Here is a 41,213-nt window from a genome sequence, read left to right as displayed (position 1 = left end):
GTCACGGAGACCGCCCGCGACGTACAACGCCTGGCGCCCTGGCGCGCGACGGCGGTCACCGAGGCGTGACGAGCCGGGGAGCAGGAGGGGGCGGGGGGGGGGCGCCCCCCCCCCCCCCCCCCCCCCCCCGCGGGGGGGGGGGGGGGGGGCCCCCCCCCCCCCCCCCCCCCCCCCTCCGTGTTTTCCGCGGTCGTCCGTCGACCGCGCGAGTCAGTTCTTCGAGGCGCGGGTACGGCGCATCAGCAGGGCGCCGCCGAGCACCATCGCGGCGCTCGCGCCGCCGGCCAGACCCAGGTTGGTGTCGGAGCCGGTGTGTGCAAGCTGCGGCTTGTGGTGGTGGTGGTGCCACTGCGGCTGGTGATGCACCGGGGGCTTGTGCGGCCAGTTGTGGGTGGGGGGCTTGTGCGGCCAGTTGTGGGTGGGGGGCTCGTGGTGGGCGGGCGGGTTGTGGTGGTGCCCGGGAGGGCAGTCCGGCGTGTGGTGGTGCGGCGGCTTGTGGGGCGGGTGGACCGGCGGCTTGTGCGGCGGGTGCACGGGGGGCTTGTGCGGCGGGTGGACCGGCGGCTTGTGCGGCGGGTGCACGGGCGGCGGCGGGGTCTCGATGCCCTCGGACTCGTTCTCGCACTTGTTGCCGAACGCGGGGTTGAGCAGGCCGACGACATCGACCGTGTTGCCGCAGGCGTTGACGGGAACATCCACCGGGACCTGCACGATGTTGCCGGAGAGCACGCCGGGGGAGCCCGCCGCGAGGCCCTCGGCGCTCGCCCCCGGTCCGCCGTCGCCCCGACCGCCCTCGCTCTCGTTCTCGCACTCGTTGCCGAACGCCGGGTTCAGCAGGCCGATCACATCGACCGTGTTTCCGCACAGGTTGACGGGAACGTGGATCGGCACCTGCACGGTGTTGCCCGAGCCGACGCCCGGCGATCCGACGGCGGCACCCTCGGCGGAGGCGTCCGCGAACGCGTATCCGCCGGACGCGGCCAGGATGCCTGACGCCGCCGCCATCACCAGCACGCTCTTACTCAAGGCTTTTCGCATTGATTGCCCTTTCCTGGGACACGTCGCGCGAGCGCGGGGCCCGCGGTTCATTCATCAGGCGATGCGGATTGCACGGGGAGTCGCCCCGCTTCCTCTCGGTGCGGGCCGACAGCCGGTGGTCGTGGCACGGCGGAGAAGCGACGTACGAGCTTTCTTCACGCGATGAATCCACCTCTCTGCCGGGCGCACACCCGAGCCGCACGCCCGGTGACACCCATAACGAGGAGGAATTGTCGAGGAAACTCACATTTCGTGGAAATTTTGTGACCACTCGAACGGATTACATGCGCATGCCCGCTCTGACGCCGAACGGATCCTTCGGGTGTTCAATCACGCGTGTTTCGAGGGTGGTTGAGGCGTGAAGGGGATGGGGGGCATGGAAAAACGCTTCTGCGGTACTTCTGACGCATATTCGTACCCCTGTCCGTGATCTTTCGGCGTTCGGGTGAATGGAGAGAACCAAAAGCCCGGTTGCGAGTTGGTCAGGAGGCTCCGGTACGGGGCATCCGGTACGAGAAGGGTTAATCGTGATCAAGAAGGTTCTGGCCACGGGCGCCGTGGCCGCCTCCATCCTCGGCATGGGCGCGACGCAGGCCATGGCGGTCGGCGACAACGGCGGTACGACCTCGGTCAACGGCAACGGAGCCTCGCAGTCGTTCGGCAACGCCGTGACCCACGGCGACGGCAGCCCGCAGTTCGACCTGGTCCAGGGCAGCCTGAACAAGCCGTGCGTCGGCCTGCCGCTCAAGGCCAACGTCGGTTCGGTCCTCGGCCTGATCCCGATCGCGGTCCAGGACGTCAACGTGCTGTCCTCGCCGCAGAACCAGCAGTGCACCGAGAACTCCACCCAGGCCAAGGGCGACGAGCCGCTGTCGCACATCCTCAGCGGCATCCCGGTGCTCTCCGGCAACGGCGCCGGCAACAGCTGATCCGGCCAACCACAGTGACAGGCCCGGGCCGTCGGCATTCCTCCTCCGCGGTCCGGGCCCGCTGCTGCCCTCTCCGGTGCCGACGCACCGGACGGTCCGGCGAGAGCAGGCGCGGCGTCGGATGAGGGACATCGCGTCGACGCTGCGTCATTCGGGCGATTCCGGGAACCGTCGTTCTCGGAGAGTCTCGCCCGCGGTCCTCAATTGTTATGAAATGCAGCGGCGGGGTGACGAGTGATCAGGACCGCACTCGTGCGGCACGAAGGACGTGACCGCTCAGAAACTCCGTCGAGAAAGGGAAAAGAAATGAAGTACAGCAAGGTTGCCGCCGTAGCCGCCGGAACCCTGATGGCGGTGGGCGCCGCCGCCCCCGCGTTCGCCGACTCCGGTGCCTCGGGCGCCGCGGCCTTCTCCCCGGGTGTGGTATCCGGAAACGTCATTGAGGTTCCGGTGCACATTCCGCTCAACGTCTGCGGCAACACCGTCAACGTGATCGGTGTGCTCAACCCCACCTTCGGCAACACCTGCCTCAACTTCTGACCGCGATCGGTCGAGTCGACAGCAGGTGACGGGAGGGCCCCGGTTCGCATGCGACGCGGACCGGGGCCCTTCCCCCCATTCCGGTGCCCGAACGCGGGGCCGCCGAGAAAAACCGGTTCTCTCCAGTTGCCCCGTCGCAATCACCTCGTTACCCAGGACGAGAGCGGTGGGAATCACGGCCAAGGACGCCTGGTGAGGTCGCGGTTCGCGCGATCGAGAAGCCCGCCGCTGAAGAAGGGAATCCACAAGTGAAGTACGCGAAGTCCGCCGCGCTCGTCGCCGGTTCCGTGGTCGCTCTGGGAACGGCTGCTCCCGCCTTCGCCGTCAACACCACCACGGCCCCCAACTTCAGCCTCGACGGTGGTATCAACCAGGTGGTGGCCAGCACGCCGCAGGTCGTCGACCCTGTCGTGGACACGGTCGGCGGCGCCGCGAAATCGATGCACAAGAGCGGCACCGTCGACAAGCTGACCGGCCAGGCCGTCGGCGCGGCCAAGGGCGCGGCACCGCTGCTCGGCGGGCTGCCCGTCGGCGGCTGATCCGCCACCGGGTCGCGGCACCCCTCGCATTCGGGGTTCGCGTACCCCGAATGCCGCACGCGCGGCGAACGACCGCTCAGTAGAAGCATCGTTCGAGTGAACGAGCACAACCATCGCCGTCACCGCGAGTTGATCAGGGCGCTCCGGACAGGCGAGCAACAGGAATATCAGAAGGGCTATTTCATGATTAAGAAGATTATGGCTTCGGCGGCCGTCGCTGTTTCGATCGCCGGTGTGTCCGCCGCGGTCGCCCCCGCGGCCATGGCGGTGGGCAACGACAACGGCACCACGTCGGTCAACGGCAACGGCGCCGTCCAGTCATACGGCAACTCCGCCACCCACGGCGACTGGAGCCCGCAGTTCGCGCTGATCCAGGGCTCGCTCAACAAGCCCTGCATCGCCCTGCCGGCCAAGGCCAACGTCGGCTCCGTTCTCGGCCTCGTCCCGATCTCGGTCCAGGACCTCAACGTGCTGTCCTCGCCGCAGAACCAGCAGTGCACCGAGAACTCCACGCAGGCCAAGGGCGACGAGGCCCTGTCGCACCTGCTGAGCAACATCCCGATCCTGTCCGGCAACGGCGCCGGCAACAACTAAGGGCTGTCCCATGATCCCTGGCGGGCGCGCGACGGCAGCTACGGCACCTCGCGGCGTTGCCGGAACATCCGCATGCATCCCGTATGCGCATGTCCCTCCGCCTTGCGATGCACCGCATCCGGCGCCGCACACTGTTCCACCGCGGATTACGGGACAGCCTTAGGCCGTGTCTGACAATTCCACGCGGGCGGGCGCCGCCCCGCACGGGACCTCGCCGCGTTGCCGAAAAGCCCTGGTAGCTCCGCTACAAGGACTTCCCGGCGCCTTGCGACGCACCGCACAGGACGACGCCCGCTGATCCACGCGGAATTGTCAGACACGTCCCAGTGCGGTGACCGGGAAGGTTCGCCGGAAGCTCGCGATGTCCGGTGTGGTGCGTCGCAAGGCGGAGCATCGTCGGCGTACCGGATGTGCGCGGATGAGGTGACAACGAGGCGAGGTGTCGTGCCGGGCGTTGCGGGCCGGTGAACCCCTCCGGTCGCAGTACCAAGGACATCAGGCCCCGGCCGTGCGTCCCCGCCCCCTCGACCGTCGGCATACGACGTGCTCGTCCGGGACGGCCGCGCGTGCGCCTTCGGGCCCGCCTGCCCGCAGTGCGGAAAACACCCGTGGGGCCGGCACATCCGGGAGCGCCGATATTCGGCGCCCGGACGTGCCGGCCCCATGTGGTGTGCGCGGGAGGCCGCACCGCCCGAACGGGCGGGCGGACTGGTCCGGTTGCCGTATCGGCGGCGGACGTCACCCGCCGCATCGGGTAGGGACCGGACATGGACCAGTACGACAGTCAACGACCCTGCGGCCGACAGCGGAACGCGCAGGACGCCACCCCCATCTACGACAGGCTGCTCGCCGAATGGCGGGCGGCCCGCGGCGCTCCGGAGCCGCTGTCGCCCCCGAGACCCGCACCGCCCGGTACGGGAGGCCGCGTGCCCGCGGCCCGCACCTCGGAGGAGACCGGGACGAACGAGTTGTGAGTGTCGAACTCACGCCGGATCGGACCCATTCGGGTGGTCATGCGGAACCGTCGCTGCCGTGATGGGTTGATCAGTACGTTCCACAACGGGACGCTCCGAAAGGTGAAGCGTGATGAAGAAGATGATGGCCGGCGCAGCAGTGGCCGTGTCCCTGGCGGGTCTGTCCGCCGCCGTCGCTCCCGCGGCCATGGCGGTGGGCAACGACGGGGGCACCACGTCGGTCAACGGCAACGGCGCCGTGTCCGCGTTCGGCAACAGCGAGACCCGGGGCGACGGCAGCCCGCAGGCTCAGCTCATCCAGGGTTCGCTGAACAAGCTGTGCCTCGGTGTGCCGGTGAAGGCCAACGCCGGCGCGCTCGTCGGTCTGCTCGTTCCGGTGGCGGTCCAGGACATCGACGTACTGTCCTCGCCGCAGAACCAGCAGTGTGCCGACAACTCGGTCCAGGCCAAGGGCGACGAGCCGCTGTCGCACATCCTGAGCGGCATCCCGGTGCTGTCGGGCAACGGCGTCGCCAACAACTGACGCCCCACGGGTGCGGTCGGCAGGGGATGTCCACCCGGGCCGCCCGCACCCCGGCGCGTACGGCTGTGCGGTGCAGGAGCGGGCGTTTCGCCCGGCGCCTGCTCATGAGGATGCCCACCACCCCGCGGGGTGGTGGGCATCTGGCGTACCGGGGTGGTTCAGCCCAGGCTGCGTACCGGAAGAACGCAATGCGCGGACGTCACGATGATCTCCGTGTTCCCCGCGAACGACCGGAGCAGTTCCTCGCCGATCGGCCGGCCGGGCGCGCCCTGGGGCCATGGGCGGGTGGCGAACATGATGTTCACCTCGCCGCGTTGCCCGGCCGCCGTCAGCCACTCCGCCGGTGCGGGGTACTGGGCGGTGAAGTGAGGGAGGGTCAGGACCGCCTGGCCGGCCTGGACGAGCAGTTTCACCGGAAGTCCCGGGCTCTCGGCGCCGTACACCGGGCCGGTGCCCACCGACAGTCCGCTGCGTTCCAGGGCGACGCGCATGGCGGCCTCGCCGACGGCCGGGCCGTCCGACCCGTCGCCCAGGGAGTAGACGAGGAGGAAGGCGGCGTCGGGGCCTCCGTCGGGGTGTTCGCCGCTCCACCCGATGAGGGTGATCGTGCCCAACTGGGCTTGAGTGAACGCGCCGGAGGCCGTCTGGGGTGAGGTCATGCTCGGCACCATAACGGCCCGGGACCGGTCGTTGTGCGCGTCTTTCACCTGATCGAGGGATATCTGTGGATATCCCGGATGAAGGCGAAGGCAAAAGGGATCGCGTCCGTCTCCCGGGCGGGGCCTGCGGGCGGGGCGCGATAAATGGTTGACGTCGTCTCGTTGCCGCAGGCTATGGTGTGCGGTGTCACCGGGCGGCGGACGCCGTCGGTACCGGTCCCGTGCGTGAACCAGGAGGTGAGGACATTGATGACTGTCGTCGCGATGGGCATGGCCCACAACCGCAGGAGCATCGTTCCCACCCCCGTGGTCGCCGGCTGACCTCTTCCACAACTCTGCGCGCCCGTAGGCGCGTTGCCGGGGCCACCCTTCGAAGGGTTTCCCTTGTCTTTCCCGTCCTCCCCGTCGTCCGACCTCTCTCTCCAGGACACGTCCGCGTCGCACCCGCTGTCCCCGTACGGCTGGGACGACGACTGGGCCGCCGTCTTCGCCCCCCACGCCGAACGGGGTCTGCTGCCCGGCCGCGTGGTGCGGGTCGACCGAGGGCAGTGCGACATCGTCACCCCGCACGGCACGGTCCGGGCCGACACGGCCTTCGTCGTCCCGCGCGACCCCATGCGGATCGTCTGCACGGGCGACTGGGCCGCCGTCGACCCCGACGGCGACCCGCGGTTCGTGCGGACGCTGCTTCCGAGGCGTACCGCCTTCGTCCGCTCGACGTCCTCGCAGCGCTCCGAGGGACAGGTGCTCGCCACCAACGTCGATCACATCGCCATCTGCGTCTCGCTCGCCGCGGACCTCGACCTGGGAAGGGTGGAGCGCTTCCTCGCGCTCGCCATGTCCAGCACCGACGGCGACGCGCTCCTCGGCGGCGGAGGGGCCACCGTGCACGGCGCCGCCGAGCCGATCGTGGTGCTGACCAAGGCCGACCTGGTGCCGGACGCCGCGACGCTGTCGTACCTCGTCCAGGACATCGAGTCCGTCGCCCCCGGTGTGCAGGTGCTGCCGGTCAGCTCCACCACGGGGGAGGGGCTCGATGTGTTCGCCGCGATCGTCTCGGGCGGTACGAGCGTGCTGCTCGGGGCCTCCGGCGCGGGCAAATCGACGCTCGCCAACACCCTGCTCGGCCGCGAGGTGATGGAGGTGCAGGCCGCCCGCGAGGTCGACAACAAGGGCCGGCACACCACCACCACGCGCAATCTGCTGGTCCTGCCCACCGGGGGCGTCCTGATCGACACCCCCGGGCTGCGCGGCGTCGGGCTCTGGGACGCCGAGGCCGGGGTCGGTCAGGTCTTCTCCGAGATCGACGAGCTGGCCGAACGGTGCCGGTTCCATGACTGCGCCCACCTCGCCGAGCCCGGCTGCGCGGTGCTCGCCGCCATCGAGGACGGCTCGCTGCCCGAGCGGCGCCTCGACAGCTATCGCAAGCTGATGCGCGAGAACCGGCGCATCGTCGCCAAGACCGATGCCAGAGTGCGTTCCGAGATGCTGCGCGAATGGAAGCGCAGGGGGGCCGAGGGCCGTGCCGCCATGGACGCCAAGCGCGGCCGGGCGCGGTAGTCCGCGGCGACCGTCGACGTCCGAAAGCCGCCGGTGCGGCACCCGGGGGTGCCGCACACTGGACGGTGTGATGGACGAAACGACCAGGTACGAGGCGGTGAGCAGCCGCGACGCCCGTTTCGACGGCGCGTTCTTCTTCGCCGTCGAGACGACCGGCATCTACTGCCGGCCGAGCTGCCCCGCCGTCACCCCCAAGCGGAAGAACGTCCGCTTCTTCCCGACCGCCGCGGCCGCCCAGGGCCACGGCTTCCGGGCCTGCCGTCGCTGTCGGCCGGACGCCGCGCCCGGCTCGGCGGAGTGGAACGTACGGGCCGACGTCGTCGGACGTGCCGTGCGGATGATCGGTGACGGCGTGGTGGACCGGGAGGGCGTACCCGGTCTCGCGCGGCGGCTCGGCTACAGCCCGCGCCAGGTGCAGCGGCAGCTCAACGCGGAGCTCGGCGCCGGACCCGTCGCACTGGCCCGTGCCCAGCGCGCCCACACGGCACGGGTGCTGCTCCAGACCACCGGGCTGCCCGTCACCGAGATCGCCTTCGCGTCCGGGTTCGCCAGTGTCCGCCAGTTCAACGACACGATCCGGCGGATCTACGCCAGGACCCCGACCGCGCTGCGGGCCGACGCGGGCGCGGGGGCGGCGGCCCGGGCGGCGCGTACCACCGGCATCCCGCTGCGGCTCGCCCACCGGGGGCCGTACGCGGCCCGTGAGGTCTTCGACCTCCTGGCCTCCGAGGCGGTGACCGGGATCGAGGAGGTCTGCGGCGAGCCCGGCGCCCGCACCTACCGGCGCACCCTGCGGCTGCCCCACGGCACGGCCGTCGTCGCCGTCGACGAGCGGTCCGCGGGCCCCTGGCTGGACGTCCGGATCCATCTCACGGACCCGCGCGACCTGACCGCGGCGGTGCAGCGGCTGCGGCGGCTGTTCGACCTGGACGCCGATCCGTACGCCGTCGACGAGCGGCTCGGCGCGGACCCGCTCCTCGCGCCGCTCGTCGCCGCACGTCCGGGGCTGCGCTCGCCGGGCGCCGCCGACCCCGAGGAATGCGCCGTGCGGACCCTGGTGGGCACGGCGGGGGCGGAGCGGCTCGTGGCGGCGTACGGGAAGGCGCTGGACGCCCCCTCCGGCGGGCTCACCCACGTGTTCCCCGGGCCGGGCGCGCTGGCGGGCGCGGCGGACGACCCGGCGCTGCGGGCGCTGGCCCGGGCCCTGGACGACGGGGAGGTCCGGCTCGACGTCGGGGCGGACCGGGACGAGGCGGAGCGGGCGCTGTTGCGCCTGCCGGGGATCGGTCCGCGGGGCGTGGCACTCATCAGGACGCGGGCACTCGGCGACCCCGACGTGGACCCGGACGGCAGGGCGCGGGCGGAGCGCTGGAGCCCCTGGCGCTCGTACGCGGCGCGGCACCTGGCACTCGCGAGCTGAGTGGCACGGCGGGCGGTCAGCCCCAGAGCACCACGCCGAGCCAGGCGCCCGCCACCAGCAGGCACGCGAAGAGTTCCACGAGCACCGACCAGCCGGTCGCCCGCATCACCGAGCGGACCGACACCCACCCCGCCCCGCGGCTGCCGAGCCGCAGCCGTTCCGCGGCGTAGACGGTTCCCACGTAGCCGACGACGCCGCCCAGCACCGGCACGACGAAGAAGCCCACGATCGCGCCGATGCCGCCGAGCACCAGTGTCCTGCGCGGCGCGCCCGACTCGTGCGGGCGGCGCCGCGGCAGCAACGGCTTCAGCGCCTGGTTCACCAGCAGCAGCGCGGTGGCACCCATGAGCACGCCCCAGGCCGCCGGCGTCCTGTCGGCCAGGGCCCACCACAGCACCGCCGCCCAGACGATCGCCTGCCCCGGCACTCCCTGCACCAGTACGCCGACCAGGCCGAGGAGCATGACCAGGCCGACGGCGACGAGTTGCCACACACCCATCTCACCAGCCTGCCGGAGCCCGCGCGGTCCCGCCCGCCGACGCGTACCGGGCGGGGCCGGCCCGGTGCGGAACCGCGGCGGCGCCCCCGGTCAGGTCCGTGGTTCGCGGGCCACCCAACCCCGTTCGTAGGCGTGCCAGCCGAGCTGGAGCCGGGTCGACACCCCGGTCAGCTCCATCAGACCCTTCACGCGCCGCTGCACGGTCCGCAGGCCCAGTTCCAACTGCTTCGCCACGCTCGCGTCCGTCAGCCCGGCCAGCAGCAGTGACAGGATCTCCAGGTCCGTGGCGTCCGGCCCGCCGGCCGTCTCCTCCAGCCGCCCGCCCCCGCCGAGCCGGAGCGGCATCGCCTCCCGCCACACCGCCTCGAACAGCCCCATCAGCGACTCCAGCAGCCCGGACCCGTGGACGACGAGGGCCGCGGGCTCCGCCCCCCGGCCCGTCAGCGGCACCATCGCCAGGGAGGCATCGGCGACGACCAGCTTGGTGGGCACCCGGTCGACCACCCGGCACTGTTCGTCACGGCCCAGCGCGGCCGACAGCTCCAGGATCCCGGACGGCAGCGCGAGCACCTCCCGCTCGACCACCACCCGGAACAAGACCCCACGGGTGACGGCCTGCTCCTCGGCCTCGTTCTCCATTCCGCTCACCGCCATCGGCTTTCCGGTGACCAGGGCGCACACCTCGCTCGTCGCCCCCAGCTGCAACTGGTGGAAACGGTGTGCCACCGCGCTCGCTCCCGTCACCACCTCGATGAGGTCGTGGACGGCGGCGTCGGTGGCCTCCGCGCGGTACTCCTCGGCGAGCAGTGCCGCCGCCAGCTCGGCCTGTTCCAGCTCGTGGCGCTGCTGGGTCAGCAGCGCCCCCAGCGCCACCCCGGGCGGCGCGGCCACCCAGCGGCCGGTGCGCGACGAGGACTGGGCGGCCAGGCCGTGCTGTTCCAGCCTGCGCAGGGCCCGCTCGGTGTCCGGCTCGGGGAGCGCAAGCCGGTGCGCGAGATCGGAGACCTCCGCGGCCCCCAGTGTCACGAGCGCGCGGTACGCCGACTCCTGTATCTCGTCGAGACCTATGGCCCCCAACATCCTCGGTCCCTCCCGGACGCATTGGTTCCGTACGCCGTCGTTCTTCTCGGGCGCCCGGTCGTGGCGGAAAGCGGCCACGGCGTAAACCCGCCGTGTACATCATCCCTTCATCGCCCGTCGCTCTGCCAATGTGGCGCCACCGCAGTTCCGACAACTTCCGGAATGCCGCTGTTTGTTCAGAGGCGATCCGGTATCACTTGGGGAGAGCGATGCGTCCGATATCGCGTACGGCCCTGGGGGCGGCCACCGCCGCCGTCCTTGCCGTCACCGCGATCGCACCGTCCGCGGCAGCGCCGCGGGACGACGCGACCGCGAAGAGACCACTCACCGGGAGCACGGCCGCGGCGGCCGAGGCGGGCGGGCCGGTCACCGTCACCCTGGTCACCGGCGACAAGGTCCTGGTGCGCACCGGCCGTTCGGGGGCCGCCTCGGTCACCGCGCTGCCCCGCGAGGACGGCTCCGTACCCCTCGTGCAGACCAGGCAGTCCGGCAAGGACCTCTACGTCTACCCCGACACCGCCGCCGCCGCGCTCGCCGCGGGCACGGTCGACGAGGAACTCTTCAACGTCACCGGGCTCGTCCGGCAGGGCTACGACGACGCGCACACCACGTCCCTGCCGCTGATCGCCGTCTACGACAAGGCCGCCGCCCGCTCCGCGGCGGCGACCCCGCGCGGCGCGGAGCGCGGACTCGTCCTCGACGCGGTCGACGGCGTCGCGCTGAAGGCGGACAAGGCGAAGGCCGCCGACTTCTGGTCGGACGTCACCCGCGGCGCCCGTTCCTTCTCGGCCTCCGGGCTGAAGAAGCTCTGGCTCGACCGCAAGGTTCAGGCCACTCTCGACAAGTCGACCAAGCAGGTCGGCGCGGATCTCGCCTGGGCCGCCGGGTACGACGGCAAGGGCACCAAGGTCGCCGTCCTCGACACCGGGGTGGACGCCGAACACCCCGACCTCAAGGGCCGGATCGCCGCATCGGAGAACTTCACCGACTCCGGCACCACCGACGACCGGCAGGGCCACGGCACCCACACCATCTCCACCGTCGGCGGGACCGGGGCGGCCAGCGACGGCAAGAAGAAGGGCGTCGCCCCCGGCGCGGACCTGCTCGCGGGCAAGGTCCTCAACGACAGCGGCTCCGGCGCCGAATCGTGGATCATCGCCGGCATGCAGTGGGCCGTCGACAAGAAGGCCGACGTCGTCTCCATGAGCCTCGGCAGCCCCGAGCCGACCGACTGCACCGACCCGATGAGCGTCGCCGCCGAGAAACTCGCGCAGACCGAGGGAACCCTGTTCGTCATCGCGGCCGGCAACACCGGCCCGACGCTCAACACCGTCTCCTCGCCCGGCTGCGCCCCGAGCGTGCTGACCGTCGGCGCCGTCGACCGCGACGACTCCACGGCCCAGTTCTCCAGCCGCGGACCCGTGATCGGCTCGCACACCCTCAAGCCCGAGATCGCCGCCCCCGGCGTCGGCATCTCCGCGGCGGCGGCCGGCGGCCGCGGCATCTACGCCTATCAGTCGATGTCCGGCACCTCGATGGCGACCCCGCACGTGGCGGGCGCCGCCGCCATCGTGAAGCAGCGCCACCCGGACTGGACCGCGCAGCAGATCAAGGCAGCTCTGGTGTCGTCCGCGAAGAGCGACATTCCCGGCGACGTCCGGGAGACCGGCGGCGGACGCCTCGACGTGAAGGCGGCCATCGACACCACCGTCGTCGGTGCCCCCGCCGTCCAGGCCGGAACCTTCAACTGGCCGCAGGACCGCAGCGACCGCACGACCGTCGACGTCCCCTACACCAACTCAGGCACCAAGCCGGTGAAGCTGTCGCTGAAGGTCCAGGGCGTGACCGGCAACGACGGCTCCGACGTCCGCTCCGCGGTCGCGAAGCTCGACGCCCGCACCGTCACCGTGCCGGCCGGAGCGACCGTGAAGGTCCCGCTGGGCATCGACCCGACCGCGAAGCTGAAGGCCGCCCAGTACGGTGACGTCACCGGACGCGTGCTCGCCACCGGGCCCGGCGGCGTCGAGGTCTCCACCCCGTTCTCGCTGTACGTCGGGCCCGAGACCGTCACCCTGCGCGTCAAGCTCGTCGACCGTGACGGCGAGCCCGCCTCGGGCTCCTCCTCCCTGGACGTCATCGGCACCGACACCGCGAGCGGCGAGCGCCGCTTCAACGACGGCGCCACCGATCAGGTCTACCGGCTCCGCCCCGGCGCGTACTTCGTCTCCAGCTTCGTCACCACGCCCGACGCGAAGGACGCCACCGGCCGGATGACCGAGTCCGTCGGCTACCTCGCCCGGCCGCAGCTGGACGTCAGCAAGGACACCACTCTGGTGCTGGACGCCCGCAAGGCCCACCGGCTCCAGGTGAAGACCCGGGACCGCGCCACCGAGAACCGCTCCACGACGCTCTCGTTCGGCCGTACCTGGGACGGCGTCTGGCTGCACTCCGGCTCCCTCACGGCCAACGGCGCGGTCGGCACCTACCTCGCCGACGTGCGGGGCAAGGCCCGTGACGGCGACTTCGAGTTCGGCAGCTTCTGGCGCGCCTACGCCCCGCAGATCGAGAAGCTGTCGGTCGTCGGCGGAGCCGCACTGCACCCGAGGGCGGCGAGCACCGGATCCGTCAACCTCGACGGCACCGGCACGGCCGCGCTGGTCGACGCCGGTACGGGTACCCCCGACGAACTGCGGGCCGCGGGCGTCGAGGGGAAGATCGCCCTGGTCGAGGTCGACGACGAGGGCAGCATGTACGCCCAGGCACGCGACGCCGGGGCCGCGGGCGCGAAGGCCGTCCTCGCCCACCGCCCCTCCGCGGGGCCCTGGCAGCCGTCCGTCGGCTACGCCCGGGCCGCGGTGCCGTCGCTCGGTATCGACGCGGACGAGGCCGCCGCGCTGAAGGCCCGTCTGGCCGACGGCCCGGTCACCCTGCGCTGGAAGGCCACCGCGGTCAGTCCGTTCGTCTACAACCTCGCCTTCCCCGAGACCGGCCAGATCACCTCGAACCGCACCTACCAGGTGCGCGACGCCAAGCTCGGCAAGGTCACCTCCCACTACGAGGCGATGGGAGTCGCGGCGGACTACGTCGACACGATGATCATCAACCGGCCGTACGGCGGCTCCTTCTCCGCCGCCAGCGACTCCGTCGCCGTCCCCGGCACGCGGACCGAGTACTACTCGGCGGGCGACACCGCCTGGGTGCGGTACCTCTCCTCCAGCTTCCCGTGGGGCGAGCTGATGACCGATCAGCCGCGCACCTACACGTCGGGCTCGAAGCGCACGGAGAACTGGTACCGGGGCATCCCGGCCCCGGCCGCCCCGCGCGACGCCGCGGGCAAGGTCCAGCTGGCCGCCGAGCGCCAGGACAACCTGATCGGCGTCGCCCCCGGCTTCTGGAGCGACAGCGAGCACGCCGGACTCCAGGGCTCCTTCGGTGACATGGGCAACATGCGGCTCACCAGCGGTGGCAAGGTCCTGGGGGAGAGCGGCTGGCCGTCCGGGGTGTTCACCGTCCCGGCCGAGGACGCCGCCTACGAACTCACCCTGCAGACCATGAGGTCCGGCCAGCCCGCAGCCGTGTGGAAGCGTTCCACCAGCACCGAGACCACCTGGAAGTTCCGCTCGAAGCGGGACGAGAACGTCTACTCCCAGGGGATCCCGCTGCTCTTCCCCGGCTACGACCTCGACACGGACGGGATGAAGACACTCGCGGCGAAGGACGGCCGGACGATCGGCCTGAGCGTCACCGGCCACGCCGGGTACACGCCCGGCAGGCTGGTCGCCGCCAGGGTCTCCTACTCGTACGACGGCGGCGGGACCTGGACCGCGGCCACCACCGCACAGCGGGGCGGCCACTGGACCGCGACCGTGAACCACGCGGGCGCGGCCGGCAGGACGGTCACGCTGAGGACCGAACTGACGGACGCCAACGGCAACTCCGTCGTCCAGACCGTGACCGACGCATACGCCGTGCGCTGATCACGCTTCGACCGGTCCGCCGGGCGGCCTCCCCGTGGGGGGTGGGGCCGCCCGGCGGACCTGCCTCACGGACGGCTCCCGGGGGACGCGGCGGCGGACGGTTCCCGGATGCGTTCGTGGCCGGTTTTCCGAAGGCCCCGTTTCCACGCGGCCCGTCCCGTGGACAATCGGGAGCATGAGCCAGCAGGGGGAGAGGCCCGCCGAGGCGGACGACTGGTGGGGCAGGCTGTACGACGAGGTCGCCGGGGACGCGGGGGCGAGCGACACGGCCGACAGCCTCGACGACCGTTTCGACTCCGCGTCGGGCGCGGTGGCGCCGGGGCGAGGTGACGAGGCCGGCGACGAGGTCCTCCCTCCTGCGGTGCTCCCGCCCCCGGCGCCGGTCGTGTCCGGGGGCACGCCCGACGCACCCGCCGGTCCGCGCTCCGGGGCGGAGAGCCTCCGGCCGTCGCGGGCGCGTGCCCCCTGGGAACCGCCCGAGGGGACCTCGCCGGCCCCGGGTTCGGCCGCGGCGGACCCGCCGCGGCCCCGCACCTTCGTCACGCCGTCGTCGACTCGCACGCCCCCGGTGCCCGCCGAGGCCCCGGCCGCTCCCGAACCGCCGGCCGGAGGGGGAACCGGGGCGCGGGAGGAGGAACAGGAGCGGGCGTGCGAGCCCGTGTCCCGGCCGACGGCACGCCTCGTGATCGGCCATGTGGGTGAACGGCCGCCGACCTATGACGCCGAACCGACCGCACTGCCCGTCACCGTCCCCGACGAACTTGACGGTCTGGTCGCCGCCGACACGGTGCTCGACGGCGCCCGTTACGGCACCTACACCCTGCGCTCCGCCTCGGTACGCGGGGACGCCGCACGGTTCTGCGGCGAGCCCCGCCGCGACGCGATGCTCACGTCCCGCTTCGGCGCCGACCGCGCCGCGCTCGTGCTGGTGGCCGTCGCCACCGGTGCCCGGGCGGCCGAGTACGGGCACGTGGCGGCGGCCGACGCCTGCCGGTGGATCGGCGGTGTGGTCGGCCGCAGCCACGCCCGGCTGGCCGAGGACATCAGGGCCGGGCGCCGCGACGACCTCAGGGCCGGCCTGCACCGGCTCACCGACCGCGGCTACGGCAAGCTGCGTGCCCGGGCCGCCGAGCTGGGTCTCGAACCGGGCGGGTACACGGCGGGCCTGCGCTGCCTGCTGCTGTCCGCGGATCCCGACTGCAGAACCAGGATCTTCTTCGGCGTCGGTGACGGCGCCCTGCTCCGGCTGCGCGACGGCGACTGGCAGGACCTCGATCCGCAGACCCCGCCGCCGGCCGCCGGGGAAACCGGGGAGGGGACGGCGTCCCGGGACGAGGACGCACCGGGCCGGGCCACCGCTGCGCGGCCCTCGCCGCCGTCGGCCCGCACGGAGGACGCGCACACCGGGCCCGCCGCGCCGTTCCGCTTCCGGGCCTCGGTGGCCCGGCCGGGTGACACGCTGCTGCTGTGCAGCCCCGGCCTCGCCGAGCCGCTGCGCGGCGAGCCCGCGCTGGCCCGCGAACTCGCCGCACGCTGGGCCGGGAGCGAGGCGCCCGGTCTCGCAGCCTTCCTCGCGGACACCCAGCTCAGGGTGGAGGGCTACTCCGACGACCGTACGGCGGCGGCCGTCTGGGAGGCGTAACCGCGCGCACCGTGGGTTGATGGACGCGGAGTCCGGAAGCCGAAGCGCGGAGAGGTACGCATCCATGGCCAAGCAGAACGTGTCGGAGCAGTTCGTCGACATCCTCGTCCGGGCGGGCGTCAGCCGTATGTACGGAGTCGTCGGCGACAGCCTCAACCCGGTCGTCGACGCCATCCGCCGCAACTCGGCCATCGACTGGATCCAGGTCAGGCACGAGGAGACCGCCGCGTTCGCCGCCGGGGCCGAGGCCCAGATCACCGGTGCGCTGGCGGCCTGCGCCGGATCCTGCGGGCCCGGCAACCTGCACCTCATCAACGGTCTCTACGACGCCCACCGCTCCATGGCACCGGTCCTCGCCCTCGCCTCGCACATCCCGTCGAGCGAGATCGGCCTCGGCTACTTCCAGGAGACCCATCCGGACCTGCTGTTCCGGGAGTGCAGCCACTACAACGAGATGATCTCCAACCCGCAGCAGATGCCCCGGCTGCTCCAGACGGCCATCCAGCACGCGATCGGCCGGGGCGGGGTCAGCGTCGTCACGATGCCGGGGGACATCGCGTCGCAGCCCGCCCCGGAGAAGTCGGTCGAGCACGCCCTGGTCACCTCGCGGCCGACGGTGCGGCCCGGCGACGAGGAGATCGAGAAGCTCTGCCGGATGGTCGACCGGGCGAAACGCGTCACCTTGTTCTGCGGCAGCGGCACGGCCGGCGCCCACGCCGAGGTGATGGAGTTCGCCGAGCGGGTGAAGGCCCCGGTCGGGCACGCGCTGCGGGGCAAGGAGTGGATCCAGTACGACAACCCGTACGACGTCGGAATGAGCGGGCTGCTCGGCTACGGAGCCGCCTACGAGGCGACCAACGAATGCGATCTCCTCATCCTGCTCGGCACCGACTTCCCGTACAACGCGTTCCTCCCCGGCGATGTGCAGATCGTCCAGGTCGACGTGCGCCCCGAGCACCTCGGCCGGCGCTCGAAACTTGACCTGGCGGTCTGGGGCGACGTGCGCGAGACACTGCGCTGCCTGACCCCGAGGGTGAAGGCCAAGACCGACCGCAGGTTCCTCGACCGCATGCTGAAGAAGCACGCGGACGCGTTGGAGGGGGTGGTCAGGGCCTACACCCGCAAGGTCGAGAAGCACGTCCCGATCCACCCGGAGTACGTGGCCTCGGTGCTGGACGAACTCGCCGACGAAGATGCCGTGTTCACCGTCGACACCGGTATGTGCAATGTGTGGGCCGCGCGCTACCTCTCGCCCAACGGCAAGCGCCGCGTCATCGGTTCGTTCAGCCACGGTTCGATGGCCAACGCGCTCCCGCAGGCCATCGGGGCCCAGTTCGTCGACCGGAACCGGCAGGTGGTGTCGATGTCCGGCGACGGTGGATTCACCATGCTGATGGGCGACTTCCTCACCCTGGTGCAGTACGACCTGCCGGTGAAGGTCGTGCTGTTCAACAACTCGTCCCTGAGCATGGTGGAGCTGGAGATGCTGGTGGCCGGTCTCCCGTCGTTCGGGACGACCAACAAGAACCCGGACTTCGCGGCAGTCGCCCGGGCCGCCGGGGCGTACGGTGTCCGGGTCGAGAAGCCGAAACAGCTCGAAGGCGCGCTCAAGGAGGCCTTCAGGCACAAGGGCCCGGCGCTCGTCGATGTCGTCACCGACCCCAACGCCCTCTCCATTCCGCCGAAGATCAGCGCGGACATGGTGACCGGTTTCGCGCTCTCCGCCAGCAAGATCGTGCTGGACGGCGGAGTCGGCCGGATGGTCCAGCTGGCCCGCTCGAACCTGCGCAACGTCCCGCGTCCCTGACCGTCCCGCCCCGCTCCCGGACACCACGGCGAGGAAGGGTGCCCGGGAGCCGACTGTTGATCAACTCCCTTGGCACGCACCCTTGGCGACGCGAAAACAATGTGACATATTACTGACGTGTTCATGAGACAGCCGCTGGATGTCGTCGTCGTCGGGGCCGGAGCGATCGGTGCCGCCTGCGCCTACTACGCCTCCCGGTCCGGACTGTCCGTGGCCGTCGTCGATCGCGGACCGGTCGCCTCCGGCACCACCGGAGCCGGGGAGGGCAACCTCCTGGTCTCCGACAAGGTGCCCGGCCCCGAACTGGAACTCGCCCTGTACTCCGCCCGGTTGTGGCAGCAGCTGGCCCGGGAGCTGCCCGCCGGGATCGAGTACGAGCGCAAGGGCGGCCTTGTCGTGGCGGCGTCCGGGAGCTCGCTCGCCGCACTCTCCGCGACGGCGGCGGGCCAGCGCGAGGCCGGGGTCGAGGCGTACGACGTCCCGGCGGACCGGCTCCACGACGCCGAACCGCACCTCGCGCCGGAACTCGCCGGGGGCTGCCACTACCCGCAGGACGCACAGGTCCAACCCGCCCTGGCGGCAGCCGAGTTGCTGCGGGCGTCGACGCGGAGCGGGGCGGGCCTGTGGCCGGGGGAGGAAGTCGTCGCGCTGCTCACCGACCGGCAGGGCGCGGTGCGCGGGGTGCGCACCGCGCGGCGCGAGCTGCGCGCGCCCGCGGTCGTCAACGCGGCCGGTGTCCGGGGCGGCGAACTGGCGGCCCTGGCCGGGGTGGAACTGCCGGTCCTGCCGCGCAGGGGCTTCGTGCTCGTCACCGAACCACTGCCGAGGCTGATCAGGCACAAGGTGTACGCGGCGGAGTACGTGTCCGACGTGTCGAGCGGCTCCGCGGCGCTGCAGACATCACCCGTGGTGGAGGGGACCCCCGCCGGACCGGTGCTGATCGGGGCCAGCCGCGAACGGGTCGGATTCGACCGGACGCTGTCCGTTCCGGCGGTCGCCCGGCTGGCCGCCGGGGCCGCCGCGTTGTTCCCCGTGCTGGCGGACGTCCGGGTGATGCGCGCCTATCACGGATTCCGTCCCTATCTGCCCGACCACCTGCCGGCCATCGGTCCCGACCCGCGGGTGCCCGGGCTCTTCCACGCCTGCGGTCACGAGGGGGCGGGAATCGGGCTCGCCCCCGCGACCGGATCGCTGATCGCCGACACGATCCTGGGGCGTCGGCCCGAGGTCGATCCCGCACCGTTCGCCCCCGGCCGCTTCGGCTCCCCGTGCCCCGGCGCATGACGACGGGGCGAGGGCGCCCGCGCCACCGGGACGGGCGGCCCGTGCCGCGCCCGGTGGGACATCCCGAGACACCGGACCAGACCCCCGTGCCCCAGGAGAGGAACCCGTGAGACGCACCCGCGCACGCACCCCGGCCGAGCTCGTCCGGGCCGAGCCCGAACCGGACTTCCCGTTGACCTTCGACGGGCGCCCGATCCGCGGACTGCCCGGCCGGAGCATCGCCGCCGCGCTCTGGGCGGCGGGCATCCTCAGCTGGCGCACCACCCGGGTCCACGGCCGGCCGCGAGGGGCGTTCTGCGGCATCGGGGCCTGCTTCGACTGCCTGGCCACCATCAACGGCACTCCGAACCGGCGTGCCTGCCTCGTCCCCGCCCGCCCCGGCGACGTGATCACCACGCAGGAGGGCCACGGGCATGCCGCACTCGACGGGTGACCACCGGGCCCCGGGCGACGTCCGCGCCGATCTCGCGGTGGTGGGCGCGGGGCCTGCCGGGCTGGCCGCCGCCGTCACCGCCGCCGACCACGGGCTCGACGTGGTCCTGCTGGACGCGGCCGACTCGCCCGGCGGCCAGTACTACCGCAGCCCCGGCGACGGGCTCGGCGCCACCCGCCCCGAGGCGCTCCACCACGGCTGGGACACCTTCGCCGCCCTGTCCGCACGACTCGCCGCGCACCGGGACTCCGGTACGATCCGCCACCTGCGCGATCACCACGTATGGACGGTGGAACGCACGGAGGGCGACTGGACCCCGCACGCCGTCACCGGTCCCGACGGCGCCCGGCGCTCCGCCGTCCGGGCCCGCCGGCTGGTGCTCGCGACCGGCGCCTACGAGCGGCAGCTCCCCTTTCCCGGCTGGACCCTTCCGGGCGTGGTCGGCGCGGCCGGCGCCCAGGCGATGCTGAAATCCGGACTTGTGCTGCCGGGCCGACGGATCGTGGTGGCGGGGAGCGGGCCCCTGCTGCAGGCCGTCGCCCTGTCGCTGACCCGCGCCGGGGCGCGCGTGGTGGCGCTGGTCGAGGCTGCGGGGTACGCGGCGTACGCACGTGCTCCCCGGGTGCTGGCCTCGAACCCGGCCAAGGCGGTGGAGGGCGCCCGGTACGCGGCCGCTCTGGCCCGTGCGGGGGTGCGGACGCTGACCCACCACGCCGTCACCGGGGCACGCGGCGACGGCCGGGTGGCGGAGGTGACCGTGAGCCGACTCGATCACCGATGGCGCCCCGTGCCCGGGTCCGGCCGCACCCTCGACTGCGACGCGCTCGCGGTGGGGCACGGGCTCGTGCCCCAACTGGATCTCGCGGTGGCGGCCGGCTGCCGGACGCGCCCCGGTGCCGACGGCACACACGCGGCGGATGTCGACGAGCGGCTGCGGACCACCGTGCCCGGGATCTGGGCCGCCGGGGAGACCTGTGGCATCGGCGGCGTCGAACTCGCCCTGGCCGAGGGGGAACTGGCGGCTCTGTCGATCCTCCACGAGGTGCGGGGCGGGACACCGCGGACGGTGGCGCGCAGGGCGGTCGCCCTGGGCCGTTCCCGGAGCCGTCTGCGTGCCTTCGCCGCCCTGATGGGCGCCGTGCACCGGCCGGGGGAGGGGTGGTACCGGTGGCTGACCGACGACACGGAGGTCTGCCGCTGCGAGGAGGTCACCGCGGGCCGGGTCCGCGGTGCCTGCGAGGAACTCGGCGCCGGGGACGTCCGGACCGTCAAACTGCTCACCCGGGCCGGAATGGGCTGGTGCCAGGGCCGCACATGCGGCCACGCCGTCCGTGACCTGGCCGCGGCGCACGGCGTCGGGGGCGCGGCCGGCGGGCGGCCGGACGGGCCCGAACGACGCCCGCTCGCCTGCCCGGTGAAGCTGTCCGCACTCGCCGAACCCGTCGATCCCGGATAGCCGATCCCGGATAGCCGATCCCGGATAGCCGCCCCCGGCCGGGAACCGGCCCGCCGCCGCACCCGCCGCACCCGCCGCACCCGCCGCACCCGCCGCACGACACGGCCGCCCGGACCGTCCGCCCACAGGCCTCGGGGCGGGTTCCGGCACGGTGCCCCGAATCCGTACCACCCCGCACACGACGTGACCTGTCACACCTCTCAAGGAGCCGAGGAACCACGATGCAGACGACGAACGCCACCCAGCGCACCCGTCCCTGGCACGGAGTCATGGTCGCCACCCCGCTCACCCTGCGCGACGACGGCACGATCGACTACGACGCCTACGCCACGCACGTGCGGCAGCTCATCGAGGCGGGCTGCGACGGGGTGGTCCCCAACGGGTCGCTGGGCGAGTACCAGACCCTGACCGACGCGGAACGCGAGCAGGTGGTCCGGGTCGCCGTGGAAGCGGCGGGTGACGGCGACCGGGTCATGCCGGGGGTCTCCGCGTACGGCAGCGCCGAGTCGCGCCGCTGGGCGGAACGGGCCGCCGAGGCGGGGGCCGGTTCCGTGCTCCTCCTGCCGCCCAACGGCTACCGCTGCGAGGACGCGGCCGTCCGCGACCACTACGCCGTGGTGGCCGAGGCCGGTGTCCCGGTCGTCGCGTACAACAATCCGTACGACACCAAGGTCGACCTGACCCCCGCGCTGCTCGCCGAGATCCACCGGGAGGGCAGCATCGTCGCGGTCAAGGAGTTCAGCGGCGACGTCCGCAGAGCCTACGAGATCGCCGAACGGGCACCGGAACTCGACCTGCTCGTGGGCGCCGACGACGTCCTGCTGGAACTGGCGCTGGCCGGGGCGGTCGGCTGGATCGCCGGGTGCCCGAACATGCTGCCGGTCAGCTGCGTCGAGCTGTACCGGGCCGTCGCGGCGGGGGACATGGCGACCGCGCTGCCGCTCTACCGGGAGTTGCATCCCCTGCTCCGGTGGGACTCGAAGCCGGAGTTCGTCCAGGCCATCAAGGTGTCCATGGACGTGGCCGGACGCCACGGCGGCCGTACCCGTCCGCCGCGCCTCCCGCTCCCCGAGGACGACACGGCGGCCGTGCGCTCCGCGACGGAGAAGGCGCTGGCCGCCGGGCGCCGCTGACAGCCTGCCGGTGGCCTCCTGCCGGGCGGTCGGGGGCCACCGACAGGCTCCGGGGCGGCCCCGTACCACCGCGGGCCCGGTCGCGCCCGGCCGGGCCCGCTCCCCGCGGAGCCCGCATCCCGGGTTCCCGTTCGCTCCTTCCCGTTCGCTCCTTCCCGTTCGCTTCCTCCCGTCCGTGGCGACCCAGGAGAAACCTTGCAGACACGTCATGTCTTCCACGCGGTCGACTCGCACACCGAGGGCATGCCCACCCGCGTCGTCACCGGTGGCATCGGCACGATTCCCGGTGCCACGATGGCCGAGCGGCGCACCTGGTTCCAGGAACACCGCGACGCCGTGCGCACGCTGCTCATGTACGAACCGCGCGGCCACGCCGCCATGAGCGGTGCGATCCTTCAGCCGCCCACCCGGCCCGACGCGGATGTGGGGGTGCTCTACATCGAGGTCTCCGGACTGCTGCCGATGTGCGGCCACGGCACCATCGGTGTCGCGACCGTCCTGGTGGAGACCGGCATGGTCGAGGTCACCGAACCGGTCACCACCGTGCGACTTGACACCCCGGCGGGGCTCGTCACCGTCGACGTACAGGTGCGGGACGGCGCCGCGACCGCGGTCACCCTGACCAACGTCGCCTCGTTCTGCGCGGGGCTCGACCGGGCCGCGGACGTACCCGGGTACGGGCCGGTGCGCTACGACCTCGCCTACGGCGGGAACTTCTACGCCATGGTCCGCCTTTCCGACCTGGGGCTGCCGTTCGACCGGGAGCGCAAGGACGACATCCTGGCGGCCGGGCTCGCCCTGATGGAGGCGGTCAACGCGACCGACCGTCCCACCCACCCCGAGGACCCGGACATCCACGGCCTCAAGCACGTGCAGTTCATCGCCCCGGGATCCGACGCGCGGCACTCCCGGCACGCGATGGCCATCCACCCCGGGTGGTTCGACCGGTCGCCCTGCGGAACCGGCACCTCGGCCCGCATGGCGCAACTGCACGCGCGTGGTGAACTTCCCCTGCACACCGACTTCGTGAACGAATCCTTCATCGGCACCTCGTTCACCGGCCGGCTGGTGGCGGAGACCAAGGTCGGCGGGTTGCCCGCCGTCGTTCCGACGGTGACGGGCCGTGCCTGGATCACCGGCACCGCACAGTTCTTCCTGAACCCCTCCGATCCCTTTCCCGAGGGATTCCTGCTGTGAGCACCGCGGTCCCGTCCACCGGTCGGGCGGTCGGGCGGGCGGTCGGGAACGACGGGCCCCGATGGAAACGTGACATTGTATTCTGAGGGACCGTACGGCGCTGGAGGAAGACATATGGCCCGCCTGACGACGCTCAACGCCATCTCGGCGCAGGAGCACTTGCGCGACCGGGTGGCGAACGCACTCCGGGCGGCCCTGATCGCCGGTGACCTCCGCCCGGGGATGATCTACTCCGCGCCGACGCTCGCCGCCCAGTTCGGTGTGTCCGCCACCCCGGTCCGCGAGGCCATGCTCGATCTGGCCCGGGAGGGCCTCGTCGAGGCGGTCCGCAACAAGGGCTTCCGGATAACGGAGTTGACCGAACAGGACCTCGACGACTTCACCGAGCTGCGTGCCATGATCGAGGTGCCCACCGTCGGCCGGATCACCAGGATGGGCCGGACCGAGGAGCTGAAGGCGTTGCGCCCGCTCGCCGAGGCGATCGTGGCCGCCGCCGCCGAGCACGACATCCTCGGCTACCTGGAGGCGGACCGCCGCTTCCATCTCGAACTGCTCGCCCTGGCGGGCAACCGCAGACTGGTGGAGGAGGTCGGCAACCTGCGCAAGCGCTCGCGCCTCTTCGGACTCAACCGGCTTTCCGAATCGGGGCAGTTGACCGCCTCGGCGGAGGAGCACGTCCAACTGCTCGATCTCATGATCGCGGGTGATGTGAGGGGTGCCGAGCAGCGGATGCTGACGCACATGTCCCACGTCAGGTCGCTCTGGGCCGAGGAGGACGGCGACGGCACGGGCGGGGCGGACCGCGGGGCGGCGCCGGTGCCGCTGACCGCGGCGGAGGGCTGAGCACGGCGGCCTGGTGTTCGCCCGGGTGTTCCGCCCGGGCGGGGCTCTCGGTGTGAACTCGCCGGGGGGGGGGGGGGGGGGGGGGGGGCGGCGCGCCCCCCCCCCCCCCCCCCCCCCCCCCCCCCCCCCCCGCCGCTCGTTCCCGGGGCGCCGGACCGGGGGTTCAGAAGCAGTCGCCGTACCAGTGGATCGCGCCGGGCGCGGTGACCACGGCCCGGACGGTCTCCGGGGCCGCGAGCAGCGGGCGCGCCATGCCCACCCGCTCCGTCACCTCCCGGGCGTCCGTCAGCAGGGCCGGCAGCGCCGACCGGATCTGCGGGGTGTCGGGGAGCCGGACCCGGGCCCGGCCGAGTCCCGCGTCCCGGCCCCGTGCCCCGACCGCGGCGAACAGCGCGCCCAGGGACGCGGACGCGCCCGCGCATTCGCGGACCTCCACACGCTCCCCCTCGTGCTGGGCCACGACCCAGCCGACGAGCGCCCCCGTGCGGGGGTCCTCCGCGACGAGCGACGACCGTTCGAGGGGGCCGTACCAGGCGGGCACCCGCACCGCCCAGTCCTCCGGGTCGCGCAACGAACTGAGCGGCCGGTTCGCGTTGTACGCGTGGTGCAGGGCGGCCAGCTCCGCGGCGTCCCCGGCCGTGGCGGCGCGGACCGGGAAGTCCCCGCCGGCCGTCGGCGGGACGAGCGTCCCCTCGACGCACGTGCTGTCGAACTCCTGCCATCCCGAGCCCCGGTAGACGCCGGGGGTGCCGGTGAACAGCAGGGACCAGGCGCATCCCTCGGCCGTCATGACGCGTTCGGCCGCCACCAGCAGCCGTCGCACCAGCCCCTGGCCCCGGGCCTCGGGACGGGTGGCGACGCTGCCGATGCCGCCGACCCGCCGCGGGGTGCCGTGCGCGTCGCGGATCAGCCTCGGGACGTAGACGACGACGGCGTCGATCCGGCCGTCCGGGCCGTCCTGCGCGACGAAGGTGTGCCGGTGGCGGTCCGGGTCGAGGGCGTGCAGACCGGTGATCTGCGGGGCGTCGAAGCAGGTCCGCCACAGCTCGGCCAGCGCCGGGTCGTCGGCCGGGGTGGCGGTGCGGACGACGGCGGTCACAGGATCAGGTTCCCGTCCGTGCGGGCCGTGTCGCCGTTGCCGGGCATCGCGACACGTCTCGTGCCCTCCTCGACGCACGAGGTGTACAGGGTCGAGTCCAGTGCGTCCGGGGCGAGGTGGAGGGTGCCGCCGGTGAAGCGGCTGCCGGTCGCCGCGTAGTGGTTGGTGCCCTCGGTGATGCGCACATGGGCGATGTCCTGTCCGAAGGCGGCGCTGCTGAGCGCGCTGATGTCCCAGGTCACCTTGCCGGGTCCGGCCGCGCGGCCGAGCAGCGCCTTGGCCTTGTTCCCGCCGGTGAGGCGGGTGCCGCCGGTGACGGTGATCCGCTGGTCGCGCACGGCGCTCAGTTCGATGCCGGTGTTGTCGTAGCGGCCGCCGTCGATCCTCAGGTCCGCCGAGCCGACCGACATCGGGGCGGCGTTCTCGGCCCCGATGACGGTGCAGTCGGTGAAGTGGACCGGTCCCGCCCCGCGCAGGACCGCGCCGTCGACACCCTCGAAGGTGCAGCGCACGAAATGGACGGGTGCGGTGACGGGGGTCTGGATCAGGACGGCGTCGGCGGGCGGTGCGAACGAGCAGTCGCTGATGGTCGTCGGCCGGGTGGAGCGGGCGGAGCGCTGGGCGACGGCGAAGGTCTTCGCGGTGCAGCCGCGGACCTGGGCGCCGTCGGCGTTGACGGTGAGGGTGCCGGCCTGGTCGAAGGTGGGGCGCGCGATGACGGTGATGTCCTCAAGCGTCAGGTCGGTGATCTTGGTGTTGGCGGTGAACCAGGAGCAGACGTGTCTGCGCACGGTGATCCGCTTCGCCGATATCCCCCACTGGGCACCGGAGTTGGCGATGTCCATCAGACCCGAGTTGCCGTCGAAGAGCAGGTCGTGCTCGTACTGGCCGTGGGTGGTGAAGGGGTTGCCGCCGGCGTCGTCCCCGTCGCCGTGGCAGTTGACGACCGTGCAGTACGCGGAGGCGGTGAGGTCGTTGAGGTGGCGCACGTTACTGGTGGTGCAGTCGGCGACCCGCCCGTAGAGACAGTAGATCTGCTGGGTGAGGTAGCCCGCGCCGCCGTACTCGACGGTGGGCGGGTTCTTCAGCGAGCAGTCCTCGGTGCGGAACCGGGTGCACCAGCGTCGCATGATGACCGGCCAGAACGTGCCGGTGGCGTGGATCCCGGAGACGTCGCAGCCGACGGCGTACTCGAAGCTGACCGGGTGGGACCCGGTGTACTCGTCGGGCCCGGCGCCCTCGAAGACCAGGTTGCGGATGTGCGTGTCGCGCACCGGCTCGATCCGGGTCCAGGTGAGTTCGCGTCCCGCCGCGAGTTCCCAGCCGTTGAGGTAGCTGATCCGGATATGCGTCGCGTCGACGATCTCGGTGATCTCGACGAGCTTCTGCAGCTCGCGTTCGTCGCGTCCGCCGCCCACGACCGGGGCGACCTGGACGGCCCACCACTGCCCGACGGAGAACGCCTTGGCGTCGGGGACCGGGAAGGTGTCGGTGAGTTCGATGACCTTGCCGGAGAGCGCGTGCCGGACCACCGTGTCGGTGACGGTGCCGCGGAAGGAGAGGACGGCGCCGAAGGGGTTGTCGTGGGTGTTCTTCTCGATGCCTTCGGTGCGTATGCGGTGGCCGCCGAAGTCGAGTTCGATGTGGGAGCGGTTCCAGAGGTGGCGTTTGGTGAACAGGAGGTCGGTGTGGGCCTCGATGCGGTGGACGGCCGGGTCGCCGATCATGGCGTCGAGGGCGGCGTCGGCGGGCTTCTTGTCGTCGAAGTGGCCGAAGGAGCGGAAGTCGAGGGTGCCGGTGTGGAGCTGGTGCCAGCGTCCCTTGCCGGGGTTCTTGCCCTCGGGGGCCAGGACGGTGCCGCCGTTGTGGGCGGTGGCGGACTTCTTGTCCCAGCGCACGGCCATGCCGCCGCCGTCGCCGGGGGTGTGGTACCCGGCGATCAGGACCTGGGTGCCGTCGTCGAACGGCTTGGTGTTCAGCGCGCGCAGCGCGGCGACCGTGTCGACCCGCAGGACGTCGCCCGTGTGCGACGGCGCGGCCTGCGCGCTGCCGGCCGCCACGGCCGTGGAGGCCACGACCAGACCGGCCAGACCCGACGCCCGCAGCAGAGCACGACGGGACGACGGGGACGAGGGGGAGGAAGGGACCGGGGGCGATGCGGGAACGGACATGACGGAGGTGCTCCTCGCGGTGTCGATACGTGCTCGATGGCCTGCTCGGTGAGGACCGACCGCCGGCCGGTCGCGGTCGGAACGTGGTGCGGACGGTGCGGGTACACGGAACACGGCCCCCCGGACCAGGTGCCGGTGCGCGGCGCACCGGGGCCTGCCGGTCGGCGTCAGACCGTGTTGCGGTACGGCGGCATGAAGCGCATGCGGGGCATCTGGTCGGCGAGGACTCCCCCGTCGACGACGATCCGCGCCCCGGTCAGGTACGCCCCGGCGTCCGAGGCGAGGAGCAGCAGCGCGCCCACGCACTCCTCGGGCCGCGCGTAACGGCCGAGCGGGATGCGCTCGCGGTAGGCGGTTTCGAACGCCTCCCGGTCGAAGGGGAACTCGCCGTCGATGGGGGTCTCCACCATGCCGGGGGCGAGGGTGTTGGCGGTGATGCCGTGCGGGGCCAGCTCGACGGCCAGGGTCTCGGTGAGGAGCTGGGCGGCGGCCTTGGAGGCGTTGTAGTGGGCCAGGCCCGCCTCCGCCACCAGGGCGTTCTTCGAGGTGATGGTGATGATCCGGCCGGGGACGGAGTCCGCGATCATGTGTTCGGCGACGTGCCGGCTGAGGAAGAACACGGCGTCGACGTTGACCCGCATGATGTGCGACCAGCTCGCGGGCGTGATCTCGTTGAAGCGTTCCAGCGCCGCCGTGCCCGCGTTGTTGACGAGGATGTGCAGCGGTCCGGCCTCGGCGCGCACGGCGTCGACGAAGCCGGGCAGCGCGTCGATGTCCGCGAGGTCGCGCCCGTACACCCGCGCGCCCCGGCCGAGCGCCCGCACGGCGGCCGCGGTCTCCTCGATCCCGGCCGCGCCGGGCAGGTCGACGAGGACCAGGTCGGCGCCCGCCTCGGCGAGCCCGACGGCGAAGGACCGGCCGAGGCCCCGCGCGGCACCGGTGACCAGGGCGGTGCGCCCGGTCAGGTCGAAGCGGTCGACGGGGCGGGACGGGACGGCTGCGGTCATGGCGGGGTTCCTCCAGGCGGAGAGGTACGGAGAGGAGTGGGCCGCCGCGCGGGGACACAGGGGGTGGGCGCGCGGCGGCCCGGCTGCCGGCGCGGCGTCCCTCGGACAGGGGGGTTGTCCGGGTACCGCGCCGGCAGGTTCGGGGAACGGCCGGGCTGTCAGCCGTTCAGGCCCAGCAGGTCCAGCGACGGCCGGTGGATGATCTCCTCCACCTTGTCCACGTCGAGCGGCGGCAGCCCGGGGATGCCGGGGATGCGGGCGATCTCCCGCAGTCCCTTCACCGAGTCGTCGACCGTCGTGAACGGGTAGTCGCTGCCGAACATCAGCTTGTCGAACACCCCGTAGTCCTGGACCAGCCGGAGGCTGTGCCAGAGCTGGAAGGGCCGGTAGTGCAGGGCGCTGATGTCCGCGTAGACGTGCGGGTGCTTGCGGATGACCGCGATGCACTCGCCCTCGAAGGGGTGGCCGAGGTGGGCCAGGACCATGCGGAGTTCCGGGTGCCGGATGGCGACCGCGTCCAGGTGCCGGGGCATCGCCCATTCCAGGGGCGCCGTCGACACGAAGGTCGTGCCGGTGTGCACCAGGAGCGGCAGCCCGTGCCGCTCGGCGTAGCCGTACAGCTCGTCGTACTCCTCGGCCGCCGGGTCGAAGCCCGCGTACATCGGCATCAGCTTGATGCCGCGCAGCCCGAGTTCCTGGTGGCCGTACCGCAGTTCGTCCTGCCAGCCGGGCTGGGTGGGGTCGAGCGAGAGGTAGCCGATGAGCCGGTCGGGGTGCTCCCCGACGTACGAGGCCACGGCCGCGTCGTCGACCCAGAGCCCGCTGCGCCGCGCCTTGCCCCCGACGACGATCGTGCGGGTGCCCTCGGGGGCGGTGGCGGCGTACTCCTCCCACTTCACCGTCAGGTCGACCTCGCCCGCGTGGGCGCGGGCGGAGTCGGACCTGAACGGGTCGGTGAAGTCGTGGCTGTGCCGGAAGAGGTGCGAGTGGACGTCGACGATCATGTCCGGTTCCGCTTCTCCCAGCCGTCCGCGAACATGTTCCAGAAGCGGTGGCTGGGCGGGTGCTCCTCGAAGACCTCGTCGACGAGTTCGACACCGAGCCCGGGGGCGGTCGGCAGGCCGATGTGGCCGTCGACGACGGGGAGGGTGCCCTTGAGCGCGTCGAAGACGTAGTCCTCCAGGAGCCCGTCGAAGGTCTCCAGGATCTTGAAGTTGGGGATTCCGAGCGTGGCGTGCACCGAGACGGTGGTGCAGAGCGGCGAGTTGGAGTTGTGCGGGGCCACCAGCATGCCGTGGCTGTCCGCGATCGCGGCAAGCTTGCGGACCTCGGTCAGGCCGCCTGCCATGGAGAGGTCGGGCTGGATGATGTCGACCGCGTTCGTGGCGAACAGCTGCTTGTACTCGTAGCGGTTGTGGAAGTGCTCGCCGCCGGAGATCGGGAACGCGGCGCGCTGGCGCAGCTCCGCGTAGCGTTCGATGTGGGTCCAGGGCATCGGCTCCTCGAACCAGCCGATGTCGAAGGGTTCCAGCTCGCGCACCAGGCGGGCGGCGGTCGGCATGGCGAACCGGGCGTGGCCCTCGATGAAGAGGTCGACGTCCGGTCCGATGGCCTCGCGGACGGCGGCGACCAGGTCGACGGAGCGGCGCAGTTCGGCGCGTTCCAGCTCGTGCAGACCGGGGCCGAAGGGGTCGAACTTGAGGGCGGTGAAGCCCTTGGCCACGGTCTCCTTCGCCTTGGCTGCGAAGGTCTCGGGCTCGCGCTCGCCGGTGTACCAGCCGTTGGCGTAGACCCGGACGCGGTCCCGGCAGGCGCCGCCGGTCAGGCGGTAGGCGGGGACGCCGAGCGCCTTGCCCATCAGGTCGTACATCGCCTGGTCGAGGCCGGACAGGGCGATGCCGCCCATGTCGCCGCCGCGCAGGAAGTCGCCCTGGTAGACGCGGAGCCACAGCTCCTCGATGTCGAAGGGGTCGGCGCCGATGAGGTGGCGCTGGGCGATCGCCTCGGTGAGGGCGCAGACCTCGCGGACCCGGTAGGGGTGGGTGATCTCGCCGATGCCGGTGAGGCCCTCGTCGGTGTGGACGCGGACGTAGCCGAAGTCGCGCCAGGAGGTGCCGAGCATCAGGGTCTCGACGCGGCTGATGCGTCCGGCGGGGCCGGCCGGGCGGCTGCTGTTGACGGTGAGCATCAGCGGGTCGCTCCGCCCATGGTCGAGGTGTTCTCCAGGTCGCGGGCGCCGCCGTCGGCGAGGACCGCCGTGACGGCGGCCTCGGTGCCCTCGATGAGGCGGTCGACGTCGGCGTCGGTGTGGGCGTAGCTGATGTGGCTGCGCTTGAGGTTGAGCGGCAGTTCGAACAGGCCGTGCTCCAGGAGCTTGCGGCGGTAGCCGACGAACAGCGAGGCGTCGTTGTTCAGCAGGTCCGCGTAGGTGCGGGGGGCCTCGCCGGACATGAAGTAGCTGACGAAGACCGAGCCGTAGCCGGTGACGACGGCCGGGACGCCCAGGCGCTCGTACAGTCCGGTCAGCTCGGTGCGGACGCGCTCGCCGAGCCGGAAGACGTGCTCGTGGACGGGCTCCTCGCGGAGCTTGCGCAGGGTGGCGAGGGCGGCGGCGACGACGGACGGGTGGCCGTTGTACGTGCCGGCGAAGAAGGCGGGGGCGCCGGGGCGGGTGGAGAAGAGGTCCATCAGGTCGGCGCGGCCGCCGATCGCGCCGACGGGGGCGCCGTTGGCGATGGCCTTGCCGAGGGTGGTGAGGTCGGGCGTGACGCCGGAGATCTTCTGCCAGCCGCCGATGTCGTGGCGGAAGCCGGTGATGACCTCGTCGAAGATCAGGACGCTGCCGGCCTTCGTGGTCTCCTCGCGCAGTGTGGTGAGGAACTCCTGGTACGGCAGGAGTGCGCCGACGTTGTGCGGGACGGGTTCGACGATGACGGCGGCGATGTCCGAGCCGTGCTCGGCGAAGGTGCGGCGGACCGCCTCGCTGTCGTTGAACGGCAGGACGAGGGTGGCTTCGAGGACCTCGGGCAGGATGCCGGTGGAGATCGGGTCGTGGCCGCCGACCTTGTCCGGGGCGGAGATGACGTTGAGGCTGACGGAGTCGTGCCAGCCGTGGTAGCAGCCCTGGAACTTGACGACCAGGCGGCGGCCGGTGGCGGCGCGGGAGACGCGCAGCGCGTGGAACGTGGCCTCGCTGCCGGTGCTGGTGAGCAGCACCTTCTCGATCGACGGGATCAGCTCGGTGAGCTGTTCGGCGAGGAGGACCTCGCCCTCGGTGACGCCCACGCCCATGTGGCCGAGGGTGGTGCCGGCCTCGGCGGTGGCGCGGGCCACGTCCGGGTCGTTGTGGCCGAGCAGCGGCGGGCCGAACGCCGAGTGGAAGTCGGTGTACTCGCGTCCGTCGGCGGTGCGGAACCGTGCGCCGTCGGTGCCGGTGACGACGAGGTCGGTCAGTCCGGGAACGCTGCGCTGACCGCTGTTCACGCCGCCGGGTACGACCTGGCGGGCGCGTTCGGCGAGTCGGGCTCCGGATTCGTTGCCAACCGGGCCTGAACTCATATCGCTTGCTCCTTGCGTCGAGAGTCGTCGGTTTTCGCGGGCCCTGCCCGGCCCGTGAGTCCCTGGCGCCATCCGCCCGGCAGTCGCCGCAGGAAGAGGGTGTTTCCGTGGTGCGTGGGTGATGCTTTCGCTTTTTCCGAACACTGTTCTGTAGAGCAGAACAGTGCCTGGATATTACGTGCGCCACCAGGGCCGGTCAACCCCCTTTCGGACACAGCAGGGCACTTTCCCGGCCTTCTTCGTGGAGAAGTCGTCCCGGGGCCTCCACCCAGGCACTAGGCTGTTCTGCTATGACGAACAGCTCTGCCGCAGAAGAACCGAAGTACTGGGTCAAGAGCGTGGCCAGGGCAGCGGACATCCTCGAAGCACTCGCCACCCCCACGCAGGGCAACGGCCTGAGCGTCACGGAGGTCGGCCAGGCCTGCTCCATCTCCAAGAGCGCGGCCTTCGGCATGCTCCAGACCCTGCGCGCCTACGGCCTGGTCTCGGACGACGGCGAGGGCATGAACCGCCGCTACCGGCTCGGCATGAGCCTGGCCCGGCTCGGCGACCGGGCCCGCTCCCAGGTCTCGCTGCGCGGGGTGGCCCGTCCGGTCCTGAGCGAACTGACCCGGAACACCGGCATGGCCTCCCGGCTCGCCATCCCCGAGGACGGCCACGCCGTCGTCGTGGACCAGGTCGAACTCGACCAGCGGGTCCGCCTCGACCTGCGCATGGGCCAGCGCGAGCTGCCGCACTGCACGGGCCTGGGCAAGGCGCTGCTGTCCGCGGTGCCGCAGAGCGAGGCCGCCTCGGTGATCGAGCGGTTCGGGCTGCCCCGGCGCACCTCCCGGACGATCACCGACCCCGCCACCTTCCTGTCGCACCTGCGCGACATCGCCCGGGTCGGCTACGCCCTGGACGACGAGGAGGACGCGGAGGGCATCCTCTGCATCGGCGCCCCGGTCTTCGACGACCGTTCGGTGTGCGCCGGAGCCATCTCCATCACCGGCCTCAAGCTCGGGCTGCCGGCCTGGCGCTACCAGGAGCTGGGCGGACAGGTGCGGGACGCGGCCCGGCGGATCAGCCTCTCGCTGGGCTGGGTCGACGACGCGGAGGACGGGACATCCGAGTCCGAAACGGCGAATCCCGGCGGATTCAGGTCTTGACCGATCGGCACAACCCACCGTAGGTTCCCTGCCAACCGCAGTGACATCTCCAGGTCACCAGCGATTCACCCCTTCTCCGGCCCGCTTCCGACGCCTGCCCATCGCGTCGCGAACATCCAAGGGCCGACCCTTTTCAGCCATCCGCCTCTCGGCAGTCCACGCAGGAACGCTTTCTCATTCCCGGCACTTCTCGGAAGGCGAAGTCCGCATGAGCGTTCCGCACCACCCCACTTCAGCGTCCTCGTCCCCGTCGTCCCGTCGTGCTCTGCTGCGGGCGTCGGGTCTGGCCGGTCTGGTCGTGGCCTCCACGGCCGTGGCGGCCGGCAGCGCGCAGGCCGCGCCGTCGCACACGGGCGACGTCCTGCGGGTCGACACGGTCGCCGCGCTGCGCGCGCTGAACACCAAGCCGTTCGACGACGGCACCCAGGTCCTGATCGCCGGGTACCACACCCCCGGCGACGGCGGCGGCATGGCCGTGCGCTGGGACAAGAAGTCCGCCACCGCCCACAACGGCGGCACCGTCCTGGCCCCCGAGGGCAGGAACCCCGGCAAGGGACGCTGGCACCAGCTCCACACCGGCACCCTCGACTTCCGCTCCTTCGGCCACTTCGACGACAAGAAGCCCGCCGACGCCGCCCTCGACGCCATGATCGGCGACCCGGCCGTCCACCGCATCGAGGCCCACACCGACCTCCTGTTCACCAAACGCCACCTCTGGAACCGCTCCCACATCGAACTCGACTTCGGCGGCCACCGCATACGCACCGAAGGCATCGAGAAGAACACCCACGACAACCCCTTCGGCGCCGTCCTCTCCTTCCGCGGCACCGTCACCGACACGGTGGTCCAGCACACCCTGGGTGCGGCGATGCCGGACCTCTCGGACCTGTTCGAGGTGGGCGACTCCTCGAAGTTCGCCGTCGGCCAGTGGTGGGCCGTCGAGATCAACGCCCTGGCGGGGCAGTACGAGAAGGAGATCCAGCGCCTCGTCCAGGTCACCGACGTCGTCGACGCGACGCACATCCGGGTCAACTACCAGATCGGCTGGGACCTGGCCGCCGGCCGCAAGCTCACCTGGACCCGGATCGAACCCGTCGACCGCGCCCACGTGCGCAACATGGTCTTCGAGGGCTGGGGCGACGACGAGATGTCCGGCTCGCACCCGGTCTCCTACGAGTACGCGGTCCGCTGCGACGTCTCCGGGATCGAGGCCATCGGCACCTTCTGGCCGGTCGTGATGCGCCGCTGGTGCACGTACTACCGCACCGAGCAGTGCTCGCTGACCAACCCGAAGTCGGTCACCTACGGCGGCGCGGGCTACCTCACCCAGCAGATCTACTGCCTGTACGGGCACGTCGAGGACTGTCACACCTCCAACGCCCGTCACCTCAACGACTTCACCGCCTCCGCGTACTGCTACGTCACCAACTGCCACGGCGACGGTGACGACGAGGGCCCCTTCGTCACGCACGGCCAGTTCGAGCACGACCTCGTCTACACCGGCAACTCCGGCCTGATGACCTTCGCCAACTCCGGCGCAGCCTGGGGCGGCAGGGCCAAGCGGATCACCGTACGACGGCACGCCTGCTCCTGGTTCGTGGCCCGCGTCAAGATCACCGATCTGACGCTGGAGGACGTCCTGGTCATCGGCAAGAAGTCCCTCGCCGGCTCCGGAATGCTCTGGGTCAACGCCGACGGCGTCCAGATGCGCGGCTGCACCGCCACCGGCCCGCTGATCGTCTCCCGGGCCTCGGACCTGTCCGCCCGCCCGAACGTGATCGCCGACTCCTCGTTCGCGTTCGCGGCCGGCGCGGAGATCACCCAGGCCAACGTCACCGCCCCGCTCACCCTCCAGCGCTCCACCCTGAAGGGCGTCGACGGCGCGGTGTTCAACGGCACCGGACCGCTCGTCCTGGACCAGTGCACCCTGACGGGTTCCAAGGACACCGCCCCGGTATCGCTCGCCCACACCGACATCACCGTCCTGGGCGGCGAACTCCGCGACACCGGACTGAAGCTGGCCTCGGCGAAGGACCAGCGGCTGCGCGTCGACGGCACGCGGCTGAACGGCACCAACAAGGACGGCGCCCTGCTGTCCCGCACCGGTACCGGACGGACCGTCGACTGGCAGCTCTCCGGCCTCGACTCGACAGCGCCCAAGGGCACCGCCCACCTGCTGGTCACCGAGGGCCCCAACCGCTACCGCGCCACCGGCTCCACCTTCACCGGCGGCCGGCTCGAACTGCGGCCCGCGGCGTTCACCGGCACCGGCAGCCACCTGCTGCACACCGGCTGCGTCGAGGACGGCACCGAGCGCACCGCACTGCCGGACGAGGGCGACCGCGTCGCCCACACCGCGGCCACACTGCGCATCTGACCACCACGAGCACCAGGGATTCCCCGTGTCCACGCATACCCCGATCACCGGCCGGCCCGTCCGGGTCGCACTCGTCGGCGCCGGCAACCGCGGTCTGACGTACGCCGAGTGGATCAAGGCGCACCCCGAGCGCGCCGAACTCGTCGCCGTCGCCGATCCGCGCCCCGCGGCACGGGCGGCCGCCGGCGCCCCCGTCGAGTTCGACGACTGGCGCCCGCTCGTCGAGAACCGGATCGCCGACGCCGTCGTCGTCGCCACCCAGGACCGCTTCCACGTGGAACCGGTACTGGCCCTGGCCGAGGCCGGCTACGCGATCCTCGCCGAGAAGCCCCTCGCCCCGACCGAGGAGGAGACCCGGCGGATCGTCGAGGGCGTGGAGCGGGCCGGGGTCCTGTTCGCGGTGTGCCACGTCATGCGGTACACCCCGTACACCGACCTGGTGAAGGAGGTCGTGGACTCCGGCGTGCTCGGGCAGCTGGTCTCCCTCGACCATCTGGAACCGGTCGGCTGGTGGCACTACGCCCACAGCTACGTACGCGGTCCGTGGCGCAGCGAGAAGGACTCCTCCCCGATGCTGCTCGCCAAGTCCTGCCACGACCTGGACTGGATCACCTACGTCATGGGCGGCCGGATCGAACGGGTCAGCAGTTTCGGCGGGCTCAAGCACTTCCGGCCGGAGAACGCCCCGGCCGGGTCCGCCGAACGGTGCCTCGACTGTGCGGTCGAGTCCGACTGCCCGTACAGCGCGCTGAAGCTGTACATGCCGACGCTGCGCGAGAAGGGCGCGGTCTGGCCGGTCACCCACGTCACCGAGGCGACCGACGAGGCCGGTCTCGTGCAGGCGCTGCGCGAGGGGCCCTACGGCGTCTGCGCGTACCGCGGCGACAACGACGTGGTCGACCACCAGGTCCTGGCGATGCAGCTGACGGACGGGGTGACCGCCACCTTCCAGATGGTGGCGTTCACCGAGCAGACGCACCGTCAGACCCGGATCTTCGGCTCGCACGGCTGGCTGATCGGTGACGGCGAGCGCGTCACCGTGCAGGACTTCCGGACCGGCGAGTCCACCGTCCACGAACTCGGCGCGTCCGGATCGAACGCCGCCGACGGACACGGCGGCGGGGACGCCGCGCTGGTCGAGGCGTTCGTCACGGCCGTCGCCGACGGGAACCCCGGAGCGGTGCGCTCCGGCCCCGCCACCTCGCTCGGCAGCCACCTGGCGGCTTTCGCCGCCGAACGCGCCCGTCACACCGGAACCGTCCAGACGGTGCCCGCCCGGTGACCCCCCGAAGGCCTGCCACTGGGATCAGGCCCTCTTCCCACCCCACCCTCACGTCCTCGGAGGACCACCTCATGTCCCGTCTCCTCACCCGCCGTTCCAGAGTCCGCGCCGTCACCGCCCCGGTCGTGGCCACCGTGCTCGCCGCCGGTGTGCTGGCCGGCTGTTCCAGCGACGGCGACGGCAACACCGTCACCATGTGGACCTACCCCGTCATCTTCGACGAGGCCAAGAACAAGGCGTACTGGAACGGCCTGGTCAAGGCGTTCGAGAAGGAGCACTCCGGCGTCAAGGTGAAGGTGGAGACCTTCCCCTGGGCCAACCGCGACACCGCGCTGGCCACGGCGATCGCCTCCGGCAAGGGCCCGGACGCGGTCTACCTGATCCCCGACCAGCTGCCGAAGTACGCCAAGAGCATCATCCCGGCCGACGAGTACATGCCCGCCGACGCCAAGTCGGACTACACGGACTTCGCGCTGAAGTCCGTCACGGTCGACGGCAAGGCCCTCGGCACCCCCGTCCTGACCAGCGCCAACCCGCTGATCTGCGACAAGCGGGTGTTCGCCGCGATCGGTGAGAAGAACTACCCGACGAGCTGGGCGGACCTGGAGGCGCTGGCGCCGAGGCTGAAGGAGAAGGGCTACCAGGCCCTCAGCTACTACGGCGACACCCAGCAGACCCTGAACATGACCTTCTACCCGCTGCTGTGGCAGGCCGGCGGGGACGTCTTCTCCGAGGACGGCAAGACGGTCACCTTCAACGACGAGGCGGGCGTCAAGGCGCTGACGTACCTGAAGAAGTTCGTCGACGGCGGCTACACCGACAAGGACCTGGTCACCACCACGCCGAAGCTGGAGCAGACCCCGACCGCCAAGGGCAAGATCGCCTGCACCTGGCAGAACACCCCGGCCGACGTCGAGCCGTTCTGGGGCAAGGAGAACATCGTCGTCCAGCCCCCGCTGAAGGACGTCAAGTCGGTCGGTTACGGCACCGTCGGCGCCCTGTCGATGCTGAAGGGCGCCGACAAGAAGAACACCGGCGACTGGCTGAACTTCGTCGCCGAGTCGAAGAACGCGGCAGGACTGCAGAAGGAGGCGGGCTACTTCCCGGCCCGCGAGTCCGGCGGCGACCTGTACCCCGGTGACGCGCAGCAGACGGCCGTCGGCGCCACGCTGCCGTCCATGACCGTGGGCCCGCTCCAGGACAAGGCCCGTGAGGTCCAGGGCGTGCTGGCGCCCGAGATCCAGGCCGCGCTGCTGGGCAAGAAGAGCCCGAAGGAGGCCCTGGACGCCGCGCAGAAGGCCGCCCAGGCGATGCTCGGCCGCTGATACCGGTGCGGGGCCGGGCCCCGCCCCCCCCCGCCCCCGCCCCCCCACCCCTCTCCCTCCGGGGCGTTCTCCCCGCCCCCGCCCCTTTCCCCGTACCGCAAGGAGATCCCCGTGGCAGTCGTCGCGGAACCCACCCGCCGGGGCCGTCGCAGCGGGCCGCAGGCGCGCCGCGAGGCCCGGATCGGCCTGCTGTTCGTCCTCCCGTGCTTCCTGCTCTTCCTCGCCTTCCGGTTCGGTCCGGGCATCGCCGGTGTGCTGATGAGCTTCACCGACTACTCCCTGACCGGCGGCGGCAGCTTCATCGGGCTGGACAACTTCACCCGCCTGTGGGACGACCCGCTGTTCTGGCAGGCGCTGAAGGTCACCGTCCTGTACACCGTGCTCGCCGTGCCGGGCACGCTGATCGCGTCGGTGTCCCTTGCCCTCATCACCCGCCGCGCGTTCCGCGGCGCCAAGTTCTTCCGCTCGGTGTTCTTCCTCCCGGTCGTCACCTCGCTGGTGCTGGCCGCCACCGTCTTCGTCTGGATCTTCTCGACCGGCGGCCCCTGGTCCACGCTGATGGGCTGGTTCGGGATGTCCGAGGGCTCCTGGCTCTCCGACGACGTGCTGGTGCTGCCCGCGCTCGCGATCGTCGGCGTCTGGTCCCGGTTCGGCTACGGGATGCTCATCCTGCTGGCCCGGATGCAGGACATCCCGCGGGAGCTGGAGGAGGCGGCGCTCACCGACGGCGCCGGGCCCTGGCAGCGGTTCCGGCACATCGTGCTGCCCCAGCTCAAGCCCGCCCTGTTCTTCCTCGCCGTGATCGAGACGACCGCCTCGTTCCAGGTCTTCGACGCGATCTACACGATGACCGGCGGCGGCCCCGCCAACGCCAGCTACACGCTCGTCTTCCAGCTCTACGACGCGGGCTTCAAGTACTTCGACCTGGGTTACGCCTCCGCCATCGGCGTCGCGCTGTTCGCGCTGACCGTGGTGGTCGCGGTGATCCAGCGGCTCGTGATCGGGAAGGACCAGTGACCATGACCGCAGCACCCACCCAGACCGAGACCCCGCCCGCGGTCGCCGACCCCGCCCCCGCGACGTCCGACCGGGCCGCCCGCCGCGCCGAGCGCCGACTGCGCAAGCTCTCGGAGCAGGACACCGTCCCGTACGGCATGCGGCCCACCCGGGCCGGCCGGATCGGCCGCGCCGTCCTGCTGACCGTGGCCGCGATCGTCACGATCTTCCCGTTCTATGCGATGGTCGTGCTCTCGCTGAAGCCGTCCGCGGCCGTCGAGTTCCCCGGCAGCCTGCTGCCGTGGCCGGTGACCGGCGAGGCGTACGACACCGTCATGAACGCCCAGGACGTGCCGCGCTGGCTGGTCAACACCCTGATCTACTCGGTCGTCTCGGTCGTCGGCGTGCTGCTCCTCGCCTCGCTCGCCGGGTACGCCTTCGCCAAGAAGCGCTTCCCGGGCCGGGACACGATGTTCTGGTCGTTCCTGTCGATGGTGATGGTCCCGTACCACGTCACGATGATCCCGACCTTCGCGATGATCGCGAAGCTGGGCGGCGTGGACACCTACTGGGGCCTGATCCTGCCGACCCTGGCCAACGCCCAGGCGGTCTTCCTGATGCGCCAGTTCATCCAGGGGCTGCCGGACGAACTCTTCGAGGCGGCCCGGCTCGACGGATGCAACGAGTGGCAGATCTTCTACCGGATCGTGCTGCCGCTGCTCAAGCCGATCCTCGCCACGCTCGGCGTGTTCGTCTTCCTGTGGCACTGGAACGACTTCCTGTGGCCGCTGGTCATCGGCCAGTCCACCGACATGCGCACCCTCACCGTCGGCATCGCCTCGCTCCAGCAGCAGAACGTGCCGCTCAATGTGGTGCTCTCCGGCTCCGTCATCGCGTTCGTGCCCATCTTCGCCGCGTACATGGTGGGCCAGCGCTACTTCACCGAGGGCGTCACCGCGTCCGGAATCAAGGGATAACGACGATGTTCACCGATGAGGCCGCTCTCGAAGAGCGGCTCGCCACCCCCTCCCCCGCCCTCGTCGCCGACCTGGGCCGCCTCGAAGGCGATCTGCTGGTGCTCGGCGCCGGCGGCAAGATGGGCCCCAGCCTGTGCAAGCTGGCCCGCCGCGCGCTGGACGCCGCGGGCCGCACCGACGTGACCGTGTACGCGGTCTCCCGCTGGTCGGACAGGTCGGCCGCCGACGAACTGGAGGCCGCCGGGGTCTCCACCGTCGCCTTCGACCTGATGGACCCCGCCGCCGACCTGGCCGAACTGCCCGACGCCGGGAACGTCGTCTTCATGGTCGGCGCCAAGTTCGGTTCCGCCGGGGCCCCCTCGCACGCCTGGGCCGTGAACGCCGCCATGCCGGACCGGGTGGCGCGCCGCTGGTCCGACGCGCGGATCGCCGCGTTCTCCACCGGCAACGTCTACCCGCTGGTGCCGGTCTCCTCCGGCGGCTGCACCGAGTCCGACCCGGTCGGCCCGGTCGGCGAGTACGCCATGTCGTGCCTGGGCCGTGAGCGGATCTTCGCCCACGCGGCACTGACCCGGGGCACCAAGGTCGCCAACATCCGCCTCAACTACGCCGTCGACCTGCGCTACGGCGTGCTCGCCGACATCGCCTACCGGGTGCGGGCGGGCGAGCCCGTCGACGTGACGACCGGTCACGCCAACGTGGTGTGGCAGGGGTACGCCAACGAGGTCGCGCTGCGCTCGCTGCTGCACGCCACCGACGGCGAGGCGTTCACCCTCAACCTCACCGGCCCGGAGACCGCCTCCGTGCGCCGGATCGCCCAGTGGTTCGGCGAGGAGTTCGGCAAGGAGCCGGTCCTCGACGGCGAGGAGGCGCCGACCGCGCTGCTCTCCGACGCGAGCCGCTGCCACGCGCTGTTCGGCTACCCGGACATCGCCCTGCGCACCCTCGTCGAGTGGCAGGCCGACTGGCTGCGCCGCGGGCTGCCGCTGTCCGGCAAGCCCACCAAGTTCCAGGTCCGTGACGGAAGGTTCTGATCCACCCCATGTCCCCCACTCCCCCCGCACAGTCCGTCCCCACCCGGTCCACCCCCGCCCTGGACGCGCTCGCCCACGGCGCCGTGATCCCCGCCCACCCGCTGGCCCTGCA

At 71.8% G+C, this 41,213-nt stretch carries 34 protein-coding genes and 1 pseudogene (1 of these 35 running past the window's edge); 25 read left to right on the top strand and 10 right to left on the bottom strand.

Annotated elements, in window-relative coordinates; translation table 11 throughout:
* Positions 1-210 precede the first annotated feature (210 nt).
* Positions 211-1,014 carry a chaplin gene (locus ACF1CT_RS28750; protein ID WP_391786888.1) on the bottom strand — a complete coding sequence of 268 codons (804 nt, stop codon included), beginning with the start codon at positions 1,012-1,014 and terminating at the stop codon, positions 211-213.
* 551 nt (positions 1,015-1,565) lie between these two features.
* Here ACF1CT_RS28750 and ACF1CT_RS28745 point away from each other — a divergent pair.
* From ACF1CT_RS28745 to ACF1CT_RS28720, 6 genes are all read left to right on the top strand, one after another.
* Positions 1,566-1,967: a rodlin gene (locus ACF1CT_RS28745; RefSeq protein ID WP_391786883.1), complete on the top strand. Its 402-nt coding sequence runs from the start codon at positions 1,566-1,568 to the stop codon at positions 1,965-1,967.
* A 306-nt stretch (positions 1,968-2,273) separates the two neighbouring features.
* Entirely contained in the window at positions 2,274-2,507 is a 234-nt protein-coding gene (locus tag ACF1CT_RS28740; RefSeq protein ID WP_391786882.1) for a chaplin, read from the top strand.
* Between the two features lie 248 nt (positions 2,508-2,755).
* Positions 2,756-3,046, top strand: a complete 291-nt coding sequence (locus ACF1CT_RS28735; protein WP_391786881.1) for a hypothetical protein — start codon at positions 2,756-2,758, stop codon at positions 3,044-3,046.
* Between the two features lie 183 nt (positions 3,047-3,229).
* Positions 3,230-3,640: a rodlin gene (locus ACF1CT_RS28730; RefSeq protein WP_391786880.1), complete on the top strand. Its 411-nt coding sequence runs from the start codon at positions 3,230-3,232 to the stop codon at positions 3,638-3,640.
* Between the two features lie 767 nt (positions 3,641-4,407).
* Positions 4,408-4,614: a hypothetical protein gene (locus ACF1CT_RS28725; RefSeq protein ID WP_391786879.1), complete on the top strand. Its 207-nt coding sequence runs from the start codon at positions 4,408-4,410 to the stop codon at positions 4,612-4,614.
* Positions 4,615-4,726: 112 nt separating this feature from the next.
* Entirely contained in the window at positions 4,727-5,137 is a 411-nt protein-coding gene (locus ACF1CT_RS28720) for a rodlin (RefSeq protein ID WP_391786878.1), read from the top strand.
* Between the two features lie 158 nt (positions 5,138-5,295).
* On the opposite strand, the gene ACF1CT_RS28715 is transcribed toward ACF1CT_RS28720, so the two are convergent.
* On the bottom strand, positions 5,296-5,796 hold the full coding sequence (locus ACF1CT_RS28715; protein WP_391786877.1) for a DUF5949 family protein: 501 nt from the start codon (positions 5,794-5,796) through the stop codon (positions 5,296-5,298).
* 384 nt (positions 5,797-6,180) lie between these two features.
* On the opposite strand from ACF1CT_RS28715, the gene rsgA reads away from it, so the two are divergent.
* Together rsgA and ACF1CT_RS28705 are read left to right on the top strand one after the other, a co-directional pair.
* Positions 6,181-7,356 carry a ribosome small subunit-dependent GTPase A gene (rsgA, locus tag ACF1CT_RS28710; protein ID WP_391786876.1) on the top strand — a complete coding sequence of 392 codons (1,176 nt, stop codon included), beginning with the start codon at positions 6,181-6,183 and terminating at the stop codon, positions 7,354-7,356.
* Positions 7,357-7,426: 70 nt separating this feature from the next.
* Positions 7,427-8,865 (top strand): annotated as a pseudogene (locus ACF1CT_RS28705) (bifunctional transcriptional activator/DNA repair enzyme AdaA); the annotation flags it as partial.
* On the opposite strand, the gene ACF1CT_RS28700 reads toward ACF1CT_RS28705, so the two are convergent.
* Positions 8,793-9,275 carry a DUF456 domain-containing protein gene (locus ACF1CT_RS28700; protein WP_391786875.1) on the bottom strand — a complete coding sequence of 161 codons (483 nt, stop codon included), beginning with the start codon at positions 9,273-9,275 and terminating at the stop codon, positions 8,793-8,795. The pseudogene ACF1CT_RS28705 and the gene ACF1CT_RS28700 sit on opposite strands and share 73 nt — an antisense overlap.
* 90 nt (positions 9,276-9,365) lie before the next feature.
* Positions 9,366-10,355 (bottom strand): helix-turn-helix domain-containing protein, encoded by a 990-nt coding sequence (locus ACF1CT_RS28695; RefSeq protein ID WP_391786874.1) that lies wholly within the window; start codon positions 10,353-10,355, stop codon positions 9,366-9,368.
* Between the two features lie 209 nt (positions 10,356-10,564).
* On the opposite strand from ACF1CT_RS28695, the gene ACF1CT_RS28690 reads away from it, so the two are divergent.
* The 9 genes from ACF1CT_RS28690 (at position 10,565) to ACF1CT_RS28650 (ending at position 24,127) form a co-directional block, all read left to right on the top strand.
* On the top strand, positions 10,565-14,332 hold the full coding sequence (locus tag ACF1CT_RS28690; RefSeq protein ID WP_391786873.1) for a S8 family serine peptidase: 3,768 nt from the start codon (positions 10,565-10,567) through the stop codon (positions 14,330-14,332).
* 175 nt (positions 14,333-14,507) lie between these two features.
* Positions 14,508-15,974 (top strand): protein phosphatase 2C domain-containing protein, encoded by a 1,467-nt coding sequence (locus tag ACF1CT_RS28685; protein WP_391786872.1) that lies wholly within the window; start codon positions 14,508-14,510, stop codon positions 15,972-15,974.
* A gap of 64 nt (positions 15,975-16,038) precedes the next feature.
* On the top strand, positions 16,039-17,781 hold the full coding sequence (locus tag ACF1CT_RS28680; RefSeq protein ID WP_391786871.1) for a pyruvate dehydrogenase: 1,743 nt from the start codon (positions 16,039-16,041) through the stop codon (positions 17,779-17,781).
* A 123-nt stretch (positions 17,782-17,904) separates the two neighbouring features.
* Positions 17,905-19,065, top strand: coding sequence for an NAD(P)/FAD-dependent oxidoreductase (locus tag ACF1CT_RS28675; protein WP_391786870.1), 1,161 nt, complete (start codon positions 17,905-17,907; stop codon positions 19,063-19,065).
* A 106-nt stretch (positions 19,066-19,171) separates the two neighbouring features.
* Positions 19,172-19,498 carry a (2Fe-2S)-binding protein gene (locus ACF1CT_RS28670; protein WP_391786869.1) on the top strand — a complete coding sequence of 109 codons (327 nt, stop codon included), beginning with the start codon at positions 19,172-19,174 and terminating at the stop codon, positions 19,496-19,498.
* Positions 19,479-20,954 (top strand): NAD(P)/FAD-dependent oxidoreductase, encoded by a 1,476-nt coding sequence (locus ACF1CT_RS28665; protein ID WP_391786868.1) that lies wholly within the window; start codon positions 19,479-19,481, stop codon positions 20,952-20,954. The genes ACF1CT_RS28670 and ACF1CT_RS28665 overlap by 20 nt, the downstream gene beginning before the upstream one ends.
* 221 nt (positions 20,955-21,175) lie before the next feature.
* Entirely contained in the window at positions 21,176-22,087 is a 912-nt protein-coding gene (locus ACF1CT_RS28660; protein WP_391786867.1) for a dihydrodipicolinate synthase family protein, read from the top strand.
* Between the two features lie 195 nt (positions 22,088-22,282).
* On the top strand, positions 22,283-23,284 hold the full coding sequence (locus ACF1CT_RS28655) for a proline racemase family protein (protein ID WP_391786866.1): 1,002 nt from the start codon (positions 22,283-22,285) through the stop codon (positions 23,282-23,284).
* Between the two features lie 114 nt (positions 23,285-23,398).
* Complete coding sequence (locus tag ACF1CT_RS28650) at positions 23,399-24,127, top strand: GntR family transcriptional regulator (RefSeq protein ID WP_391786865.1); 729 nt, start codon at positions 23,399-23,401, stop codon at positions 24,125-24,127.
* Positions 24,128-24,290: 163 nt separating this feature from the next.
* Here ACF1CT_RS28650 and ACF1CT_RS28645 read toward each other — a convergent pair whose 3' ends face one another.
* From ACF1CT_RS28645 to ACF1CT_RS28620, 6 genes are all read right to left on the bottom strand, one after another.
* On the bottom strand, positions 24,291-25,226 hold the full coding sequence (locus tag ACF1CT_RS28645) for a GNAT family N-acetyltransferase (protein ID WP_391786864.1): 936 nt from the start codon (positions 25,224-25,226) through the stop codon (positions 24,291-24,293).
* Positions 25,223-27,397, bottom strand: a complete 2,175-nt coding sequence (locus ACF1CT_RS28640; protein ID WP_391786863.1) for a peptidase C14 — start codon at positions 27,395-27,397, stop codon at positions 25,223-25,225. Before ACF1CT_RS28640 ends, ACF1CT_RS28645 begins: the two co-directional genes overlap by 4 nt.
* Before the next feature lie 167 nt (positions 27,398-27,564).
* A complete protein-coding gene (locus tag ACF1CT_RS28635; RefSeq protein WP_391786862.1) occupies positions 27,565-28,404 on the bottom strand; it encodes an SDR family NAD(P)-dependent oxidoreductase in 840 nt (279 codons plus the stop codon).
* Between the two features lie 158 nt (positions 28,405-28,562).
* Positions 28,563-29,408: an amidohydrolase family protein gene (locus ACF1CT_RS28630; RefSeq protein WP_391786861.1), complete on the bottom strand. Its 846-nt coding sequence runs from the start codon at positions 29,406-29,408 to the stop codon at positions 28,563-28,565.
* The gene (locus ACF1CT_RS28625) at positions 29,405-30,592 is read right to left on the bottom strand and encodes a mandelate racemase/muconate lactonizing enzyme family protein (RefSeq protein ID WP_391786860.1); all 1,188 of its coding nucleotides are present in this window, start codon (positions 30,590-30,592) and stop codon (positions 29,405-29,407) included. The genes ACF1CT_RS28630 and ACF1CT_RS28625 overlap by 4 nt, the downstream gene beginning before the upstream one ends.
* Positions 30,592-31,962, bottom strand: coding sequence for an aspartate aminotransferase family protein (locus tag ACF1CT_RS28620; RefSeq protein ID WP_391786859.1), 1,371 nt, complete (start codon positions 31,960-31,962; stop codon positions 30,592-30,594). The genes ACF1CT_RS28625 and ACF1CT_RS28620 overlap by 1 nt, the downstream gene beginning before the upstream one ends.
* A 290-nt stretch (positions 31,963-32,252) precedes the next feature.
* On the opposite strand from ACF1CT_RS28620, the gene ACF1CT_RS28615 reads away from it, so the two are divergent.
* From ACF1CT_RS28615 to ACF1CT_RS28580, 8 genes are all read left to right on the top strand, one after another.
* Positions 32,253-33,110, top strand: coding sequence for an IclR family transcriptional regulator (locus tag ACF1CT_RS28615; RefSeq protein ID WP_391786858.1), 858 nt, complete (start codon positions 32,253-32,255; stop codon positions 33,108-33,110).
* Positions 33,111-33,318: 208 nt separating this feature from the next.
* Positions 33,319-35,487, top strand: a complete 2,169-nt coding sequence (locus ACF1CT_RS28610) for a peptidase C14 (protein WP_391786857.1) — start codon at positions 33,319-33,321, stop codon at positions 35,485-35,487.
* Positions 35,488-35,512: 25 nt separating this feature from the next.
* The gene (locus tag ACF1CT_RS28605) at positions 35,513-36,769 is read left to right on the top strand and encodes a Gfo/Idh/MocA family protein (protein ID WP_391786856.1); all 1,257 of its coding nucleotides are present in this window, start codon (positions 35,513-35,515) and stop codon (positions 36,767-36,769) included.
* Between the two features lie 71 nt (positions 36,770-36,840).
* A complete protein-coding gene (locus tag ACF1CT_RS28600; RefSeq protein ID WP_391786855.1) occupies positions 36,841-38,094 on the top strand; it encodes an ABC transporter substrate-binding protein in 1,254 nt (417 codons plus the stop codon).
* A 111-nt stretch (positions 38,095-38,205) separates the two neighbouring features.
* On the top strand, positions 38,206-39,111 hold the full coding sequence (locus ACF1CT_RS28595) for a carbohydrate ABC transporter permease (protein WP_391786854.1): 906 nt from the start codon (positions 38,206-38,208) through the stop codon (positions 39,109-39,111).
* Between the two features lie 137 nt (positions 39,112-39,248).
* The gene (locus tag ACF1CT_RS28590) at positions 39,249-40,067 is read left to right on the top strand and encodes a carbohydrate ABC transporter permease (RefSeq protein WP_391786887.1); all 819 of its coding nucleotides are present in this window, start codon (positions 39,249-39,251) and stop codon (positions 40,065-40,067) included.
* A 5-nt stretch (positions 40,068-40,072) separates the two neighbouring features.
* On the top strand, positions 40,073-41,101 hold the full coding sequence (locus tag ACF1CT_RS28585) for an NAD-dependent epimerase/dehydratase family protein (protein ID WP_391786853.1): 1,029 nt from the start codon (positions 40,073-40,075) through the stop codon (positions 41,099-41,101).
* An 8-nt stretch (positions 41,102-41,109) separates the two neighbouring features.
* Positions 41,110-41,213 carry the 5' end (the start) of a dihydrodipicolinate synthase family protein gene (locus tag ACF1CT_RS28580; RefSeq protein ID WP_391786852.1) on the top strand. 970 nt of this gene lie beyond the right edge of the window, so 104 of the gene's 1,074 nt are visible here — the first part of the coding sequence; it begins with the start codon at positions 41,110-41,112; its stop codon lies off the right edge, out of view.

Source organism: Streptomyces sp. NPDC014734 (assembly GCF_043083325.1).
Lineage (GTDB): Bacteria > Actinomycetota > Actinomycetes > Streptomycetales > Streptomycetaceae > Streptomyces.
This window is presented reverse-complemented; position numbering and strand designations above follow the sequence as displayed.

What these genes read in the sequence shown, in the direction of transcription:
- ACF1CT_RS28610 (WP_391786857.1), top strand. Translation starts at nt 33,319, where the DNA reads ATGAGCGTTCCGCACCACCCCACTTCAGCGTCCTCGTCCCCGTCGTCC.
- ACF1CT_RS28715 (WP_391786877.1), bottom strand. Translation starts at nt 5,796, where the DNA reads ATGACCTCACCCCAGACGGCCTCCGGCGCGTTCACTCAAGCCCAGTTG.
- ACF1CT_RS28720 (WP_391786878.1), top strand. Translation starts at nt 4,727, where the DNA reads ATGAAGAAGATGATGGCCGGCGCAGCAGTGGCCGTGTCCCTGGCGGGT.
- ACF1CT_RS28675 (WP_391786870.1), top strand. Translation starts at nt 17,905, where the DNA reads ATGAGACAGCCGCTGGATGTCGTCGTCGTCGGGGCCGGAGCGATCGGT.
- ACF1CT_RS28600 (WP_391786855.1), top strand. Translation starts at nt 36,841, where the DNA reads ATGTCCCGTCTCCTCACCCGCCGTTCCAGAGTCCGCGCCGTCACCGCC.
- ACF1CT_RS28665 (WP_391786868.1), top strand. Translation starts at nt 19,479, where the DNA reads ATGCCGCACTCGACGGGTGACCACCGGGCCCCGGGCGACGTCCGCGCC.
- ACF1CT_RS28690 (WP_391786873.1), top strand. Translation starts at nt 10,565, where the DNA reads ATGCGTCCGATATCGCGTACGGCCCTGGGGGCGGCCACCGCCGCCGTC.
- ACF1CT_RS28685 (WP_391786872.1), top strand. Translation starts at nt 14,508, where the DNA reads ATGAGCCAGCAGGGGGAGAGGCCCGCCGAGGCGGACGACTGGTGGGGC.
- ACF1CT_RS28730 (WP_391786880.1), top strand. Translation starts at nt 3,230, where the DNA reads ATGATTAAGAAGATTATGGCTTCGGCGGCCGTCGCTGTTTCGATCGCC.
- ACF1CT_RS28740 (WP_391786882.1), top strand. Translation starts at nt 2,274, where the DNA reads ATGAAGTACAGCAAGGTTGCCGCCGTAGCCGCCGGAACCCTGATGGCG.
- ACF1CT_RS28695 (WP_391786874.1), bottom strand. Translation starts at nt 10,355, where the DNA reads ATGTTGGGGGCCATAGGTCTCGACGAGATACAGGAGTCGGCGTACCGC.
- ACF1CT_RS28725 (WP_391786879.1), top strand. Translation starts at nt 4,408, where the DNA reads ATGGACCAGTACGACAGTCAACGACCCTGCGGCCGACAGCGGAACGCG.
- ACF1CT_RS28640 (WP_391786863.1), bottom strand. Translation starts at nt 27,397, where the DNA reads ATGTCCGTTCCCGCATCGCCCCCGGTCCCTTCCTCCCCCTCGTCCCCG.
- ACF1CT_RS28620 (WP_391786859.1), bottom strand. Translation starts at nt 31,962, where the DNA reads ATGAGTTCAGGCCCGGTTGGCAACGAATCCGGAGCCCGACTCGCCGAA.
- ACF1CT_RS28680 (WP_391786871.1), top strand. Translation starts at nt 16,039, where the DNA reads ATGGCCAAGCAGAACGTGTCGGAGCAGTTCGTCGACATCCTCGTCCGG.
- ACF1CT_RS28630 (WP_391786861.1), bottom strand. Translation starts at nt 29,408, where the DNA reads ATGATCGTCGACGTCCACTCGCACCTCTTCCGGCACAGCCACGACTTC.
- ACF1CT_RS28590 (WP_391786887.1), top strand. Translation starts at nt 39,249, where the DNA reads ATGCGGCCCACCCGGGCCGGCCGGATCGGCCGCGCCGTCCTGCTGACC.
- ACF1CT_RS28615 (WP_391786858.1), top strand. Translation starts at nt 32,253, where the DNA reads ATGACGAACAGCTCTGCCGCAGAAGAACCGAAGTACTGGGTCAAGAGC.
- ACF1CT_RS28635 (WP_391786862.1), bottom strand. Translation starts at nt 28,404, where the DNA reads ATGACCGCAGCCGTCCCGTCCCGCCCCGTCGACCGCTTCGACCTGACC.
- ACF1CT_RS28700 (WP_391786875.1), bottom strand. Translation starts at nt 9,275, where the DNA reads ATGGGTGTGTGGCAACTCGTCGCCGTCGGCCTGGTCATGCTCCTCGGC.
- ACF1CT_RS28585 (WP_391786853.1), top strand. Translation starts at nt 40,073, where the DNA reads ATGTTCACCGATGAGGCCGCTCTCGAAGAGCGGCTCGCCACCCCCTCC.
- ACF1CT_RS28660 (WP_391786867.1), top strand. Translation starts at nt 21,176, where the DNA reads ATGCAGACGACGAACGCCACCCAGCGCACCCGTCCCTGGCACGGAGTC.
- ACF1CT_RS28625 (WP_391786860.1), bottom strand. Translation starts at nt 30,592, where the DNA reads ATGCTCACCGTCAACAGCAGCCGCCCGGCCGGCCCCGCCGGACGCATC.
- ACF1CT_RS28650 (WP_391786865.1), top strand. Translation starts at nt 23,399, where the DNA reads ATGGCCCGCCTGACGACGCTCAACGCCATCTCGGCGCAGGAGCACTTG.